This window comes from Leclercia sp. LTM14, assembly GCF_023736175.1.
Taxonomy (GTDB): Bacteria; Pseudomonadota; Gammaproteobacteria; order Enterobacterales; family Enterobacteriaceae; genus Enterobacter; species Enterobacter barmai.
This window is the reverse complement of record NZ_JAIKTT010000002.1, coordinates 171919-229589: the sequence shown is the minus strand read 5'-3', so window position 1 is coordinate 229589 and position 57671 is coordinate 171919. Positions and strand designations below refer to the sequence as shown.

Sequence of the window (57671 nt, the reverse complement as noted above, 5' to 3'; positions counted from 1 at the left end):
ACAGCCGGGAGGCGCTGCTCTCCCGCATTCCCGACCCGGAACAGCAGGCGCAAATGGCCGCCCGCTGGCAGGCAACGGCAAAAGGCCAGCCGGTCGCCGAACGATTTCGCTTTACGCTGACCCTTGCAGGCCACCCGCCCGTGGCGATAACAGAGCGAAATATGCTGCTGATGGCGGACAGGGATCGCCCGGTGATTGTGGCATTCTGGTCTGAGGATAAAGGAAGCCTGTTTCAGCCCACGCCGCAGGAGGAGGGTTAACGATGCTGCAAATTGCCTTTTTACTCGCCGTGGCGGCGTTTGTCCGCAAAGCGGCCCCCTTATTTATGCTGGCGGGCGTTCTGTGGGGCGGACTGGGACTGGCGATTTTTATCGACGGCTTACAGGGCGGGCTGCATTTTCCGCTGCATGTCTTTGGCCTGTTTCTGCTCCTCGACAGCCTGGTTTCTCTGACGCTGGGCTCGGCGGCGAAGGGAACCCAGCGCGGGATCTTCTACTTCAAGGGCGGTCTGTTTCTGCTGATCGCCATTTTGATTTTATCCGGGCGGCATGACGGCACCCTGGCGCTGGCCATCGTCTTTGGCATTGCGTACTTCATTACCGGCCTGTTCACCATCGCCTCTGCCGTGGTGGTGCGGTTCAGCCACTGGCGACGCGCCCTGATGGCAGGCGTAGCGCAGATCCTGTTTGCGATTTTCTTGTTCCTGCCGTTTCCTACGGAGCACGACGGCACCGTCTCGCAGTTTATCGGCATGGTGATGCTTACCGGCGGGGTGCAGTCGGTCATCCTCTCCCTGCGCATGCGCCAGATCCGCCACGGCCGCTCGGTGTTTGATATTCTCGCCCCGCAGGCGCTAATCCCCGGCCCGCGCGAGGCGCTGCCGCCTGTCGTTACGAATACGTCGGGCAATCAGCTGATCGTCCACGTCTGGACCCCGGAAGGATCGGCAAAACAGCAGACCCTGCCGCGTCCGGTGATTAACCGCTATATCGCCGCGGTGGATGCCAACGGCGTGATCTCAACCGGCCATGCGGCGCTTGAGTGCCCGCCGGAACTCTATATCAGCCTCTATCCGGCGGCGGAGATCGACCGTTCCCCTTCCGAGTTCTTTAACCTGCTGAAGGCCGTGGAGGCGAACACCGTGGCGGGAAAATACCAGCCCAGCTACCGCTACGAGGCAGGGATCTGGTGCGAGTCGGACCGCAAAATCCACTTCTCGACCTTTAATGCCGCCTCGTTAACCGGATTCTGGACCCAGTACCGGCAAACCGAAACGTACAACCTGACCTGGCGCAACTGCTCCAGCAGCGTGGCCTATGCTCTGGAGGCGGCGCTGGACGGCGCGCTAAAAGAGCGCTGCGCCCGGGGCGGCTTTGTGCGCCTGCTGTTTATACCGGAACTGTGGATCGCCGCGCAGTTGCGCAAACGCGCCACCAATATGGCCTGGACGCCCGGGCTGGTGCTGGACTACACCCGGGCGCTGCACGCCATCGTTCATCCCGGCGACGTCTCGCTTGTTGCGCTGATCAAAAATCGGCTGTTTACGCCTGCGGATACTGCTCGTCGCTAACCTTTTCCAGCCACTCCACCGGGCTGCCGTTCACCGCTTCAGCAATGGCGATGTGGGTCATCGCCGTCTGGGCGCAGGCGCCGTGCCAGTGCTTAACGCCCGGTGGGATCCACGCGATATCTCCCTGATTGAGTGCTTCTGCCTCTTTGCCCCACTCCTGTAACCAGCCGCGCCCCTGGGTGACGATCAGGGTCTGGCCCAGCGGATGGGTGTGCCATGCGGTGCGCGCACCCGGCTCGAAGGTGACGGTCGCCCCACCCACTTTCGCCGGTTCGGTGGCCTGAAACGGCGCGTCGATGCGCACGGTGCCGGTAAACCAGGCTTCCGGGCCACGGGCAGACGGTAATGAACCACTACGGATAATTTTCATGCTGACTCCTCGTTTGCTGTTGCGTTAACAGTAGCGCATGCGAACGGCGAGGATTAGACTGCATAATCAGAAAGGAACCATGAGCAAAATTCATATATCCGGAGAGACGCGATGCTGAAAGACAACTTCAACGATCTGCTGTCGTTTATGGTGGTTGCCCGCGAGCGCAGCTTCACCCGCGCGGCGGCCCAGCTTGGCGTGTCGCAATCGGCCCTCAGCCACGCCATGCGCAATCTCGAAGCCAGGCTGGATATGCGCCTGCTTACCCGCACTACCCGCAGCGTGGCCCCTACCGAGGCGGGAGAACAACTGTTTATGCGCCTCAGCCCGCACCTGCTGGAGATCGAGCAGGAGCTGACCGCCCTGCGCGATATGCGTGACAAACCGGCGGGCAATATCCGCATTACCGCCGGAGAGCACGCCATGAGCGCGGTGCTGTGGCCGGTGCTGAAGCCCTTTATGGCCCAGTACCCGGACATTCATGTGGAGGTGACGGTGGATAACGGCCTGACGGATATCGTCGACGGGCGTTTTGATGCCGGGGTGCGCTTAGGCGAGCAGGTGGCGAAGGATATGATTGCGGTGCGCATCGCGCCGGATATGCGGATGGCGGTGGTCGGCTCCCCGGACTATTTTGCCCGCTTTGGTGAGCCGCAAAGCCCGGAACAGCTGGCGGATCACCGCTGCATCAACATGCGTCTGCCGACGCGCGGCGGTCTGTACGCGTGGGAGTTTACTCAGGAGGGGCGGGAGATCCGCGTCCGTGTGGACGGGCAGCTCACCCTGAACAACCTGCCCCAGCGACTGGATGCCGCTGAGGCCGGTCTGGGGCTGACGTATGTCCCGGAGGACACGGTGCAGGAGGCCATCAGCCAGGGGCGGCTGTTACGGGTACTGGAGGCGTACTGTCCGGCGTTTGACGGCTATCACCTTTACTACCCCAGCCGCCGTCAGCACACCACCGCCTTTGCCCTGCTGGTAGAAGCGCTGCGGCATAGCTGATCTATTTTCCGACGCGAGACATCAGATGCTGCAATACGTTTTTCTCTGAACGCATTCACTATAGGCAGATTCATTTATGTCTGCAACAGCCACAAACTGCTTTTGGTTATGAACAGAGTTCATCAATTACCGGCACGAACTATTTACTTCGATATGCATCACTTTCACTCCGTTATTTTTTGCGTCGAATATTAATTGCAGGTAGGATGCTTCGCCATGTTTTGCCTTATCCATACGCAGAATGACTGGAAAGGCAGAATATTTCCGCGCGGAAGCAATCGTTTGTATTGCCGCTGCGGGTTACGGACATCATGAAAGTGATTTTGACAGGTAAACAGGTAACTCAATGAAAACAAGCAATAAAAGCGCAGCCGATCATCATGCTGCGAAACGTCGCTGGTTGAATGCCCACGAAGAGGGCTATCACAAGGCGATGGGCAACCGTCAGGTGCAGATGATCGCCATCGGCGGCGCTATCGGTACCGGGCTGTTTTTAGGCGCAGGCGCACGTCTGCAGATGGCGGGCCCGGCCCTCGCGCTGGTCTATCTGGTGTGCGGGATCTTCTCCTTCTTTATTCTCCGTGCCCTTGGCGAACTGGTGTTACACCGTCCGTCCAGTGGCAGCTTCGTCTCCTACGCCCGTGAGTTCCTCGGTGAAAAGGCTGCCTACGTGGCGGGCTGGATGTACTTTGTGAACTGGGCGATGACCGGGATCGTCGACATCACCGCCGTGGCACTGTACATGCACTACTGGGGCGCGTTTGGCGATGTGCCGCAGTGGGTGTTTGCCCTTGGCGCGCTGGCTATTGTCGGTACCATGAACATGATCGGCGTGAAGTGGTTCGCCGAGATGGAGTTCTGGTTTGCGCTGGTAAAAGTACTGGCGATCGTCATCTTCCTGGTGGTGGGTACCGTGTTCCTCGGCACCGGCAAACCGCTGGACGGCAACATGACCGGCTTCCATCTGATCACCGATAATGGCGGTTTCTTCCCGCACGGCCTGCTGCCCGCGCTGGTGCTGATCCAGGGCGTGGTCTTCGCCTTTGCCTCCATCGAACTGGTGGGTACGGCGGCGGGCGAATGTAAAGATCCCGAGAACATGGTGCCGAAAGCGATCAACAGCGTGATCTGGCGTATCGGCCTGTTCTATGTCGGCTCCGTGGTGCTGCTGGTGCTGCTTCTGCCGTGGAACGCCTATCAGGCGGGCCAGAGCCCGTTCGTGACCTTCTTCTCGAAGCTCGGCGTGCCGTACGTGGGCAGCATCATGAACATCGTGGTCCTGACGGCGGCGCTCTCCAGCCTGAACTCCGGTCTGTATTCAACGGGCCGTATTCTGCGCTCCATGTCGATGGGCGGCTCTGCGCCGAAGTTTATGTCGAAGATGAGCAAGCAGCAGGTGCCTTACGCGGGCATTCTGGCGACGCTGGTGGTCTACGTCTTTGGCGTGTTCCTGAACTATCTGGTGCCGTCGCAGGTGTTTGAGATCGTCCTCAACGTCGCGGCGCTGGGTATTATCGCCTCCTGGGCCTTTATCGTGGTGTGCCAGATGCGTCTGCGCAAAGCGATCAAAGAAGGCACTGCGGCTGACGTCAGTTTTAAAATGCCGGGCGCACCGGTCACCTCCTGGCTGACGCTACTGTTCCTGTTCAGCGTGCTGGTGCTGATGGCGTTCGATTATCCAAACGGAACTTACACCATCGCCACTATTCCACTGCTGGCGGTTCTGCTGGTAGCAGGCTGGTTTGGCGTGCGTAAGCGCGTGCATGAGATCCACAGCACCGCACCGGTACACCCGAATGATGAAAAGCGGGATGGTCCGCTGGTGGAAGAAACATCACGGTAAAAGCGTGAATTAAAAAGGGAAGGCTTAGCCTTCCCTTTTTTTTGCCCGGCGGCGCTGCGCTTGCACGGGCCTACGGGTCGAAATTCGTAGGCCGGGTAAGGCGCAGCCGCCACCCGGCATGCAGGCCGCACGACCGTTTCTTGCCCGGCGGCGCTGCGCTTGCGCGGGCCTACAGTTTCGGAGGGATCCGCGCAATCACCTTAATTTCGAAATCAAACCCTGCAAGCCAGGTCACCCCGATGGCGGTCCAGTTCGGATAAGGAGGCTGCGGAAAGAGAGACTGTTTAACCTGCATGATCGTTGAAAACTGATTTTGCGGATCGGTATGAAAGGTGGTGACATCAATTAGATCCTCAAAAGTACACCCCGCCGCAGCCAGTGTCGCTTTCAGATTATCAAACGCAAGCTGCACCTGAGCGGCTAAATCCGGCTCCGGCGTACCGTCGGCGCAACTTCCTACCTGACCAGAAACAAACAGCAAATCACCGGAACGGATCGCGGCAGCGCGAAAAGCCTTTGCTGAGAAGGGCTTTGCTGAGGCATCAATGGATGAACTCACGGCAGCGTGGGGCTGACCCGCGGGGCGCTGTACCACAATTTTGGCGATAAAAAAGGTCTCCTCGCCGCCGTTGTCGCTCAGATGGACGGTGAAATGGCGCAACGCGCTAAGGCTGAGGCCGCAGATGCGGGTGATGACTGGGAAAAACTGTTAGCGGAAGGCGTCGCCTATATCAAAATGGCGCTCGACCCCGAAGTGAGACGTATCGTTCTGCTTGATGGGCCCGCTTTTCTGGGCGATCCCGCGCAGTGGCCTGGCCAGCTGAGCTGCCTTGAATCCACCCGCCAGAGCATCCAGAAAATGCTCGATCGCGGTGTGATAAAAGCGGTGGATGCTGACGCCGCGGCCTATATGTTAAACAGCGCAGCCATGAATGCTGCGCTGTGGATAGCCGCCAGCCAGGATCCACAGAGGGCGCTGCCTGCCATTACGGAGGTGTTTACACTGCTGGCAAGCGGTCTGTGCCAACGTCCGCAATAAATGTACCGCCTTTTGCCCGGCGGCGCGGCGCTTGCACGGGCCCACGGGGCAAAATTCGTAGGCCGGGTAAGGCGCAGCCGCCACCCGGCACAACCACGCGCGAAACTTACAGCGCGATACGGATCACGTCATCCGGCTGGGTGGCTTCCTGCTGACGGGTCGACTTCTGCTTCACCGTCACGTACAGGGTTTTACCGTCGGCGGAGAGCGCCAGGCTGTTCGGGAAGGTCGGGGTGTCGTGGGTTTTGGTCACTTTATAGGTTTTCGCGTCAATCACGCTCACCTTGCCCGCTTCACGGTGGGTCACGTAGGCTTCATCACGCGCCGGGTTGAACAGCACCGCCAGGGATTCAGGCGCGGCCACTTTGCTGATGACGCTGCCGTCTTTCAGGGAAACCACCAGCACTTCCGGCTGTTTGGAGTCGGTAATAAACGCACGCTGGCCCTTCACGTCGAGGCTCAGGTTCAGGTAGAAGTGCTCTTTCCCGTCGTCCTGCAGCTTCTTACGCTCGATGATTTTGTTGGTGGCAGTGTCGATAGTCACCAGCTCGCCGTCGCCGTTAGTGGTGTACAGACGCTTCGCCTGCGCATCCAGCGCCAGGCCGGTGCTGAACTTGCCGGTACCGGAGATGGTCTCTTTCAGCTTCAGCGTTTCGCCATCCACCACCCAAATCACGCTCTCTTTACCGATGCCGGTAATGTACACGCTGTTGGTAGTGTCATCCGCGACCAGCTCGCGCGGCTGCAGCGGTTTTACCGTTTCGCTACGCTTGCGGTCATCAAGCACCAGACGGCCCTTCACGTCACCGGTTTTAGCATCAATGGCGGTTACCGCGCTGTTGGTGGTGTTACCAAACCACAGCGTCTGGGTGGCGTTGTTGATGGTGGCGCCAAACGGTTTCAGGTCGCTATGAATGGCCTGCGTCACTTCCAGCGTCAGCGGATCGAGACGGTACACCACCCCACCTTTATCCGTTTTGCGGCTCTGGGTGGTGGCAACCCACAGCGCATTCTCCTGCTGGCTGACGGCCATCTCATATGCGCCTTTACCAACCGCTTTACGCAGCATCTCTTCTGCGGCATGAACATTAAAAGTACCGGCGACCAGCAGAGAACCCAACAGCAGTGAGCCACGCAGACGCGGCGAGCACAGGTGACGTAAATTCATAACAACTCCCTTTTGAGTAAATGGTATCGCTGACATCGCTTCCGGCTGGCAAAGTCATCGCTTCGCCTGATTATTGATGAGAATAGTAATCATTATTTATCTCAATGTGGAGTAATTCTTGCTCGCAACGGGCCCGTTCGCTGATTTAACCTACACTTGGGTTAACGCTATGTGCTGTTTTGGTTTTCAAAATATTTACAAAAGATTTACCATACACGCACATGTTCCATTTGGTTCGTCCTTTCCTTAACCGGTTTCTTAATCCATGAAAATCTTTTCTGCCCGCAGGGCAACGCTTCCCCTGCTGTTGGTTCCTGTTGTGTTAGCCCCTGTCGTGGCGATGGCCGCCGACGAACAGACCATGATCGTCAGCGCATCGCCGCAAACGCTCTCCGAGTTAGATACCCCTGCCGCCGTCAGCGTGGTAAACGGCGAAGATATGCGTCAGGCCGCGCCGCGCATTAACCTCTCTGAATCTCTCGGCAGCGTGCCGGGGCTACAGATCCAGAACCGGCAGAACTACGCCCAGGATCTCCAGCTCTCTACCCGCGGTTTTGGTGCCCGCTCCACCTTTGGGGTGCGCGGGATTCGCCTCTATGTGGACGGTATCCCGGCGACCATGCCGGACGGCCAGGGGCAAACTTCGAACATCGATCTCAACAGCATCGAGAGCGTGGAAGTGCTGCGCGGCCCCTTCTCCGCCCTGTACGGCAATGCTTCCGGCGGCGTGCTTAATATGACCACCGAAACCGGACGTGAGCCGAACACCGTCGAGGCCAGCAGCTACTACGGCAGCTACGGCACCTGGCGCTACGGCATGAAGGCCACCGGTGCGATGGGCGACGGCACCCACCCGGGCGACGTGGATTACACCGTCTCGACCACCCGCTTCACCACCCACGGCTATCGCGATCACAGCGGCGCGCGTAAGAATCTGGCCAACGCAAAACTGGGCGTGCGCGTCGACGACGCCAGCAAGCTAAGCCTGATTTTCAACAGCGTGGATATGAAAGCCAACGATCCGGGCGGACTGGACTATCAGGAGTGGCGGGACAACCCGCGCCAGTCACCGCGCGGGGATCAGTACAACACCCGTAAAACCATCAAGCAGACCCAGGCTGGCCTGCGCTATGAGCGCCAGCTCAGTTCTCAGGACGACCTCAGCGTGATGGCCTACGCCGGTGAACGCGAGATGACCCAGTACCAGTCGATCCCGTATCAGCCGCAGCTCAGAGCCACCCACTCCGGCGGCGTGATTGATATGCAGCGCCACTATCAGGGGATCGACACCCGCTGGACCCACCGTGGGGAGCTGCTGGTGCCGATGACCTTCACCACCGGCCTGAACTACGAAAACATGAGCGAAGATCGTCGCGGGTATGAAAACTACGTGATGAACAACGGGGTGCCGGACTACGGCGTCAAAGGGGCGAAACGCCGCGACGAACGCAACCTGATGTGGAACGTCGACCCTTACCTGCAAACCAACTGGCAGCTGACGCAGAAGCTCTCTCTCGACGCGGGCGTGCGCTACAGCTCGGTGTGGTTCGACTCGAACGATCACTACGTGCAGGGGGCCAACGGTGATGACAGCGGCGACGCCAGCTATCACAAATGGCTCCCGGCAGGCGCGCTGAAGTACCGCGTGACCGACGCCTGGAACCTGTATGCCGCCGCGGGTCGCGGGTTTGAGACTCCGACCATCAACGAGCTCTCTTACCGTACCGACAACCAGAGCGGCCTGAACTTCGGCCTGAAGCCGTCGACCAACAACACCTATGAGGTGGGGAGCAAAACGCGCATCGGCAACGGCCTGTTCACCGCAGCGCTGTTCCGCACTGATACCGACGATGAGATCGTGGTCGACGCCAGCGCGGGCGGGCGCACCAGCTACAAAAACGCCGGTAAAACCCGCCGTCAGGGTGTGGAGCTCTCCCTCGATCAGCAGTTTGCTGAGAACTGGAAGCTGAAAATGGCCTGGACGTACCTGGATGCCACCTACCGCACCAACGTCTGTGGCGATGGCGACTGTAGCGGCAACCGGATGCCGGGCATTGCGCGCAATATGGGCTATGCCTCCTTTGGCTGGCAGCCTGTCGAGGGCTGGTACGCGGGCTCTGACGTGCGCTACATGAGCGACATCATGGCCGACGACGAAAACAGCGCCAAAGCGCCGTCCTACACGGTAGTGGGCCTGAACACCGGGTATAAGTTCAACTACGGCAACTGGGGAATGGACGTGTTTGGTCGGGTGGATAACCTGTTCGACAAAGAGTATGTCGGCTCGGTTATTGTCAACGAATCGAACGGGCGTTACTACGAGCCTGCGCCGGGGCGTAACTACGGGGTGGGCCTCTCCGTCTCGTATCGCTTCGAGTGATAATAAGACCGGCAGCCCAGGCTGCCGGTTCTGTTTTACGCCATCTGCGCCTGCTGATCGAGGCGGAACGCCGCCACCAGCGACTCCAGCAGACGGGCCTGATCTTCCAGCGCCCCTGCCGCCGTCGAAGAGGCACCTACCAGCGAGGCGTTTTGCTGGGTGGTCGTGTCCAGCTCCATCACCGCACGGGAAATCTGCTCGATGCCGCGGCTCTGCTCCTCAGAGGCCGAGGAGATCTCACCCATGATGTCATTCACGCGGGTCACAGAGTCCACCACCTGCTCCATGGTCTGCCCGGCTTTCGCCACCAGGTCGCTACCGGTTGAGATACGTGATACGGACTCGCTGATCAGCTGTTCAATATCTTTAGCCGCCTGGGAGCTGCGCTGGGAGAGGCTGCGCACTTCGCTCGCCACCACTGCAAAGCCTCGCCCCTGCTCGCCCGCCCGCGCCGCTTCAACGGCGGCGTTCAGCGCCAGGATATTGGTCTGGAACGCGATGCTGTTGATGACCGCGGTGATATCGGCAATTTTTTGCGAGCTGGTGTTAATGTCGCTCATGGTGCTGACCACATCGCGCATGACGCGTCCGCCTTGGGTGGCGGTTTGCGAAGCTTCAGCCGCCAGCTGGCTGGCGTGACGGGCGTTATCGGCGTTGTTTTTCACCGTGGCGGTCAGCTCTTCCATGCTGGCGGCGGTTTGCACTACCGCCGCGGCCTGCTGCTCGGTGCGCGAAGAGAGATCGGTATTGCCTTCGGCAATTTCACTGGCCGCCAGCGACACCTGCGCCACGCTGCTGCGCACCTCGCCAATCATCAGGCGCAGTTTGTCGTTCATCCGCCCCATCGCCCCGGTCAGTTTGCCCAGCTCGTCTTCGCCCTGCGGGCGGATTTCAGAGCTGAGATCGCCGCTGGCAATGCGTTCCGCCAGCTGAAGGTTGTGTTTGACCGGACGGGTTATCTGGCGGGTCACCCACCAGGAGACGAGGATGCCGAAGAGGATCGCCGCCACTCCGATGATGGCGGTGATGGTGCTGGAGCTGTAGGCCAGCGAGTCGTTATGGGTTTTGACCAGGGCGATAATGTCGCGGATAGAGGCACTGCTGTTATCCCCGGCGGTTTTGACCTTGTCTTCCGCCGCGTTCAGGGCTGCGGTGGCCGCCGGGTCGTTTTTGTCGGCGTTTAAGGCCGTCATTGCGGTCTGCATTTCGCTCACGCTGCTGGCAAACTGAGCCAGATGCCCGGCAATCGCGTCAACGATAGCCTTCTCTTTTGCCGTCCACTCCAGCTGCTGTGCCTCTTCGGTCAGTTCCGCGGCGTGTTTGACGTAGTTCGCCATCAGCTGGCCGGACTTTTCGTCGCCGTTGTAGAGGAATTTCAGGCGGTTAATCTTGGCCTGGAAGACCTCGATATTGATGTTGTAGATCAGGTTGGTTTGCTGGTAAACGTCGCGAATCTCTTTAAAGCGCTGCACGCTGAGCAGGGTCGAAACTGCCACCAGCAGCAATACCAGACCAAAACCTGCCGCGAGCTTTCTGCTCATTTTTATATTACGTAATCGTTGACTGACACTCATTCCTGGCTCCTTAAAAGGCGACTGTGCCTTTTAAGGTTATCGGCAGGCTTCAGGGTTATTTCATAGTTAAGCTGGTCTTATCAGTAGGATAAAAAATAGCCTCTTCCGGCAGCGCGTTGTCTGCCGGAAAATAATTACCGAGCGAAATTAGCGCTATTACCGCTTCGCTTATTTAGCAGTTAGTTATCAAACTGTCGGATTAATATTTCATTCGCTTCGTCGATCACTTTATCAATAGCCGTCCGGCTGGCGTTCTGATCGCCCTTCTCCAGCGCGTCAAGCAGTTCATCGTAGCGGTAGGATTTGCAGGGAAGCACAAGGTCTGGATCGTAAAGACAGTTAAAACAGGGCCCAATGCGCACCCAGAGCTGCTCGATAAGCGACATCAGGGTGGGCATGTCGGCATAGTGGTACAGCGTGAAGCGAAAGGCCCGGTTGGTATGCAGCGCGCGCTCCACTTCCCCGTTGCTCATCGCATCATGAAATTTCTCTGAGAGTTCGCGCAGCGTGTCTAACTTTTCATCAGACATCTGATTGCAGGCCGCCGCCACCGCCATGCACTCCAGCTCCTTGCGGATAGCGTTGACTTCGTTGTAACGCTCGAGCGTCACTTCCGGCACCAGAAAGGCCTGCGCCGGGGTAGCGTGCAGCGCGCCCGCGGAGACCAACCGCAGCAGCGCTTCACGAACAGGAGTAATACTGGTACCGAGTTTATCCGCAATCTCTTTAGTGACGAGCCGTGCCCCTGGTTTTAGTGCCCCGGCAATCAGCGCACTTTTGAGACTCATTTCCACCTGCATCGTCAGGCTCATTCGTTGAGCTTTTTCAAAATTATCCAAATCCAGCATGTTCTATTCCTGTAACCAACACTTAACTTATATTCCACAGGCGGTTAAATACGAACCGCTGAGTATTTGATATATCCTGTATCTGCATGCCTGATTTACGTCAAAAGAAAACCATCAATCAAAACAAAAATTGATTGATTAAATAATAAAAACCGTTTCGTATACTGCGTTTTGACTATTCTATGCCTGTATAATTAAAGACGTTATTTGAAATTTTGCACAGTTTAGTATGGCGGAATAATCCGCCATATACGTTACTATTCGTTATTGTTCGCGACGCGTATCACGACTTTGCCAAAGTTTTTACCATTCAGCAAACCTATAAGTGCCTCTGGCGCATTTTCGAGGCCATCGGTCACCTGCTCGCGGTAGTGGATCTTGCCCTCTTTGACCCAGCGCCCCATCTCCTGCTGAAACTCTTCGATGCGGTGGCCATAATCTTGGTTGATGATAAAGCCCTGCATACGGATGCGTTTTTTCAGGATGGTGCCCATCAGCAGCCCGAGACGATCCGGCCCTGGCGGCAGGTCGGTGGCGTTGTATCCGCTTACCAGCCCACAGACCGGCACCCGCGCCTGGGTGTTCAGCAGCGGCAGTACCGCATCAAACACTTTCCCGCCCACGTTCTCGTAATAGATATCGATGCCGTCCGGGCAGGCCTGCTTAAGCTGTTCGGCAAAATCGTCGGCATGGTGATCGAGACACTGATCAAAGCCCAGCACCTCGGTGGCGTGGCGGCACTTCTCCGCCCCACCGGCAACGCCTACCACCCGGCAGCCTTTCAGCTTGCCCACCTGGCCGACGGTGGAGCCCACCGGACCGGTCGCCGCGGCCACCACCAGCGTCTCGCCCGCTTTCGGTTGCCCGATATCCAGCAGACCCATATAGGCGGTGAAGCCCGGCATCCCCAGAATGCCTAGCGCCCATGAAGGGTGATCCGGGTTTTCGCCCAGTTTAACCAGGCCGCTGCCGTCGGAGAGTTCATACTCCTGCCAGCCGCTGTAGCCGAGCACCCATTCACCGGACTTATAATCAGGATGGTTCGACGCCTCAACGCGGCTGACGGTGCCGCCCACCATCACGGCATCGATCTCCACCGGCGGTGAATAGGACGGCGCGTCGCTCATGCGGCCACGCATATAAGGGTCGAGAGAGAGCCACATCGTGCGCAGCAGAAGCTGGCCATCGGCGGGCTGGGGAATATCGGTGGTTTCTAAGCGAAAGTTGTCTGCGGTGGGTGCGCCCTGGGGACGAGAAGCCAGAACCCATTGACGATTCTGCGTTGAAGATTGACTCATACCTCACTCCTTTTTATACAAACGTCCTTAGAGCCTAGCTTCATCTGCTTCTGTCTGCTTTGGCATTATGAGCCAGACTGGTTAAGCCTGACGACCAGATAGACACACGGCGCATCGCTTTCGTTGATAAACCGGCAGTCGTTCGGCGGGCCCAGTTCCAGACAATCCCCGGCCCGCATTTCATGGCGGGTATCCCCCTCCTGAAAAACCAGTTCCCCTGACTGGAGCCAGATAAGCTGGCGCGCCAGGGCGTAAGAGGAAGCGGGCATCGGCACATCGCTGGCGGCGGGCAGTTCCACCTGCACCAGGTCGATTGGCAGATCGGTACGCGGGGAGACGTGCCTGCGCAGATAGTGCGTTTGCGGGTCACGCCAGACGGGCTGGCTTTCAAAGCGCAGCAGCTTGCCTTCCTGCATCTCGGCGCGGGCGATCAGCGTGGACATGCTGATGCCAAAGGCGCCAGAGAGACGGGCCAGCAGGGTCGCGGTGGGGCTGCTGTCGGCGCGTTCGATCTTGTGGATCATCGCCCGCGACACTCCCGCCCGCTCGGCAAGTTCGCTCAGGGACCATCCCCGCGATTCGCGTTCAAGGCGAATGCGCGCGCTGATCCGTTGATTCATATTGTCTGACATATTGTTCATCCCGTCATACTATAGTGAAAGTAATGGATTACAACGGGCTTTTTTCATAACTAAAAGATATGAGTTATGCCGTAGCCATTCCAGTGTCTGTTTGTGTAATATCGTGACAAATCGTACTACTATAGTGAACAACACAGACTAAGGTTTCACCATGCTTATTCGCCATGCCCTTAAAGAGGATTGCGCCGCTATCGGCGAGATCTATAACCACGCCGTGCTGCACACCGCCGCCATCTGGAATGATACAACCGTCGATACTGATAACCGCATCGCCTGGTTCGAGGCGCGTCAGCTGATGGGCTATCCGGTCCTGGTCAGCGAGCACGACGGCGTGGTCACGGGATATGCCTCCTTTGGCGACTGGCGCGCTTTTGACGGCTTCCGCCATACGGTTGAGCATTCGGTTTACGTCCATCCTGATCATCAGGGCAAGGGCATCGGTCGGGCGTTGATGCAACAGCTGATTATCGAGGCGAAGCGCATCGGTAAACACGTGATGGTGGCAGGAATTGAAGCGCAGAACAGCGCCTCCATTCATCTGCACGAGACGCTGGGCTTTGTCACCACCGGCCAGATGCCGCAGGTGGGCACCAAGTTTGGCCGCTGGCTGGATCTGACCTTTATGCAGCTGCAGCTCGACGAGCGCAGCGAGCCGGATAACCTCGGATGAACCAGTCCCTGACGCTGGTATTTCTGGTTGCGGCGGGCATTGGCCTGGTGGTGCAGAACACCTTAATGGTGCGCATCACCCAGACCTCAGGCACCATTCTTATCGCCATGCTGCTTAACTCGCTGGTGGGGATTGTGCTGTTTGTTTCGATCCTGCTGATTAAAAACGGCGTCGCCGGGTTCAGCGAACTGGTGCACCAGGTGCGCTGGTGGACATTGATTCCCGGCCTGCTGGGGTCGTTTTTTGTCTTCGCCAGCATCAGCGGGTATCAGTACGTCGGCGCCGCGACAACCATCGCGGTGCTGGTCGCCAGCCAGCTGATTGGCGGTCTGGTGATGGACGTGGTGCGCAGTCAGGGGGTGCCGCTGAAGGCGCTGATCGGCCCGGCGTGCGGCGCGGTACTGCTGGTGATTGGCGCCTGGCTCGTCGCAAGACGCCAGTTCTGAATTACAGGATCACCCCGCCTTTGGTCAGGCTGTCATGGCGGGCATCCTGATCTTCTTTATACTGCTTCCCGTGATGGGCAATGGCGTTGCGCAGGCGCTGCTGCTGGGCATAGCGATCTTCACGGGTCAGTTCCGTGTCTTCACTCAGGGCGATCAGCAGTTCGTTCATATGCGTAATCACGCTTTCGGTAATCGCCGCGTCAACGCGGGCGATCACATCCTCTAAATGTGACATTGTCACTCCTTGTTAGTTTGCCCGGCGGCGCTACGCTTGCGCGGGCCTACGGGGTTGCATTCGAAACCTTGCCCGGCGGCGCTACGCTTGCGCGGGCCTACGGGGTTGCATTCGAAACCTTGCCCGGCGGCGCTGCGCTTGCACGGGCCTACGGGGCCGCATTTGAAACCTTGCCCGGCGGCGCTGCGCTTGCACGGGCCTACGGTGCCCTGTAGGCCGGGTAAGCGTAGCGCCACCCGGCGTTTTTATCAGTTCACTTTCGCCTTCGAGAAATCACTTCCCATCAGGCTCACGCTGTACCCGGTAATATTGCTGCGGGTGGCGTAGAAAGTTTTGCCGTTAGCCAGCGCAATCCAGGGTGCCTGCTGGTAGAAAATCTCCTGCGCCTGGCCGTAGAGCTTCGCGCGGGCTGCCGGATCGCTGGTCAGCTTCGCTTTCTGCACCAGGTCATCATAGCCCTTGTCGCACCAGCGTGCAGCATTGGAGCCGGTTTTGATGCTGTCGCAGCCCAGCAGCACGTCGGCAAAGTTATCCGGGTCGCCGTTATCCGACATCCAGCCAAACAGCGCGCTGTTGTGCTCGCCTTTGCGCATACCCGAGAGATATTCGCCCCACTCATAGGAGACAATCTTCGCCTTGATACCCACCTTCGCCCAGTCGCTCTGGATCATCTCGGCAATACGCCGCGAGTTCGGGTTATATGGACGCTGCACCGGCATCGACCAGAGCGTCACCTCCGCCCCCTGCTCCAGCCCGGCCTGCTTCAGCAGCGCTTTCGCTTTTTCCGGATCGTAACCGTAATCCTGCAGATCTTTGTTAAAGCCCATCATGTTCGGCGGGATCGGCGATTTTGCCACCGTACCGGAGCCGAGGAACACCGCGTTGACGATCGCTTTTTTATCGGTGGCGTAGTTCAGGGCCTGACGCACCAGCACATTATCAAACGGCTTTTTCTCGGTATTGAACGCCAGATAGCCGACGTTTAACGCATCAACGGTATGCAGGGTCAGGTCTTTGTTCTTCTTGATCACGTCAAACTGCACCGGCGATGGCGCAGGAATGATCTGGCACTCGTTGGTTTGCAGCTTCGCCAGACGGGTTTCTACGTTCGGGGTGATAGAGAAGATCAGGTGTTTTGTCGGAACCGCGCCATCCCAGTAGTTCGGGTTAGCCAGATAGCGGATCTGCGAGTCGACCTTGTACTGCTGGAGCACGTATGGCCCGGTGCCAATCGGCCAGGTATCCACGTTCTCCGGGGTGCCTTTTTTCAGCATCGCGTCGGCGTATTCCGCAGAGAGGATCGAGGCGAAGTCCATCCCCCAGTCGGCGAGGAAGGCCGCATTGGGTTCGCTCAGGACAAACTGGACGTGGGTATCGTCAATCTTCTTCACTTCCTGAATCAGCTTATCCAGGCCGACGTCGTTAAAGTATTCGTAGTTGCCCTGGGAGACGTTATGGTAAGGGTGCTTAGGGTCTTTCTGACGCATAACCGAGAAAATAACGTCATCGGCATTAAAGTCGCGGGTCGGTTTGAAGAATTTATTGCTGTTGAACTTCACCCCTTTGCGCAGGGTAAAGGTATAGGTTTTGCCATCAGGTGAGATGGTCCAGGACTCCGCAAGCGATGGCACCGGGGTGTTTTTCACCGGATCGAAGTTAATCAGGCGGTTATACAGCACCTGCGAGCTGGCGACAAAGGTCGGGCCGGAGCTGGCAATCTGCGGGTTAAACGACTCCGGCGAGGCTTCAGAGCAGTAGATAATGGTGTCGGTATTGGCCGCACATGCGGCGCCCGCTGGCAGCAGCGCGCTTAACGCCAGCGCGAGGAGAGTTTTCCCTGTAGACATGGTTATTACCTGTTTGGTTTTATTATAAAGAACTGTAATAACAGCACAGCCCTATTCCTGTGGCAAATAACGAAACACTATCAGGTTATTCTAAAGCAGTTATTTCCGCTGATTTTCCCGCCAATGGCCGGACGGTGATTTGCCTTAAGGTACATTCAACGTCAAGCACTTTCCGCACTCTCAATGCAGCAAGAAATCGCCCCTTTTGCCGTCTCTTCTGCCGTTTGCTTGCCGGCAGATTTCGTAAAGTAGACGCGTGAAAAAGTCTATGGGACCAAATCGTGGCAAAAACCCTTTTACGCAGCGGCAATCTGGATGATTTTCAGGCCGTTGGCGGCGGCGGACAGGCCGTTTTTGAATCAGCATTGCAAATCCGTGAGGCGCTGCGTCTGCGCAAACAGCAGGCGATCGTCGATTGTCTGGCTATCCCGCAGGTCAACGATGAAGGCGACCGGGTGGACTGGTACTCCCCGGTGGACGGCGCGGTTATCAGCTGGAAAGCCGCCGACGAAGATGCGCGCTTCCGGGCGCTGCGCCTGCTGGAAAGCACCCTGTCGAGCGTGGAGTCCCTGAGCAAAAAGTCGCTTCAGTCGCCGAAAACCGCCCAGCAGCTGTTTGGTTCCCTGCTGTCAAAAGCCTTTCAGTTCCCGGGCGAAAACTTCCTGTTCCTGGTCGACGGTAAGCCGGTGATCACCTTCTGGGGGTTTGTAAACCTCAATGAAAACGCGCGCGAGGATATTCTCGACTGCCTGCGCGCCTCCCTGCTGCCGGTCCCGATGCCTGCCGCCGAGGTAGAGCCTGAGCCAGAGCCGGAAGCCGCCCCGGTCATCGTCTTTGAAAAGGCCGATGAACCGCTGGTTGCCGCCCCTGCAACGGTAAACATCACCGCGAACGATCTGTACGAAGCGCAGCCTGCGCCGGTGATGACCGCCAGCGAGCCGGAGCCAGAGCCAGCTCCGACGGTCGTGGCGACGAAAAAGCGCCGCGTTCCGCTGTGGTCCCTGCCGGTTGCCGCCGTGGTGGTTGCCGCCGTTGCCACCCCGCTGCTGTGGCCGAAACGGGCCCCGACCGCCGAGCCGGTAAAAGCCGCCGTCGTCGCCGCCGCTCCGGTGGCGATTGAGCCCAAAGCGGTTGCCGCGGTTGAACCTTTGCCGCTGAAGCTGCCGTTGCATCAGGCTGAAGTGGCGGAAGTAAAAGCCCCTGAACCTGCCCCTGCGGAGCCGGTCGTGATTGCCGCGATCCCGAAAGACGCCCTGGTGATGGAAGCCGGTCAGGTGAAATCCGGCTCGACGCGTTTTCTCAACGGAAGCTGGCGGGTGATGCTGGACGTTACCGATCCGATCACCGGCAAGCCGCCGTCAATGCGCTATCAAATTCAGAACAACAAAGGATCGGCCCGCGTCGTTCATGGCGATAACGTGGTCTGCCGCGTGGAGGTCTTCTCCGGGCTGCACAGCAACGGCGAGCTGCTGATTAAAACCCGGGGCAACGCCCGCTGCGCTGACGGCTCGCGCTACCCGATGCCGGAAATTACCTGTAAGGCCGGCACCAGTGACGTGGCGGAATGCAGCGCGCGCTACGACGCGAAGACCGTGGTTCCATTGACATTCAGGAAGACAGGTGCGTGATCCTATGCTGGTAAACCTTTGCGACTACAAACAGAGCGTCACGCTGATTGCCAACAGCGGCGTACAGTTTCTTGATTTCGGCCTGACCCCGCAGGACTCCGCCCAGAGCGGGCGTTTTGTGCGTAAAACCGCCAACGGCCCCCTGCTGCGCCTGGATTACGATCTGGTTAATGGCCGCTACACCCTGCCCGCCACCCACGGCGGACAGCCGGAAGTGGTTAAACCGGAAAGCACCATCCCGCTGCAGCAGTCGCTGGCGGTACTGGATGGCGTCTGGCTGCCGGTACCTTTCCTGCGCTTCAACCCGCCGCGCACCTTCGTCGAAGGCCCGGATAACTGGGCGCGCGTGCAGGTCCGCAGGCTGGAGACCCCGGATAACGCCGGAAATAGCCACCGCGTCACCCTGGCGCTGGACAGCCAGATTGCTGCCCACGCCACCAGCCCCCTGTCGCCGGTGGAAAATGACATTCTCAACGGCACCCGCTTCGCGCTGGCCTGGCGCGATGACGAAGTGGCGAACTTCCTCGACCAGACCTGGATTGACGGCTGGCTGCGCGAGGCCTTCACCCAGTACGCGACCGGCGTGGAGAACCGCGCTGAACGCGATCTTCAGCTGGCGATGCGCAATTTTGAGTACCAGGCGCACTGGCTGAACATTCTGGCGATGCTGGGCGAGCAGCTCACCGTCCCGGAAGTGAAATTTGTCACCCACACCCTCAGCACCCCGGCGATCCCGGTGGATCTGATTCTGGATGTCGGCAACACTCACACCTGCGGGGTGATCATCGAAGACCACGGTGACGCCAACGACGGCCTGCGCCAGACCGCCGAGCTGCAGGTGCGCTCGTTAAGCGAGCCGCAGTTCCTGAATGAGCCGCTGTTTACCAGCCGCCTGGAGTTCTCCGAAGCCCGTTTCGGCAAGCAGCACTTCTCGGTGGAGAGCGGGCGCGAAGACGCCTTTGTCTGGCCCTCCATCGTGCGCGTGGGCGACGAGGCGCGCAAGCTCGCCACCCAGCGTCTGGGCACCGAAGGCAACAGCGGCATCTCCAGCCCGCGCCGTTATCTGTGGGATGAAACCCCGGTGGTGCAGGACTGGCGCTTCAGCCAGATGAATGCCAAAACCCAGCGCGAGCCGCTGGCGACCGCCTTCCCGCTGATGAACCTGATGAACGACGACGGCCAGCCGCTGTTCACCCTGCCGCAGGATGAGCGTCTGCCGGTGTTTTCCCCGCAGTACAGCCGCAGCACCCTGATGACCCACATGCTCTGCGAGCTGCTGGCGCAGGCGCTGGGCCAGATCAACAGCGTTGCCACCCGTCTGCGTCTGGGCTTCCCGGCCTCACCGCGTCAGCTACGCACCCTGATCCTCACCCTGCCGTCGGCGATGCCGAAGCAGGAGCGGGAGATCTTCCGCCGCCGCATGTTCGAAGCTATCGCCATCGTCTGGAAAGCGATGGGCTGGCACCCGCAGGATGACGACTTCTCCAGCCGTAAGCAGCAGGAAAAAAGCGTAGTGCCGGTGCCGGAGATCCAGATGGAGTGGGACGAGGCCAGCTGCGGCCAGCTGGTGTGGCTCTACAACGAGGCCATCTCCCACTACAACGGCCAGACGGAAGCGTTTTTCGCCGCCCTTGCCCGCCCGGATCGTGAGCCGGAGCCAGGCTGTCAGCCGGGGCGCGCCCTGCGCGTGGCCTCGATTGATATCGGCGGCGGCACCACCGATATGGCGATCACTCATTACCAGCTCGACGACGGCTCCGGCAGCAACGTCAAGATCACCCCGCAGCTGCTGTTCCGCGAAGGCTTTAAGGTCGCGGGCGACGACACGCTGCTGGACGTCATTCAGCGCTACATCCTGCCGGCCCTGCAGACGCAGTTGCAGAAATCCGGCATTGCCGATGCCTCCCTGCTGATGGCCTCGCTGTTTGGCGACTCCGGGCGCATCGACACCCAGGCGGTGCTGCGCCAGCAGACGGCGTTGCAGCTGTTTATGCCCATTGGCCATGCGATCCTCGCCGCCTGGGAAGCTAGCGACGTCGACGATCCGCTGGACGGGCTGCACGCCACCTTTGGCGATCTGCTGACCCGCAAGCCAACACGCAACGTGATGAACTACCTGCAACAGGCTATCGAACATGCCCTGCCTGCGGGCTCCGCGCCGTTCGACCTGTTTGCCGTGCCGCTGCACGTCAACTTCCGCGAGATGCAGGACGCGATGCTGGCCGGGCACTTCACCCTGGCCGCGCCGCTGCACGCGGTGGCCGAGGCGATCTCCCACTACGCCTGCGATATTCTGCTGATCACCGGGCGTCCGGGCTGTCTGCCGGGCGTTCAGGCGCTGATCCGCCATCTGCAGCCGGTTCCGGTCAGCCGCATGGTGTGGCTGGATAAGTACCGGGTGCATGAGTGGTATCCATTCAGCCAGCAGGGGCGCATCGGCAACCCGAAATCTACCGCGGCGGTCGGGGCGATGCTCTGTAGCCTGGCCCTGGATCTGCGCCTGCCTCGCTTTAACTTTAAGGCGGCGGATATCGGCGCCTACTCCACGGTGCGCTACCTGGGCGTGCTGGATAACACGGTGAATACCCTGCGCGACGAGAACGTCTGGTATCAGGACATCGACCTCGACAAGCCGGGGGCGAAGCTGGATACGCGGTTGCACTTCCCGCTGCGCGGCAACGTTACCCTCGGCTTCCGTCAGCTGGCGAACGCCCGCTGGCCCGCCACCCCGCTCTACACCCTGAGCATTAACTCGGCCGAGCTGGCAAAATCCATCGCCGGGGACGGGGTGCTGAACGTGCGTCTGAAGCTCTGCGGCGGCACTAAACAGGAAGGCCCGGAAGCCTTTGAGCTGAGCGACGCCTGGCTGCAGGACGGCACGCCGGTGCCGGCCGATGCCCTGACCTTTAAACTGAATACTCTGGCCGATCGCCGACACAGCGGTAGCCATTACTGGATCGACAGCGGGAGCGTATACCTGAAATGACAGCCACGACGACCACTACTCAGGCGTTAATCGGGTGGATCAACGCAACGCGTCAGCACGCCCCGATCCTCGATAATGACGCCGACGCCCTGCTGGCGCGACTGGCGATGGCCGACGCGCGGGAAAACGCGATTGCACGTGCGCTGACCGCAGGCAGCACAATTGGCCTGTACGGCCACTCCCAGGCGGCGAAAGCGCATCTGCTCGCCACCCTGTGCGGCAGCGACAGTCAGCGAATGAACGTGACCGTCGGCCAGCGAACCTTTGACTATTTTTCGCATATCAACCCCGGCCACGCTCTGACCAACATGGCGCTGCGCTTCACTCCGAACGCGGCAGAAGTGGCAGACGACGCCTTTCCACTGCGCCTGAGCCTGCTCAGCGAAGCCGAACTGGTGCAGGTGTTTCTGGCCCGCGCCACGCTCCCGGCGGTGGATAAATCGGTTATCGAAGCGCGTCTGGAGAAGTGGCGCGCCCTGCGCCAGCCCCAGAGCGTACCGGGGATCACCCCCGCTGACGTTGGGACTATCGCCAACTACTGGCGCGACACGGTTCCCGCTGCGGCTCAGCAGATGGACGATGCCCTATGGCACCAGTTCGCCTCGCTGCTGCCGTCGCTGGATCTGAGCACCCGGGCCAGCGTCTGGTCTTTACTCTGGGGCGAGCAGCAGGAGCTGACCCAGGAGTGGCTGAAGCTGGCGCATATTCTGCACCAGACCAGCCATGCGCAAGAGCTGGCCGCGCCGCTGAGCCTGCTGGTGGACAACTTTGGGCTGCCGACCGAAGGGTTCCTCACCCGCGGCGATATCGCCCTGCCGGACGTTCAGCAGGCGGTGCTGCATCCGCTGCACAAAGGCGAACTGCTCAACGCCATCAGCATTCCGCTGGACGTGCTGGCCCTGCTGACCCGGGAGCTGACCCTGCCGGTTGAACAGTGCGCCCTGGCCGGGGTGGATATCATTGATATTCCTGCCCCGTCGGCCCAGCCGGATCTGCCTCTCGCCCAGGCCAAACAGCAGTGGCTGCTGGAGCACTATCGCCAGCAGCTGCAGCCGGACGTGCTGGTGATCTGCAATGCCACCGCCCATCACGGCCAGACCGCCCGAACCGCGAAAATGCTGCTCAACTGGGTGAAAGCCACCCAGCCGGGCGACGATGCCGCTCTGCCGGGCCTGGTGTGGGCCATTACCCCGCAGGATGCGCGTTTCACCCGCCGTACCAATCTTGACGAAGCCGTGCAGCAGCTGCTGGGTAAACCCGGCCAGCACTGGGGAACCTTGCAGGCGCTCGACACCAGCAGCATGCAGCGGGTGATCGAGTGGTTGTCCCAGGCGACGTTGTCCTCCCAGCGCAAGACCCGTTTGCAGGCGTTACGCCAGCAGCATCAGCGCCAGCTCCACCAGCTGATGCAGGGGTATCTCGCCCCGCTGACTCAGGATCCTGCCGCTCAGCGCCTTGCCGCCGAAGCGATGGTGCGTACCCTGCAAGGGAGCGCCGCCCGTCACGGCGAGCTTCTGGAGGGGCTACTCCCGCCGCTGCGCGCCTTTGAGACGCTGCTCGCCGTGCAGCAGCCGCGCGAGGAGCAGGTCAACGGTCTGTTTACCGACGCCATCGACCTGTTTGCCGACAGCGCCCATGAGAGCGATGAGATGTTACAGCCCACCGACAAGGCCCGTCTGGCGCATCAGGTGTGGATCAATCACCTGCGGCAGTGGAGCCGTGACGAGGCGGTCGCCAGCCGTCTGGGTCTTGAGACCGCGATCCTCCAGCAGATCGGTGATGTACTGGTGATCGCCAGCTACCGCCTGAACCTGCTCGCGCAGCTGAAGAAAATTGTCGATACCGATAAAAGCAGCGCCGCGCAACTGCATGCCGCCTTGGGTAACTTTGTCGGCTGGGTCGGCTACGCGCAGACCCCGGCCTCTGAACGCCCGGCCAGCCGCATCCGCAAGGGTCAGCCGGTGTTTGTGACGCCAGCGGTCATCAGCAGCGCGCCACGCTTAACCCGCCTCGGGGAGCAGCCGGTGCATGCCGCCACGGCCTATGTTTACGACTGGCTGGTGGCGCTGTACACCCAGGCGATTGATAACATCGGGTATCAGCATCCCCATGACCTGACGCAGGAAGACCGTCGCCAGTTGCAGGGCTTGCTCGCCTGAAACCGACGCCTGATGGCGCTACGCTTATCAGGCCTACAGTCAATGCAGATTGTAGGCCTGATAAGGTGCTTGCACCGCTACCGGCGAATATAAATATCACTGATGTTCGAAAATATATTAATTCAGCAAAATAATATGAAATAAACCAACGCGTAATTTCAATAAAACTTGAGAGACATTTTTCTTCATACGGTGTTAAAAACACAGGCTAATTAAATACCTCTCAGGCCATTATGTTTAATTCCCTGCTCTATATTTCACGCCGTCAGGCGTTGCTGTTTTGCTTATTACTCGCCTTCTTTGAACTTCTGACCTATATCGCCAGCGATGCCATTATGCCCGGCATGCTGGCGGTGGTCGCCGATTTCCAGGCTGAGCCGCACTACGTGCCCTGGTCGCTGAATGCCTATCTGCTTGGCGGCGTGGCGTTCCAGTGGCTGCTGGGGCCGCTGTCAGACTGCCATGGCCGACGCCCGCTATTGCTGGCAGGTTCCGCCCTGTTTGCCATCGCCTGCGTGATAACGCCCTTTACCGTCACCATCGAGCAGTTCACGGCGCTGCGCTTTATTCAGGGTATGGGGCTGGGGTTTGTGGTGGTGGTCAGCTACCCGGCATTGCAGGAGAGTTTTAACGAGGCGGACGCAATACGCCTGATCGCGATCATCGCCAACATCGCCCTGCTTTCCCCTCTGCTGGGGCCGCTGCTGGGAAGCGTGCTGCTCACCTGGATCTCCTGGCAAAGCCTGTTTATTCTGCTTGCCGCCTTCGCCGCGCTGTGCACGCTCGGGCTGCTGCGCTGGATGCCGGAAACACTCGGCGTCACACGGCGGGACGCCAGCACCCTTGCCCGTCAGCCCTTTAATCTGAAAAGCCTTGCCCGGACCTATGGCGAACTGCTGCGTAACCGCCGTTTTCTGGCGGGGTGCGCCGCGCTCGGCCTGACCGGACTCCCCCTGATGGCCTGGATCGCCCTTTCTCCGCTGCTGCTGGTGAAAAATCTGGATATGAGCAATCTGGAATATGCCCTGTGGCAGCTGCCGATATTTGGCGCGTTAATCGCCGGAAATATCACGCTCAATTTCATCGCCGATAAATACGTTCTTTCCCGACTGCTGTTTTTATCTTCCATTCCGCTGTTTGCCGGTCTGGTTATTGCGTTAATTAGCACTCTGCTGTTTGACTCAATTTATGTGCTGGCGGCGGGGCTGGGGATTTACGCCTTCGGGCTGGGAATTTGCAACGCCACGCTGTACCGCCTCACCCTCTTCTCCTCGTCGCACGGTATGGGTTCGGTCTCTGCCATGCTGGGGATGATCTCGGTCGGCATCTTCAGCCTCGGCGGCACCCTGCTGGCCCTGCTGGGAGCCGGAGAGAGCCTGGTCGACTTTATTGTTCTTACCGCGCTTCCGGCGCTGGTTGCGCTGCTGCTGATAAAAACACTTCTCACCCGGACGGATGAACCGGTTGCCGCTTAAGTCACTAACAGAATATGGACGTTAATTATGATGACTATCCCCAGTGTTGAGGCGCTATGCGCGCTTGCACACCCCTACCAACGCAGTGCCGAAACGGATGAGTTGTTCGATTCGGCCATGCGCGAAATTGTCGCCTATCATGCGCAAAACACGCCCGACTATGCCCGCTGGCTGAGCCACCATGGCATCGATCCCGCATCCCTGACGCTGGATTCCTGGGCGCATCTTCCGCCCGTTTTCGCTAACTACTTCAAGCGCAACCTTCTCCTCAGCGCCAGCGGACAAGAGGCGCTGGAGCTGACGTCGTCGGGCACCAGCGGTCAGAAAAGCCGGATGCGGTTTGATTCCCGCAGCATCGGAGCCGCGCAGTTTATGGTGGACAGGATCTTTGACCATTACGGCTGGAACACGCCGGATACCCCCTGCAACTATCTGCTGCTGAGCTATGAACCGGCAGAGACCATCACCCTCGGCACCGCCTATACGGATCAGTTTCTCTGCAAATATGCCCCGGTCAAATCCGCCGTTTACGCTCTGCGCCATACCGGGCACGGCCATGAGTTTGATCCTTTTGGCGTGATCCGCGCGCTGCAGGCCTTTGCCGAAGATGATGCCCCGGTGCGGATCCTCGGCTTCCCGGCCTTTATGTGGTTCGTGCTTGAACGGATGCGGGAGATGGGGCTGCCTGACCTGAAACTGCCTGCCGACTCGCTGACCTTTTTTGGCGGCGGCTGGAAGACCCACGCCGACCAGGAGATCCCGAAACAGCACTTCTATTCCCGCCTGGGGGAGCAGCTGGGGATCGACGATCGTCGTTGCCGGGATGGCTACGGCTCAGTTGAGCACTGCGTGCCTTACGTGGAGTGCGCCCATCACCATTTCCATCTGCCGGTTTACTCCCGGGCGTGGACCCGCGATACCGCTACCTTTGCCGTTAACGACTACGGCCAGAGCGGCTTTTTGCAGTTCGTCTCGCCTTATATCACCTCCAGTCCGGCGCACAGCGTGGTGATGAGCGACCTGGCGGTGCTGCACCGGGCAGAAACCTGCGGCTGCGGTCTGCAGACAGACTGGTTTGAACTGCTGGGACGCGCCAGCAACAGCAAGGCCCGCAGCTGTGCGCTGGCGGCATCTGAACTGATTCGGGAGAAATAATATGTATCTGATCCATGGAGAGTGTCATCCACAGATGACCCCAGAGCAGGCGCTGGCTCTGCTGAATAAAAGCGTGCCAACCACCCTCAGCAAGCCGCTGCCGCCGGAGATCCTGCTGGCCTGCGCCGAACGCTTTGTGGCGCGCTTAGCCGACCCCGCGTTTCTGCCGGAGATCGCAGGGACTGTCCGGGAGGACGTGCGCCAGTTCTGCCAGCCTGAGACACTACGCAACAAACTGGAGCATGAGCTTGGGGAAAGCCCTTTCTCGCTGCGTCGCCGGGATTTCCGCAAACCTCACTTTGAGAGCTGGCGTCCGCTGGGCGTGGTGGTGCATATCACCCCGGCGAATGCCGAGCTGCTGCCGTTTATGGCGACCCTGGAGAGCCTGCTGGCGGGCAATATCAACTGGCTGCGTACCAGCGCCAGAGATAACGGAATAACCCGCATCCTGCTCCAGGCGTTTATACGCTGCGATGAGACCGGGATGCTGACCAACAGGGTGGCCATTCTTCCCGTTGCCACGAAAGCGCTGCCGCTGCTGCTGAAGCACGCCGACGGCGTCTCCGCATGGGGCGGTGATGCGGCGCTGGATGCCATCCGTCAACAGCTGCCTGGCGGCTGCCGCTGGATCCCCTGGGGACACAAAATCAGCTTCGCCTGGCTGGTGCCGGATGCCATCACCGACACTGCGCTGGGTGCGCACGCCGACGAGATCTGCCGGTTTAACCAGCAGGCCTGTTCCAGTCCACAGATGGTCTTTGTGGATACCTGCAATATGCTCACGATGAAAGAGACCGGCGAGCGGCTGGCAACGGCGATGCAGCGTCGCCACGCCCACTGGGGCACGCTGACGCCGGACGAGAAATCGGCGGCCGATATCACCAGCATGGCGGCGTTTCTTGAACTGGATAGCGTTTTTACCGGCACCCAAAGCCAGCAGTGGACCGGTGACGGCTGGCGAATTCTGCTGCAAAACAGCGTTGCACTCGAGCCCTCACCGCGCTATCGCACCGTACTGCTGCGCCCGCTTCCCCGCCACGAGCTGGTTCAGACCCTTCTCCCCTGGCGGCACTACCTGCAAACCTGCGGCCTGCTGGCTCGCGACAGGGATATTGTGACGCTGAGTCAGCTTTTACTGGCGGCGGGCGTAAACCGCGTAACCCCGGTGGGCGGAATGCATCAAAGTTATGACGGCGAGCCGCACGACGGCGTATTTGCCCTTACCCAACTGACGCGCAGAGTCAGCGTCACGCTGGATGAGGCGACCCTGCCGCGCCAGGCAACGCTGGATCTGAATCCTGGTGCGCCGCAGCTGCCCGCGAATCAGCCGATTATGGATAAATCGGCCTTCAATGAAAGAGCCATGCAGGCCAGCGCCCAGCTCTGGTTCCGCAGCGGCGGCAGCAGCGGCGTGCCGAAGCTCTCGGGCTTTACCTATCGCGATTATCACCGCCAGATGCAGGCTGCCGCCCACGGCATGTTTGCCGCCGGGCTCGATCCCGCCCACGACAAGGTACTCAACCTGATGTATGCCGGAAATCTGTATGGCGGCCTGCTCAGCTTCTTTACCGTGCTAGACAATCTGGGGGTGACGCATCTGCCAATGGGCGGGCCGCACGATGAGGATTACGCCGGGATTGCCCGGACCATTGTGGACCAGCAGGTTGATACGCTGATCGGCATGCCAAGCACTCTGTACCAGCTTTTCTGCCGGGAAGAAAAACAGCTGCGCGCCTACGGCGGGGTCCGCAAGCTGCTGCTCGGGGGTGAACATATGGGTGCCGTCCAGCGCAAGTTTATCGAGGGTTTTGGCGTCGGGACGATCCGCTCCGCGCTGTACGGCTCGGTGGATGCCGGGCCGCTGGGGCATGCCTGTACGGCCAGCCCTGACGGTGTATTCCATTTGATGGCGGATATCCAGTGGCTGGAGATCGTCGATCGGGAGTGCGACAAACCGGTCGGCGTCGGGGAGGTGGGCCGCCTGCTGTTCACCTCCCGGGCGCGCGAGGGGCAAAAGGTGGTGCGCTATGAGATTGGCGATCTGGGACGCTGGGTTGAGGGCGAGTGCGCCTGCGGCGCGGTCACGCCGCGTTTCGAACTGCTGGGCCGTCACGGCAGCATGGTGCGTATCGGCACGATGTTTATCCAGCCTCAGGCGCTGGCGGCACTGGCGGGCGTGCAGGTGCAGCTGATCCTTGAGCATAACGCCGTGAGCGGGCTGGAGCGTATCAGGGTGCTGACCGAGGGCGATCGGCTGGAAACCCTCCACCGCATCAGCAGCGACCCGGAGCTGGCGATGGCGCTGGCGTCGTCGTTACTCGAAGTGAAAGTGGAGCGGCGCGATTACAGGGAATTTGAGCGCCATTCACAAAGCGGTAAGACGCCGTTAGTGATTGATAGACGTCGATAAGCTCTGTACCAGGATGGTATGAAATTTAAAGGAATATGACAGATGATAAACTCAGATAGTCTGCAACTGCAGCAGCTGGTCGATTTCGCCCGGCAGCGCTCGCCGTTTTACGCGCACCATTTTCAGCATCTGCCGGATCGCGGCTGGACGCTGACGGACCTGCCGCTGGTCGACCCCGAGCGCTACTGGAAAGAGAGCGCGGGCTTAAAGAACTGGCCGGTGCTGACGGGCACCGTTGAAAACGGCATTGTCTTTAAAACGGGCGGCACCACCGGCGGAGGGAAACTCTCCGTTTACAGCCGCGAAGAGTGGCAGGTGTTCGTCACCAGCTTTGGCCGTAGCCTGTCGGCCCAGCTTAAGGCCGGGGATCGCGTGGCGAACCTGTTCTTCGCCGGGGATCTCTATTCCAGCTTTCTGTTCATCCACGGCGCGCTGTCGCACATGGAAACGCCGGTGTGTGAATATCCGTTCAGCGGGATGATGGAGCCTCACGCCCTGGCGGGGCAACTCGTCCAGCACGACATCAACGTGCTGGTGGGCGTACCCGCGATGCTGCTGAATTTTGCCGCCATCATGGCGGAACAGCAGCGCCAGTTTCCGGCCATCACCACCCTGCTGTTTGGCAGCGAAAGCCTGTTCGCGGAGCAGATGCAGCTGCTGAAACAGGTCTTCCCCCACGCCCGCGTCGCCTCCATCGGCTGCGCCAGCGTGGATGCAGGACTGATAGGCGCAAGCACCCTGGACTGCCGCTCCGGCGAGCACCGGGTGTTTGAGCCCGAAACGCGGGTAGAAATTATTGACGAAGTGACTGGCGAACCTATCGACGAGATGGACCGCAGCGGGATGCTGGTCGTGACCAACCTGACCCGCAGGCTGATGCCGTTAATTCGCTATCCAACGGGAGATCGCGCCGCGTGGCGTGAACCTGTCGGCAGCCCGACGCGCAAATTTGTGCTTCAGGGGCGCAGCAGCCTGGGCCATCGGCTGCGGGTGGGCTATGCGTCGATATTCCCGGATGAGATCGACGCCCTGATAACAGAGCAGCTCGGCAAGACGCAGTGGCAACTGCTGCTGGAGCACAACGATAGCTGTGATTATGTCACCCTGCGCATCGCCTGTTCCGGCAGTGAGCATCACGCCGAACGTGTGATTCAGGGGCTGGTCGATGGCGATCATGCCCTGGCGGAGATGATCGCCGCCCGCCAGCTGCATCTGCGCATTCAGTGGTGCCAGCAGGTGGAACTCATTTGCAATCCTCGCACCGGAAAACTGCTGCGGGTTATCGATCTTCGCGCCTATCAAACCGTCGGAGAAACATCGTGATCGCTATCCGCTGCTTTCAGCCAGATGATGCCGCGGGCGTCAGCGCGCTGTTTCGTCTGGTGTATGGCGAACGCTATGTTTATCCGGATATCTATCTGCCGGGCATGATCGGCTGGCATAACAGCCAGGGCCACTGGCGCAGCGCCGTGGCGGAACAAAACGGCGTGATTGTCGGGCATGCCACGCTCTGGCGGCAGCAGCCAGAGGATCGGCACGCGGAACTGGCGATGTTCGTCACCCATCCGTCGATACGCCATCGCGGTATTGCCACCGCCCTGGGGCAGCATCTGTGTGCCACAGCGCAAAAGATGCGGCTCAGTACGCTGACCATCAAAATGGTATGCAGCCATCCCCACTCCCAGCAGCTGGCAAAAACGCTGGAATTTCACGCCACGGCACTGCTGCGGGATTACGTCGCATCCCCCTTTGCCGCCGGGCAGCGCGAGAGCGTGATTTTTGGCGTGCGGGCGCTGAAACCGCGTCCCGTTCCCCTGCTTTGTGCGCCGCATAACGGCTGGTTATCGTTGCTGGCAAACGGGTTTGGCTCAGCCCCGCTGCCCCAGGCCAGCCCCGCAATCGTCCCCGTAGAAACGACGCTCGCCGGTGAGCGGGTGGATATCACGGTTCATGCCTTGCAGGGAGCCATTTGCGACGACCTCGCCCGCTTCCCCGAAAATCGCCTGGTCTATGTTCGGATACCGGTTGATGACGGGCTGATGACCCACCTGCCGGTTTTACATCATGCGGGATTTCGGGATATGGGGCTTAAACCTGCCAGCGAGGGCCGCTGGTGGTGGTTGTTACAACGGGGATTCAGTACGCAGGAACTGCCGCTCAGTTGCCCTTTCGCCAGCGCATTGCAGGCGAACGCGCGGGTCTGAGCGGGAACATCAAAACAGCGAGATCAGCAGTGCGACCGGGAAGCTCATCGGCCAGGTGGAGCCCACCAGAAAGGCGCTCAGAAAGCGGATACGTTTACGATCTTTGGAGAGAAACCAGGTGATCAGGGCGCTAATCGTCGCCATGACGGCGTAAAACATTAACATCTTTTGGTACAACGTCATTTCAATGACCCAATTTGCTGTTCAATAACCGCGCGCAATATGCGACATATGTTGATAAGGATCAAGTTTTTTTGTTACACATTATCCACAGTTTTTGCGTGGTAATAACAGTTGGGTAGCATTCGCTACAACTTTTTGACGGGGTTTTTCGGGGATATCAATAACCAGAGCCGCACTAAGCGGCCCTGGTTTCCGGCTCTATTTCTTAACCGGTTGAGGCTTTTTGTTACCCGAATCGGGTACTTTACGGGATTTGTCTTTATCGACTTGTAGCATCAGACTCTCCTTTGTGGCCCTCGGAATAAGTAAGTATAGCCTACCTCAGGAGTACCACTTAAAAGCGCATTTTAAATGCACATTTTAGCAACTACTGCGCATCCATCCGTGCTGTAATAACCCTAATTCTTACAGGGAGGATGTTATGCTGCGTATTCCGCAAAGTTGTATTCATACCCGTTCCACACCGTTCTGGACCAAAACCTCTGCCCCACCGGGCATCTTTAAGCGCCATCTCGATACCGGCACCCGGCCGGGCGTCTATCCACGTCTTAGCGTCATGCAGGGCGCGGTACGTTATCTCGGCTACGCCGACGAAACCTCACCTGAACCGGACAGCATCCTGATTATTGAAGCTGGCCATTTTGGCGTCTTTCCGCCTGAACGCTGGCATCACATCGAGGTGATGACCGAAGACACGTATTTCAATATCGACTTTTTCGTCGAACCCGACGTGTTGAGAAGTCGTAAATAGAGAAGGAGTTACATCATGGGTAAAGCAACCTATACCGTCACCGTTACCAATAACAGCAACGGCGTATCGGTGGATCATGAGACGGAGACGCCGATGGAGCTGTTGATCCCGGACGTCGCCGCTGAGGTGGTGAAAAACCTGGTGAATACCGTGCGCGCTTACGACACGGAAAATGAGCATGAGGTGTGCGGCTGGTAGTTTACCGCCGCAACCAGTTACATCTTAAGCAGTTCAAGCACCGTTTGCGGCACCTGATTCGCTATTTTCAGGGCCGCATTCTGGCTCTGCTCCAGGATCTGCGCCCGGGCAAGCTGGCTGGCCTCGGCGGCATAATCGGCGTCCTGAATGCGGCTGCGGGCGGTTTGCATCGCCACGCTCTGCTGGGACAGCACCGCTTTGCTCGATTCAAACCGGTTCATTATCGCGCCATACTGCCCGCGATAGCTGCTCACCTTATCCAGCGCGGCATCCAGTAATCCCATGGTTTTCCTGGCACCCGCCTCGGTGGTCATGTCGGTACCTTCCAGCTGCAGCGTCTTCAGATCCGTCGGGGTCGGCTCAATGGTGGTGGTCTGCATCTCCTCCCCGAAGTTAGCGCTGGTGACGACCTCTATCGGCCGACTCTGCTTCGGCGGAACCGCAGGCGTAATAGTGGGCGCTGGCAGCGTTCCCCAGGTAATGTTGCTCGTGAAAGAGCCGCTCCCCACCACCATCACCAGCAGATCTTCCGTCACCGTATCCAGCGTGACGCGTTCGATGCGGTTAGAACCGTTGGCACCATCGTTCCAGGCACCGCTCGCGACGTCCTCATAACGGTCGCCATCCCCGCTGTAGGTAATGGTCATGCCGTTATAGCTCAGCGCTTCGCCGCTCAGGCTCCAGCTTGGGCCGCCGTCGATCAACTGAGAGTCATCGTAGACCGCCCCGCTGCTGAAACCGTTTTTGGCGGTCAGCACCGATGCGGTGGCTTTTGCCCCGTCGGTGATTCCCCGGCTGACCCAGGTGTAATCCGCATCCGGGCCGTTTAACGGCGTGCCGGCGAGATGTTTCCCGTCGCGGGTAAATATCTGCAGATCGTCATCCAGGCCCAGTGAATCAATAGTGATGGTGATATTTGTCGATCCGGCGGGAATATAGGCCAGTGGAATAATTCCCGAGCTGAAGGAATAATCGGTACCCGCCACCGGGAATTTGGTATTCAGCGGCGCAACATCGCCAATTAATTGCGGCGGTAATACCGGCTTGTCAGTCGCCAGCGGATATTGGCCAAAAATCTCAGTTTGTTCAGAGACCTGGGTAATGGTTGCCAGGATCTGCTGATACTCCTGGTTAATACTGTCCCGATCCGACTGCGATAAGGTGCCGTTCGCCGCCTGGATAGCGAGACCTTTGGCTTTGATCAGCATATTTCCGATATCGCTGAGGCTCCCTTCCGCCGTCTGCGCCAGGCTTATGGCGTCGTCGAGCCCCCGGGTGATAACGCTATCGGCATTGATATTTGAGAACATCCGGTTGGCAATTGCCTGCCCGGCCGCGTCATCCTTTGCGCTGTTAATACGAAGTCCTGAGGAGAGCCGCTCAATGGATTGAGAAAGCAACGTGGTGTTAGCTTTCCGGGACTTAAGCGAGAGCCCGGCAATCTCGTTATGATTAATTGCAAGCATGATGAACAGGGCCGTTTGTCTGGTCTGACTACTCTATCGGCCCGCTCAAAATTTTATTTAGGAAATATTTAATAAAACCAAACGATATATTTTCCAGCCTTGTAGGAGGTCGCTTTAATATTTTAACCAAGCCAATGTATTAAATAAAATATATTTTGTTCCGCCGGGTGCTAATGCCGCAACCGGCGGAAACGCAGGATCAGTGTTTGATCATGATATGGCGAACCACGGTGTAATCCTCCAGGCCATACACCGACATATCCTTGCCATAGCCAGACATTTTCATCCCGCCGTGAGGCATTTCACTCACCAGCATAAAGTGGGTGTTGACCCAGGTGCAGCCATACTGCAGATGGGCGCTGACGCGGTGCGCGCGGCCAACGTCCTGGGTCCATACCGAAGAGGCCAGCCCGTACTGTGAATCGTTGGCCCAGTTGAGGACCTGCTCTTCATCGTCGAACGCCGTTACGCTCACCACCGGGCCAAAGACTTCCCGCTGGACGATGGCATCCTCCTGCTTCGCCCCCGCCAGCACGGTAGGCTGGAACCAGTAGCCTTTGCCGTCGTGCTTGCTGCCGCCGGTGATCACCTGCACATGCCCCAGCGCCTTTGCCTCATCCACCGCTTTGCACACCCGATCCAGGTGCGCCTGAGAGCTTAGCGGGCCCAGTTCGGTGCTTTCGTCATCTGGCGCGCCGATTTTCAGGCTCGAGACCGCGGCCCCCAGCTTTTCAACCAGCGCGTTGTAGATCCCTTTTTGGGCGTAAATGCGGCAGGCGGCGGTGCAGTCCTGCCCGGCGTTGTAGAATCCGAAGGTGCGAACGCCCTCCACTACGGCGTCGAGATCGGCATCGTCAAAGACAATCACCGGCGCTTTGCCGCCCAGCTCCATATGGGTGCGCTTAATCGTCGAGGCGGTATGGCCGATGATGTGCTCCCCGGTAGCGATTGAACCGGTGAGCGACACCATTCGCACCTTGTCGTGCCCGGTGAGCGGGTCGCCAACGGTTTTACCCCGGCCGAACAGGACGTTGAGGACCCCGGCCGGGAAGATATCTTTTGCCAGCTCCGCCAGTTTGAGCGCCGTGAGCGGCGTAATCTCGGACGGTTTGAGCACTACGCAGTTACCGGCGGCCAGCGCGGGGGCCAGCTTCCACGCCGCCATCATCAGGGGATAGTTCCAGGGTGCGATTGACGCCACCACCCCCACCGGATCGCGGCGGATCATTGAGGTATGGCCCTCAAGATATTCTCCCGCCGCCGAGCCGTGGAGGGTGCGCGCCGCCCCGGCAAAGAAGCGGAACACATCGGCAATGGCCGGGATCTCATCGCCTTTAACGCAGTGCAGCGGCTTGCCGCAGTTTTGCGACTCCAGCCCCGCTAAGGCGTCGGCATTGTCTTCAATGGTGTCCGCCAGTTTCAGGAGGCATTCGGCGCGGCTTTTCGGCGTGGTACGTCCCCAGCTGGCGAACGCCCGGTCGGCGGCCTGCACGGCGGCATCCACCTGAGCCGCCGAGGCTTCGGCGATCTCCAGCAGCACCTCGCCGGTGGCAGGGTTATAGACCGGCTGCTTTTCCCCTTCGCCGTTGACCAGTTCACCATTTATCAGCAGTTGAGTTTGCATAGCATTTTCCTGTTGAAATCAATGTTATTTGCCGCTTCCGGCTAGGTTTTCGCCGTCGCGGGTTAGCCACCAGGCCCCCAGAATTGGAATGGCGGTCACCAGCATCACCAGCAGTGCCACCACGTTAGTTATCGGGACATCACGCGGGCGTCCGAGCTGATTTAGCAGCCACAGCGGTAACGTCCGCTCGTGTCCGGCGGTAAAGGTCGTCACGATGATCTCATCGAACGACAGGGCAAACGCCAGCATTCCCCCCGCCAGCAGCGCAGACCCGAGATTGGGCAGAACCACGTAGCGGAAGGTTTGCCAGCCGTTCGCGCCCAGATCCATAGAGGCTTCAACCAGGCTCCAGGATGTGCGCCGGAAACGGGCAATCACATTATTGAACACCACCACCACGCAAAACGTGGCGTGACCGAGAATGATGGTAAAGAAACCGGGCTCCAGGTTGATGGCTTTGAAGGCCGTCAGCAGCGCCAGACCGGTGATGATCCCCGGCAGAGCGATGGGCAGGATCAGCATCAGCGACACGGCGTTTTTGCCGAAGAAATCCCGACGCCATAACGCCGCGGCCGCCAGGGTGCCCAGCACCAGCGCAATGGCGGTAGAGAGCGCGGCGATCTTGAGTGACAACGTCACCGATTCGATGATGTCACTGCGCCCTGCTGCGGCGCTGAACCACTTCAGGGTCAGCCCCTGGGGCGGGAAACTGAACGCCGCATCCTCGGTATTAAAAGCATAGATGGCAATAATCAGCAGCGGGAAGTGCAGGAAGATCACCCCGCCCCAGGTGGCTATTTTCAGAAACAGAGGCGCGCGTTCAGAGTGCATCAAAGGCTCCCAGGCGCTTCACGAACGCCAGATAAACAGTAATGAGCACAATCGGCACTAATGTAAAGGCCGCCGCCATTGGCATATTGCCAATCGCCCCCTGCTGGGAGTAGACCATCTGGCCGATAAAGTAGCCCGGCGGACCCACCAGCTGCGGTACGATAAAGTCGCCCAGCGTCAGGGAGAAGGTAAAAATCGACCCGGCGGCGATGCCCGGGATCGCCAGCGGCAGGACGACGTAGCGGAAGGTCTGCCGTGGGCGGGCACCCAGGTCAGCCGAGGCCTGCAGCAGCGACGGCGGCAGACGCTCCAGCGCCGCCTGCACCGGCAGGATCATAAACGGCAGCCAGATATAGACGAACACCAGGAAGCGCCCCAGCCCGGAGGTGGAGAGCGTACTGCCACCCACGCCCGGCACCGTCAGCAGCGAGGTCAGCAGCGGCTCCAGCCCCATATGGCTGAGGAACCACTGCGCTACGCCGTCTTTCGCCAGCAGCAGCGTCCAGGCGTAGGCCTTGACGATATAGCTGGCCCACATCGGCAGCATCACCGCGATATAGAAGAACGCTTTCCACTTCCCGCTGGTGTAGCGCGCCATATACCAGGCCATCGGAAAGGCCAGAATGGCGCTGCCGATGGTGACGGCAATCGCCATCGTCAGGGTTCGCAGGATGATGTCGTAGTTGGCGGGATTGAACAGCGCGCGGATGTTGGCGAAGGTCAGATCTGGCGTCACCGCCATGGTGAAGTCATCAAAGGTGTAGAACCCCTGCCACAGCAGGGCAAACAGCGACCCGAGATAGACGATGCCGAACCACATCAGCGGCCCGAGCAGGAGTAAAAACAGACCCAGCGACGGCCTGCGCCAGAACAGCGCCGACAGACGCCCCGGCAGGCCGTGGGAGGCCGGTGGAGGTGACACGCTCATGTCCATCTCACCCCTCCTCATTCAGCGGCACCATGGCGTCGCGCGCCCACGAGGCGGTGACCAGCTGGCCGGGCTCAACCCCCGAAACCTGGGTCAAACCGCTCAGGTTGGCCTGGCTTACCAGCAGTTTCTCCCCTTCGGCAAGACGCAGCTCGTAGCGGGTGGCCGCTCCCTGGAACTGAACCGCCTGCACCTGGCCCTGTACCTGAATTTCACCCTGCCCGTCCAGACGGATATGCTCCGGGCGCAGGGAGTAGCTGCCGGACATACCGCAGACGCGCCGTGCCGTCGCGTCGGTAAAGACGTTCGAGGTGCCGACGAAGCTGGCGACAAAGGGCGTGCGCGGGCGCAGATAGAGCTCGCGCGGGGTATCCACCTGCTCAATACGCCCGTTGTTAAACACCGCCACCCGGTCAGACATCGACAGCGCTTCGCCCTGATCGTGGGTGACGAAAATAAAGGTGATCCCCAGCTCCTGCTGCAGCTTTTTCAGCTCAAACTGCATCTGCTCGCGCAGCTTAAGATCCAGCGCGCCGAGAGGTTCATCCAGCAGCAAAACCCGGGGCTGATTGACCAGCGCCCGGGCAATCGCCACCCGCTGGCGCTGGCCACCGGAGAGCTGCGAGGGCTTGCGCGCTTCGGCAAAGCTGAGCCCGACCTTCTCCAGCGCTTCCCGCGCCTGGGCCTGGCGGGTGGATTTGTTGATCCCTTTAACCATCAGCCCGTAGGCCACGTTCTCAAGGATCGACATGTGGGGAAAGAGCGCATAGTCCTGAAAGACGGTGTTGACGTCGCGCTCCCAGGGCGGAAGCAGGCTGGCGTCTTTACCGAAAATGGAAATCGTGCCGCCGCTCAGCTGTTCGAAACCGGCAATCAGGCGCAGGCAGGTGGTTTTGCCGGAGCCCGAAGGCCCCAGCATGGAGAAAAACTCGCCGTCACGTATCCGGATCGTCACCCCATCCACCGCACGCACGTCGCCATACAGGCGTGAGACTTCGTTAAACTCGACTGCGTACGTCATAATCCGCTCCCTGGCGCTTAACGACCGCCCATAATGGCGATGTAGTCCTGAACCCAGCGGCTGTACGGAACGAATTTCCCGCCGTTGGCGGTCGGCGTTTTCCAGAACATGATTTTGTCGAAATAGTTATAGCCGTTGGTTTCGCAGCCCTTGTCGCCGAGCAGGGTGCTGGCTTTACAGCCTTCCGCCACCACCGGCAGCGAGCCGAACCACCCCGCCAGATCGCCCTGCACTTTCGGCGTCAGGGACCAGTTCATCCACTTATAGGCGCACATCGGGTGTTTGGCGTCGGCGTGCAGCATGGTGGTATCCGCCCAGCCCGTAACGCCCTCTTTCGGGAAGACGGTGCCAATCGGCTGATTCTCACCTTTCAGGGCGTTGGCCTGATACGGCCAGGCGCTGGAGGCCACCACCCCTTCGTTTTTGAAATCACTCATCTGGACGGTGGTGTCGTGCCAGTAGCGGTGGATAAGCGCATGCTGATCTTTGAGCACCTTCACCACCGCCGCGTACTGTTTCTCCGTCAGCTGGTAGGGGTCGGTGATGCCCAGATCCGGCTGGGTGGCTTTGACGTACAGCGCCGCATCGGCCACGTAAATCGGGCCATCGTAGGCCTGGACGCGCCCTTTGTTGGTTTTGCCATCCGGCAGGTTTTGCTCTTTAAACACCACAGCCCAGCTGTCAGGCGGCGTCGGGAAGGTTTTGGTGTTGTACATCAGCAGGTTTGGGCCCCACTGGTAGGGTGTGCCGTACGCTTTGCCGTCGACGTTAAACCACTCGCCTTTGACGATGCGCGGGTCGATGGTTTTCCAGTTGGGGATTAAATCGGGATTGATCGGCTGCACGCGTTTGCCCATGATCAGGCGCAGGGAGGCGTCGCCGGAAGCGGTGACCAGGTCATAACCGCCCTTCGCCATCAGGCTGACCATCTCATCCGAGGTGGCAGCGGTTTTAACGTTAACTTTACAGCCGGTCTCTTTTTCAAACTGGGTGACCCAGTCGTAGTTTTTATCGGTTTCACCCCGTTCGATATAGCCCGGCCAGGCAATGATATCCAGCCGCCCTTCACCCTTGCCGATCTCTTTTGGAGGCTCTGCCGCCTGCGCAGTCAAAATAGTCATGCCGAGCGCACACAGGCTGCTACGGGCAAATTTTTTGCTCATACGTAATACTCCTGTCGTAATGAAATCAGACGGCAGCCGTGCCGGTAGAATATCTCCTTAATTAAACGTAGACCGCGCCATTGCGGCGCACCCGGCAGGCCTGAGAAATTTCACCAGGTTGTGACCGGGGGCGCATTCCCCGGTAACTGGATTATAGACAAGGGGTTAGCAGACGAAGGGGTTATGCATATTTCCTATGAGCGATAATAAAAAACGCCGCAAATTAATTGCGGCGTGATTAACGGGATAAGAAATAATTATTCAGACCGGCAGATCAATAGCGCAAAAAACCTATTTTTGATTTTTTAACATCTCGCTAATTATCCGCGCTAACTGGATCACCGCCTGCTCTTCCCGCTCCCCCCAGGCCCACGAGGTATTAAAGCGGAAAAACGGCGTCCAGGTATCGGAGGTGGAAAACATTTTACCCGGGGCGATGCTGATGTGATGCCCCAGCGCCCGGGCGCTAAGTTCCCCGGCATCCAGCGGCGCGGGCAGTTCCAGCCATAAGAAGTAGCCGCTGTCGCTATGGTGAATTTTCACCTCGGCGGGCAGATGGCGCAGCAGCGCCTGCCACGCCTGCTGTTTGCGGTCGGCCAGGGTACGGCGCAGACGCCTGAGATGGGCGTCGTAGCGTTTGGTGGCGAGATAATCCACCAGCGCCAGCTGCATCGGCGAACTGGTGGATAAGGTGCTCATCAGCTGAAGCTGCTGGATGCGGCGTGCATGTTTCCCGGCGGCGACCCAGCCAATACGAAATCCGGCCACCAGGCATTTGGAGAACGACGAGCAGTGCAGCGTCATGTCGTTTCGATCCCAGGCTTTCGCCGGGAGCGGCTTTTCACGTCCGTAATAGAGCTCGCTGTAGACATCATCTTCAATCAGCGTGACGTTGTGCTGCGCGAGCAAGGCGATAAGCTGCGCTTTCTTTTCGGCACTGAGGGTAAAGCCCAGCGGGTTCTGCCCGTTGGTCATCAGCCAGCAGGCTTTCACCGGGTAGTCGTTCAGAGCCTGAGCCAGCGCGTTAAGATCGATCCCGTCGCGCACGTCGGTGGCGACCGACAGCGCCTTGAGCTTCAGCCTCTCCAGCGCCTGCAGCGCGCCGTAGAAACAGGGGTTTTCGACGATAACCCAGTCGCCCGGTTCGGTCACCGCCTGCAGGCTGAGATTGAGGGCTTCGAGCGCCCCGGCGGTAATAACGATTTCATCCGGGGAGATATTCATCCCCTGCTGGGCATAGCGGCGGGCGATGGCATGGCGCAGATCGACGTTCCCCGGCGGCAGGTTTTCGATCACGCTCATGGCGGTAGCGGTTTTGCTGACGTTGGCCAGGGAGCGGTTCAGCTGCTGTAAGGGAAAGAGGCGTGGATCGGGAAAGGCCGAGGCAAACGGCACCACTGAGGGATCGCGGCTGGCCTGCAGGACGTCGAAGATATAGGTATTGATATCGACCGCCTCGTCGCGCATCACCTGCGCGGGCGGCACCGGCTGATGTCCGCTGGGACGTGCCGCGACGTAATACCCCGACTGGGGACGCGCCACAATGTGCCCCTGGCTCTCCAGCATCTGGTACGCATGACCGACGGTCATAAAGCTCATTCCGCTGCTGGTCACCTGCTCGCGCAGCGAGGGAAGCTTATCGCCGGGCTGCCAGACGCCGAGTTCGATCTGCGAAATGATTTGCTGCGCCAGGCGCTGGTATTTTTTCATCGAGTTCTCCTTGCTGCGTTCCATAGTATATCAGCAGGAGAAAAAAGGCAGAATTAATAAACTGTTATAGGTGTGAGGGGGATGTCAGCAGGCGTGACGGCGCCTGGCTGGATTACTTACGCAGCTCAAACGGCACCTGGCGGGCATGACGGGAGGCCGCTAAGTGGTCGAGGGTGATCATGGACGATTTGCAGAAAATGCACTTTGCGCCGTGTGGATTTTTTTCAGACACGTCAAAAATGGAAGTGCGGAACTGCGAGCCATGACAGCATGGGCAACGAAAATGGATAGTAGAACTCATGTAAATCTCCTGTACGTATACACGTAAAACTAATGGGCCTTAAAGGCAAAAGGGTCTGAGACAAAACTAATCAGAGCGTAAAGATAAAACCCAGGAGCGACTGTGGAGAGGCACAACGTGATGAGAGATGCTTTAAATACTGCTTAGATATTTTTTGGATTTCAAACCGAAAGAGCATTAACGCATGAATCCAGGAAGGAGGCAAGCGTTATTTACGCTAAAATTCTGTCGGTTACGCGACTCGCTGTATTCATTCAATTTTTTTGATGGGTTCTGTGAAATAAACGGCATTTCATCTCTTTACGTAATCCGTAAAGTAACGATCACGCTATTTCTCTTACATCAGGAAAACCCGGAATGAAAAAGATCGGTTTTTTATCATTTGGTCACTGGACCCCGTCGCCGCAGTCCGGCACCCGCAGCGCCGCTGACGCGCTGCTGCAGTCCATCGATCTGGCGGTCGCCGCCGAAGAGCTGGGTGCCGATGGCGCTTATTTCCGGGTGCACCATTTTGCCCGTCAGCTCGCCTCCCCCTTCCCGCTGCTGGCGGCGATTGGCGCGAAAACCAGCCGGATTGAGATTGGCACCGGCGTTATCGACATGCGCTATGAGAACCCGCTCTATATGGCGGAAGATGCGGGCTCGGCCGATTTGATCGCCGGCGGGCGCTTGCAGCTGGGTATCAGCCGCGGCTCCCCGGAACAGGTGATCGACGGCTGGCGCTACTTTGGCTACGTGCCGGGCGAAGGTGAAAACGAGTCGGATATGGCGCGTCGTCACACCGAAGTATTGCTGGACGTGCTGCGCGGCGAAGGCTTTGCCAAACCCAACCCGCAGCCGATGTTCCCTAACCCGCCGGGACTGCTGCGCGTTGAGCCGCATTCCGAAGGGCTGCGGGATCGCATCTGGTGGGGCGCAGGCTCCAATGCCACCGCCGTATGGGCCGCTAAGCTGGGGATGAACCTGCAAAGCTCCACCCTGAAAGACGACGAAACCGGCGAGCCATTCCATATCCAGCAGGCAAAACAGATCCGCGCCTACCGGGAAGCCTGGGCCGAAGCGGGACACACCCGCACGCCGCGCGTCTCGGTCAGCCGCAGCATTTTCGCCCTGATGGACGATCGCGATCGGATGTACTTCGGCTCCAGCCGTAACGAAAGCGATAGCGTGGGCTATCTGGATGAGAAAACCCGCGCCATCTTCGGGCGCAGCTACGCCGCCGAACCTGACAAACTGATTGCCCAGCTGAAACAGGATGAAGCCATCGCCGAAGCGGACACGCTGTTACTGACCGTACCGAATCAGCTGGGTGTGGAATATAACGTGCACGTGATTGAGTCGATTCTGAAGCATGTGGCACCAGCTATGGGCTGGCGTGACGCGTAAATACCGGGATGTCTCGCGTAATGGTATTACGCGAGACATTAATAGTTGATTGTTTATGTCAGTTACTTATATAACTGACTGATATATTTGCAATAACTATGGCACATTATGCCTGGCCATTGTCCTAAAACCGTTGTTAAGTAATGGCTGTTTTTTTAGCTTACTGACAAAAGGAGTTTGGCATGGCAATTCCGGCGTACTTGTGGTTAAAAGATGATGGCGGGGCAGATATCCGCGGTTCTGTTGATGTTCGTCATCGCGAAGGCAGTATTGAAATATTTGGATTTGGCCACGGTCTTCATTTACCTACAGACAGCAACACTGGAAAGATAACGGGTACGCGTATCCACAGCGCGTTAGTTTTTGAAAAAGAGTTCGATTCTTCTAGTCCTTATCTTTATAAAGCTGTTGCCCATGGGCAAACCCTGAAGTCAGCTGAATTTAAATGGTATCGCATTAATTACGCGGGACTGGAAGAAGAGTACTTTAATATGCTCCTCGAAGGGGTAAAAGTCGTATCTGTTTGCCCGCTCATGCATGATGTAAAAAATCCTTCAACTGTTAAACACAACCATCTTGAATCAATCGCCCTGCGCTATGAAAAAATCACGTGGAAACACTGTGACGGGAATATCATTTTTTCCGATGCGTGGAATGAAAGATGATTCGTTGCACATTTCATTTGAATGGTGGGCAGTTGTCTACCCTGAGTTGTCCGGGGGTCGGGTTCTTTCCTGCATATTCTGGACACGCCGGAGCCAACAGAAATAATCCAGATTCTGTTGCCTTGAAAAAGAAAGGGCCATTGCCTCCTGGGAAATATTTCATTGTTACTCGTTACCGTGGAGGTCTCGGTTCCCGTTGGCACGATATGTTCAAAGAACTTGAAAGTGGTTCAAACCGTGACTTTTGGTTTGCACTTTACCGGGACGATGGGGTTTTCGATGACTCAACATTTATAGAAAACGTAGAGCGCGGTGCTTTTCGTCTTCATCCAGCAGGCAGTTCAGGAATTAGTGAAGGATGTATTACATTGCCAAATCATTCCCACTATCGAATTCTCCATCATGCATTGTTAAGCACAGGTTCTTTGCCTATTACAGCCGAGCTTAAAGCATTTGGCACAATACAGGTCTATTAATGAAACCCAGCACCAGCGTAGTTATATGGTTAACAGAGTTAGCTCTTCTGTGTCTCGTTTATTCTTTTATTTGTCTCGTTATGCCCGACGTCTGGTTATATGACATCTACACAGATACGTTTGGTTTTCTGACCGAGGCTCAGTGGTACGATCGTTACATATTTGCTTTGTCCATTTTATCTCTGTTGTTTACCACGCTTTTAATCTGGCTGTTCGCTCGCTACAGGTTTAAGCGTCATACCCGTAGAGAATAACGCCCAAACACAATGCCAGCGCCTAGGCCCGTGCAAGCGAAGCGCCGCCGGGCAATAAGTCCATCGACTATAACAGTCCCGGTTAACTCACCATTTCATTCAAACTGTTATAGATAAATTCCTCGTTTCTGTCTCTGATACTCACTTTTGCGCTGATTTACCATAACAGACACACCGATTGACCTTGAGGCTGTGCATGTTTGGTTTAGATGCGTTTCACCTGGCGAGGATCCAGTTTGCGTTTACTGTCTCCTTCCACATTATTTTCCCGGCGATCACCATTGGTCTCGCCAGCTATCTGGCGGTGCTGGAGGGGTTATGGCTGACAAGCAAAAACCCCGTCTGGCGCTCGCTGTACCATTTCTGGTCGAAGATCTTCGCCGTCAACTTTGGCATGGGCGTGGTCTCCGGGCTGGTGATGGCCTACCAGTTTGGCACCAACTGGAGCGGCTTTTCCCAGTTCGCGGGCAGCATTACCGGCCCGCTGCTGACCTATGAAGTGCTGACCGCGTTCTTCCTCGAAGCCGGTTTTCTGGGCGTGATGCTCTTCGGCTGGAACAAAGTTGGGCCGGGGCTGCACTTCTTTGCCACCTGCATGGTGGCGCTGGGCACTATCATCTCCACCTTCTGGATCCTTGCCTCGAACAGCTGGATGCAGACGCCGCAGGGCTTTGAGATCGTCAACGGCCAGGTGGTGCCGGTGGACTGGTTCGCGGTGGTGTTTAACCCCTCCTTCCCCTATCGCCTGCTGCATATGTCCATTGCCGCGTTCCTCAGCAGCGCGCTGTTTGTCGCAGCATCTGCGGCCTGGCACCTGCTGCGCGGAAACAACACCCCCGCCATTCGCCGCATGTTCTCGATGGCGCTGTGGATGACGCTGATCGTCGCCCCCATTCAGGCGATGGTCGGGGATATGCATGGCCTCAACACCCTCAAGCATCAGCCGGCCAAAATTGCCGCTATCGAAGGCCACTGGGAGAACCCGCCCGGCGAGCCGACCCCGCTGCTGCTGTTCGGCTGGCCGGATATGGAGCAGGAGCGCACCCGCTACGGGCTGGAGATCCCGGCGCTCGGCAGCCTGATCCTCACCCACAGTCTGAATAAGCAGGTTCCGGCGCTGAAGGAGTTCCCGAAAGAGGATCGCCCCAACTCTACCATCGTCTTCTGGTCGTTCCGCATTATGGCCGGGCTGGGCATGCTGATGCTGCTGCTGGGTGCCGTCGCCCTGTGGCTGCGCTACAAGCAGCGGCTCTACCACTCCCGGCCGTTCCTGTGGTTTGCCCTGTTGATGGGGCCGTCGGGACTCATTGCCATTCTCGCCGGGTGGGTGACTACCGAGGTAGGCCGCCAGCCATGGGTGGTGTACGGGCTACAGCGCACTAAAGACGCGGTCTCCGCTCACGGCGACCTGCACATGAGCGTCAGCCTGCTGGCCTTTATCGTGGTCTACACCTCGGTGTTTGGCGTCGGCTACAGCTACATGGTGCGTCTGATTAAAAAGGGGCCGCAGGAAGAAGAGACCTTCCCGACCGAAAACGACGGTCGCCCGGCCCGCCCGCTCTCGGCTGCGAGCACTGAGTTTACTACCAAGGAGACACCATAATGGGAATCGATCTCTCGCTGATCTGGTTTGTGATTATCGTCTTCGCCACCCTGATGTACATTGTGATGGACGGCTTTGATCTCGGCATTGGCATTCTGTTTCCCGCGATTCAGGACGCGGACGATCGGGATGTGATGGTCAACAGCGTCGCCCCGGTGTGGGACGGGAACGAAACCTGGCTGGTGCTGGGCGGGGCCGCGCTGTTTGGCGCCTTTCCGCTGGCCTACGCGGTGATCATCGATGCCCTGACCATCCCGCTGACCTTGATGCTGATTGGGCTGATTTTCCGCGGCGTAGCGTTTGAGTTCCGCTTCAAGGCGACGCCCGCGCACCGCCCCTTCTGGGATAAGGCGTTTATTGGCGGCTCCCTGCTCGCCACCTTCACCCAGGGCGTGGTCGTGGGCGCGGTGATCAACGGTTTTCCGGTTTCAGGCCGCGCCTATGCAGGCGGTCCATTCGACTGGTTCACGCCGTTCAACCTGTTCTGCGGCCTGGGACTGGCAGTAGCCTATGCCTTTTTAGGCGCCACCTGGCTGGTGATGAAAAGCGAAAACCCGCTGCAGAGCCGGATGCGACAGGTCTCTAAACGCCTGCTGCTGGCGCTGCTGGCGATCATCGCGGTTATCAGCCTCTGGACACCGCTGGCGCATCCGGCCATCGCCGAGCGCTGGTTTAGCCTGCCAAACCTGTTCTTCCTGTTGCCGGTACCGTGCTGGTCGTCATTCTGGGGCTGTGGCAGTGGCGTAGCCTGAATAACCCGCACAGCCACCATCTGCCGTTTGTATTGACCCTCGGGTTAATCTTCCTGGGCTTTAGCGGGCTTGGGATCAGCATCTGGCCGCACATCATTCCGCCGTCCATTACCTTATGGCAGGCCGCTGCGCCGGCACAGAGTCAGGGCTTTATGCTGGTGGGGGCGCTGTTTATTATCCCGATCATCCTTGTCTACACTTTCTGGAGCTACTACGTATTTCGCGGAAAAGTCCAGCCTGGGGAGGGCTATCACTGATGAATCAACCTGTCTGGAAACGCCTGATGTGGATGGTGATTATCTGGGGCGGCAGCGTGTTAGCGCTGGCGCTGGTGGGAATGTTTTTCCGGGTGCTGATGACGGCGGCGGGGTTTAAGTCTCACTGATTTTCACCCTCACCCTAACCCTCTCCCTGGAAGGGAGAGGGGATAGTCTGGCGCCCTTCTTACCCACGAATCCTGACAAAACCTTTCCTGCCTTTGAAGAGCTGAATAATAACCAGACGTAACTATTGGCATCATACCGGGCAAACGTAACCGGATGGTGGCAAGATGTTTACAAGAGCGTTATCGATAATGTTACTGACCTGTGCGCTATTTTCGGGTCAGCTGATGGCAGGCCACAAAGGGCACGCGTTTTTTTGGGTGAAGAACGTCGAGCAGCAGTTACGCCACGAGGCGGACAGCGATGAGCTGCGGGTAGCAGCAGAGGAGTCGGCTGACGGCTTGCGCGAACATCACCACTGGCAGAAGTCGCGCAAACCGGATACTCATTTTCGCTAATTAACTGCCTTTACGCTTCGGCAGCGTTTTCAGCAGATCGTCAGGGCTGACGGAGGCCACCACGCTGCCCGGCTGAGGCATTTTGAAGATATGGTTTTTCATCTTGCCGATGACGTGCATTTCGCACGGACGGCAGTCAAATTTCAGGGTTAACACCTCATCACCATTCACCAGCTGCATCGGCGTCGCTTTCCAGCTTTTGATATTGCCCTTCGCCTGTTTCGGGCACAGATTGAAGGCGAAGCGCAGGCAGTGCTTGGTGATCATCACCGGCACGTCGCCCTTCTCTTCATGGGCTTCATAGGCGGCGTCTATCAGCTCCACGCCGTAGCGCTGATAGAACGCCCGCGCTTTATGGTTGTAGACGTTCGCCAGGAACGAGAGATGCGTATCCGGGTAGACCGGCGGCGGCACGGAGACCGGTTTGCGGCTGCCGCGAGGGTAGTTTTCCAGACGCGCCGCGTCCAGCATCTCTGCCGTTTCACGACGGAACTGGTTCAGCAGGCTGTTAGGCACAAACAGCGCACCCGGCAGATTGACCTGAATATCACGCGCGTAATAGATGGTCTGACCCAGTTTAGCGACACCGTCTTTCAGGTTGTTCAGCGCTTTTTCGGCGTTGTTCGCCACCTCAAACTGCCCGTCCAGGGTGTGAGTCACGCTGGTGCCATCTTCGCTGGTCATGGTGAGGATCAGCTGCTCTTCCCAGCCGCCCAGCTCGATATCCACCGCAATGCGACGCTCGCTGGAGGTTTTCAGCAGCGCCTGCTGCCAGTTGTGGTCGAGGTTACGATTAAGCGCCGCATGCGGACGCGCTTTATACAGGTCGGCAGGCATCTCGTTCGGCCAGACGCGGTAGCGGTTTTCTGCGGTTTTTTCTACCGTATTGGCGCGGAAGCCGACCACTTCACGCTTGATCATCACGTTCAGACCGTCGCCGTTGGCCAGCGGTTCGGTCACTTCTACGTCCAGATACTCTTTCGTCACCTTCAGCACTTCGCCCACCGGCAGGCCGATAAACTTCGGTGAATCGAATGCGCCGATATCATCTTTACGCGCGTTCACGAAGTAATCGGTGCTGCCGCGATGGAAGGTCTTGTCGGTGGACGGAATAAAGAAGTGCTCGGTGCGCCCGGCAGAGCTGCGCGCCAGACCGCCGCGATCCTCAATAATGGCATCGAGCATCTGACGGTAATGGGCGGTGATGTTTTTCACGTAGCTCATATCTTTGTAGCGCCCTTCAATCTTGAAGGACTGCACGCCCGCGTCGATCAGCGCGCCCAGGTTGGCGGTCTGGTCGTTGTCTTTCATCGACAGAAGGTGTTTTTCAAAAGCGACCACGCGGCCCTGATCGTCTTTCAGGGTGTACGGCAGACGACAGGCCTGGGAGCAGTCGCCGCGGTTGGCGCTGCGCCCGGTGTGGGCGTGGGAGATGTTGCACTGGCCGGAGTAAGCCACGCACAGGGCGCCGTGAATAAAGAACTCGATAGTGGCGTCGGTCGCCTGGCGGATGTCGCGGATCTGATTGAGGTTCAGCTCGCGGGCCAGCACGATCTGGGTAAAGCCCGCGTCCGACAGGAATTTCGCCTTCTCTACGCTGCGGATATCGCACTGGGTACTGGCGTGCAGCTCAATCGGCGGGATATCCATTTCGAGGACGCCCATATCCTGGACGATCAGCGCGTCGACGCCGGTCTGGTACAGATCGGTGATCAGACGCTGCGCCGGTTCCAGTTCATCATCATGAAGAATGGTGTTCAGGGTCACGAACACTTTCGCGCCAAAACGGTGGGCGAACGGCACCAGGTCGGCGATATCGCGCAGGCTGTTGCTGGCATTATGGCGGGCGCCAAATCCAGGGCCGCCGATATAGACCGCATCGGCACCGTGAAGGATCGCTTCACGGGCAATGGCGGCGTCACGAGCCGGGCTTAAAAGTTCAAGATGATGGGATGGCAGGCGCATACTTCGTCGTTATCCGTTATGGTCAAAATGGCGGCTATTGTAGTCAGAAGTATGGGCCAGTGAAACAGTTTTGCGTGCCTTTAGCGGGGATAATGGATGAGTGAGTGAAAGTGCACCGTCTGGCCGCTGCTGTTGCGGTAGGCGTGCGGTTTATCCCCGGCAAATCGCAGGCCGGTATCGGGCATAAGTGTCTGCCAGACGCCGTCGATCTGCATCTCCAGCTCGCCGCTGATCACCACGACGTGCTCAATCACCCCCGCCTCGTGCGGCGTGGATTCGCTGAGCGCGCCCGGCGCCAGGGTAATGGAAAAATGATCGTACTTCAGCGCGTCATCCCATGGGAACAGCGGTTTCACCACCATCGCCTGCTGCTGGGGATCAAACACAGCCGGGTTCTCCGCTTCGGGGGTGATAAAGGTCGAGAACGGCACGTTAAGCCCGGTGGCAATTTTCCACAGCGTCGAAACCGTCGGGCTGGATTCGTTGCGTTCCACCTGGCCGAGCATCGCTTTCGACACCCCGGTCTCTTCTGCCAGCTTTGACAGGCTCCAGCCGCGCGCCTGACGCAGCGTTTTCAGTGTGATGGCAAGATGTTGTGTGATGTCCATGGTCCCTCCCGTTGCCGCGAGTGTAGCACTTGTATGCTATAACGCACAGTGCTACATTCACGGCTGTTATAACGCACAACGGAGTTCCCATGCGCGCATCCTCGCTCACCTTTCCCACCGTCCTGTCCGGCTTTGTCGCCGTGCTGGTGGGCTACGCCAGTTCCGCCGCCATTATCTGGCAGGCCGCCGCTGCCGCAGGTGCAACGGCACCGCAGATAGCAGGCTGGATGACCGCATTAGGGCTTGGTATGGGCATCAGCACCCTGGGGCTGTCGTGGTGGTATAAAGCCCCGGTGCTGACCGCCTGGTCGACGCCGGGTGCCGCCCTGCTGGCGACCAGCCTGCAGGGGGTGAGCCTGTCGGAAACTATCGGCATCTTTATCTTCGCCAATGCGTTAATCCTGATTTGCGGCGTCAGCGGTCTGTTCGCCCGGCTGATGAAGATCATCCCCCACTCGCTGGCGGCGGCGATGCTCGCCGGAGTGCTGCTGCGTTTTGGTCTGCAGGCCTTCAGCAACCTCGAGGGGCATCTGCTGCTGTGCGGCAGCATGCTGCTGGCCTGGCTGCTGACCAAAGCCTTCGCCCCGCGCTATGCCATTGTCGCCACCCTGCTGGTGGGCGGTGCGGTGGCGGCCCTGAACGGTGACGTTGTCACCGACAGGCTCACCTTCGCCGTGGTGATGCCGGAATTTATTGCCCCAACCTTTAATCTGACCACGCTTATCAGCATCGGTCTGCCTTTCTTCCTGGTGACCATGGCTTCGCAGAATGCGCCCGGGTTCGCCACGATGAAAGCCTCCGGCTATCCGGTAGCCGTCTCACCGCTGATTATCGTCACCGGCGGGCTGGCGCTGCTGCTGTCGCCGTTCGGCGTGTACTCCATCTGCATCGCGGCCATCACCGCCGCCATCTGTCAGAGCCCGGACGCGCACCCGGATGCCAGCAAGCGCTGGCTGGCCGCAGCGGCGGCAGGAGTGTTTTATCTGCTGGCGGGGATTTTCGGCGGCTCGATTAGCGGGCTGATGGCGGCCCTGCCGTTAAGCTGGATCCAGACTCTGGCGGGCCTGGCGCTGCTGGGCACTATCGGCGGCAGTCTGCATCAGGCGCTGCATAATGAAGCCGAGCGCGATGCGGCTATCGTGACCTTTCTGCTCACCGCCAGCGGGGCAACGCTTGCAGGGATTGGTTCGGCGTTCTGGGGATTAGTGGCGGGCGGCGTCTGTTACGCCCTGCTGTTACGCACTCGCCGCGCGTAGCTGGGACGGCGTAAGCCCTGTCGCGGCGCGAAAGCGGTTGCTGAAATGGCTGGCGGAGCTGAACCCGCAGGCCAGCGCAATATCGGTGAGCGGCTGACGGGTGGTGCGGACCAGGGTTTTGGCCTTCTCCATCCGCCGTTGCATCACATACTGGTGCGGGGCCATCTGCATCGACTGACGGAACATGCGGGCAAAGTGAAACTCACTCAGGCTCGCCTGCGCCGCCAGATCCGCCAGGGTCAGCGGCTGGGCCAGATTCTCTTCGATAAACGCCAGCACGTTGCGCAGCACGAACGGCGACAGCCCGCCGGTAACGGTCGGCAACGTCCACTGAACGTTGCTGTAGTGCTGCACCAGATGGGTCAGGAGCAGCGTCGAGGCGGTGCTCAGCGTCAGCTGATTGGCAGACTGCTGCCAGTCGCAGCCAAGGATAAAATGACGGTACAGAGCGGTAATGCTGGCGTCATCGCCAAACAGATTTTCGTCGAGGGTAAAACTGTACGGGCTTTTGTCCCATACCTGCTCCCCCACGTTGCGCAGGTGATCGTCGGTACAGTAGAGATGCACAAATGACAGATCGTCGCGAATATCCCAAGTGGACTCGCTCTCTTTCGGCATCAGACAAAAACGATCCGGCCCGCCGCCGTTTTTCCAGCCTGCGGTGGTTTTGTGATAGCTCTCGTAACCGTCGGCGATATAAAGGCTCAGCGTGTGGTGATCGCAATATTGCGTAATGGTGTCACGTTTATTTGACCAGGCCGCCAGCTGGATCCCTGAATTCAGCGCCACGGCATTATGTAATACCGCTTTATGCTTGCGCAGATTTTCAAAGGCACCGTAGGTCTCAGCCATAACCACTCACACACTGTTAATAAGAATTAACAAGTCTAAAAAGATCTGCCCTTCAGTGCCAGTCCTCTTCTGCCTGCGCCTGGAAAAAAGCGCAAGAATATGCAAGTCCCCCGCAAGTCCGTGAAAGAAGGCATGAGCCTCTGTCGCCATACTGAGCGCAGACTTTGCTGAGAAGAGAAATAAGATGAACGCATTTTTGTACGCGCTGGTTGTTGTTATCTGGGGAACCACCTGGATTGCCATTTTCCTGCAACAGGGGCCGGTCCCCGCGCCGGTCTCTATTTTCTGGCGCTTTGCCGTCGCCACCGCCACCATTATGACGGTGCTGCTGATCCTGCGACGCCTGCGCCCGCTTGCCTTACGTGACCACCTGTTTTGCGGCCTGCAGGGCTGCTGCGTCTTCTGCTTTAACTTCTGGTGTTTTTACACCGCCGCGGCCTATATCAATACCGGACTGGAGTCGGTGATTTTCTCAATGGCGGTGCTGTATAACGCCCTGAACAGTTTCCTCTTTTTTGGTCAGCGCCCGCCTGCCCGCTTTTATCTGGCGGCGGCGCTTGGGCTGCTCGGCATTATTACCCTGTTCTGGAACGACCTGCTGGCCAGCGGCTGGAGCGCCGGTCTGCTGTTCGGGATTGCCCTCTCGGCACTGGGTACTTACGGTTTCTCGCTCGGGAATATGATCAGCCTGCGCCACCAGCGCAAGGGTCTGGAAACCATGACCACTAACGCCTGGGCGATGCTGTACGGCACCCTGGTGATGGGGGCGATTGCGCTGATCCGCGGTGATGACTTTACGCCGGTCTGGTCGGTGAGCTATATGGGCGCGCTGCTCTATCTGGCGCTGTTTGGCTCGGTGATCGCCTTTGGCGCGTACTTCACGCTGGTCGGAAGGATTGGCGCGGGCAAGGCTGCATACAGCACGTTGCTCTTTCCGCTGGTGGCGCTCTCATTTTCGACGATGTACGAGGGATATGTCTGGCACAGCAACGGGATAGCGGGGTTACTGCTGATTTTAACGGGGAATCTGGTGATGTTTGCCCGACCGGAGAACTGGTTCAGACGTCTGCGGACGGCATAAAAAAACGGCCTGCGCAATGCAGGCGTTTTTGTGTTATTGGGTTTTATGCACATCAAACATGGTGGCATCGGTCGCCATGTCATCCACAACCTGTTTCAGGGTCGCGAAGGTCATCGGCGTGCTTTCGTTATTCAGCTCTTTACCTTCACCCTTACGCACTACTTTCATGACCGGTTTGTTGGTCTTAGCGTCAATCAGCTCGCCTTCAAAGTAGAGGTGGGTATCCATGGTACGGTGACCCGTTGCCATCTGCGTGCCGGCAACGACCAGCGCAACAGGGACAACTTCATAGAACTGCAGGCCTTCTTTCTGCGAGCTAACACCGGTAATAGCACCACGGAAGATCAGGCTACGTGGGCCCGGCGTCGCCACGATTGGCTTACGCTGGCCAATCGCGTTTTTCATTTTATCGTTGGTGTAGTTCAACAGTTCATCCAGCGTACGCTGACCGATCTGGGTGGTTGGCTTCGGCGCCGGATAATAGGTGATATGGTTCCAGACAATGCTGTCGTAATTCGCTTCGTTATATGACGGATCAACCCAGCGAAGCGTCGGTTTACCCGTTGCTGACGTGGTTGATTTCAAACCGGAGTAATCTTTTAAAAAGCCTGAATATTGATCGGGCGCAGCCACTTTTGACGCACAACCCGCCAGCAGCAACAGGCCGGAAAGCGCGGCAACTTTAAATAAAGTATTAGTACGCATGGGTGTATCCCTGTGAAGTGCAAATATGCAATTGAAGTTATAGCAAATGTTTGCTGAAAAAAAGTGACAAAAAATGAGGGAGGCAGCATAAATAAGAAAAAGACTGCCCGTAACCATTACGGGCAGCGTTAAATGATTATTTTATATCCACTTGCCAGAATAAATGCTTACCGAACGGGTCAATTTCGTAGCCTGTGACTTCTTTGCGTACAGGCTCAAAAATAGTTGAGTGCGCAATCATTACCGCCGGCATTTGATCGTGCATCATTTGCTGCGCCTGTTTATATAGCGCGACGCGTTTATCGTGATCGGTAATAGATTTAGCCTCGGCAATAATTTTATCAAAAGGTTGATAACACCATTTCGCGGAATTAGAACCGCCGTTGGCTGAGGTGCAGGTAAAGAGCGGACCAAAGAAGTTATCCGGATCGCCCGTTGCCGTGGTCCAGCCCATCAGCGCCGCCTGGTGTTCGCCCCCCTTCACGCGCTTGAGGTATTCTCCCCACTCGTAGGTGACGACTTTGGTCTGCACGCCAATTTTCGCCCAGTCGGCCTGAATCATCTCGGCCATGCGTTTGGCATTCGGGTTGTACGGACGCTGCACCGGCATTGCCCACAGGTCAATGGTCATCCCGTTGGCAAAACCGGCCTCTTTCAGCAGGGCTTTGGCTTTTTCAGGATCGTAATCGTAGTCTTTCAGCTCGCTGTCGGCACTCCACACGCCCGGCGGCAGCAGGTTTTTCGCCGCCGTACCGGTGCCCTGGAATACCGCCTCAATGATGGCCGGTTTATTGATGGCCATCGCCAGCGCCTGGCGCACTTTGACGTTATCCAACGGCGGTTTCTGGGTGTTAAATGACAGGAAGCCGGTATTCAGCCCCGCCTTGCTCATCAGATTAAGATCTTTGTTCGCCTTCATCCGCGGCAGATCGGCGGGGTTCGGGAACGGCATCACCTGGCACTCGTTTTTCTCAAGTTTGGCGAAGCGCACCGACGCATCCGGCACGATGGTAAACACCAGACGATCCAGCTTCGCCTTGCCCTGCCAGTACTCCGGGAACGCCGTGAACAGAATGCGGGAATCTTTCTGGTATTTCGCAAGCTTAAACGGCCCGGTGCCAATCGGCTCCATATCCACCTTCTCTGGCGTGCCGGCTTTGAGCATCGCGTCCGCATACTCGGCGGAAAGGATCGACGCAAAGTACCAGGCCAGATCGGGGACAAACGGCGCTTCCGGGTGCGCCAGTGTGAAGCGTACCGTGTGATCGTCCACCTTATCGATGGCGGTGATCAGCTTGCCGAACTCCAGGCTTTCGAAATTCGAGTAGTTGCCGTTAGAGACGTTGTGATACGGATGCTTAGGGTCTTTTTGCCGCATGAAGGAGAAAATCACATCATCGGCATTAAAGTCGCGCGTCGGGGTGAAGAGCTTGTTGCTCTGGAACTTCACCCCTTTGCGCAGATGGAAGGTATAGACCTTGCCGTCCTCGCTCACGTCCCAGCTTTCGGCCAGGCTCGGCACCAGATCGGTGGTGCCCGGGGTAAAATCCACCAGCCGGTTGTACACCGGCACCGCGCTGGCATCCACGCTGGTGCCAGAAGTATAGAGCTGCGGGTTAAAGTTCTCCGGCGATCCTTCAGAACAATAGACCAGCGTTTTAGCGGCAACGGTGGAACTGACCGTCAGTGCGGCTACGGTTAGCGCCAGTTTTGTTAGGTTGCTTTTCATCGCGTTTTCCTGTCTTTTAATTTGACGGCTAATGAATTTTTGTCGTGCCGAACCATAAATATCATTAAAGTGATTTTGCAAACACCTGATAACTCAAATAAAGAAGGATCCACCATGGCTTCTGCGCTCGCCAGACAATTAACCCAACGCTTCTTTCGCTACCTGGCCGTCACCAGCCAGAGCGATCCGAAGGTCAAAACTCTGCCCTCCACACCCGGCCAGCACGAGATGGCGCGGATGCTGGCGGCAGAGCTGCAAACGCTGGGCTTGTCGGATATCGTCATTGACGAATTTGCCACCGTTACCGCGGTGAAAAAGGGGAATGTGCCGGGCGCGCCGCGGATCGGTTTTATCACCCATATCGATACCGTCGACGTGGGATTGTCACCAGACATTAATCCGCAGATCCTGACATTTACAGGCGATGATCTCTGTCTCAACGCCGAAAAAGAGATCTGGCTGAAGGTCAGCGAGCACCCGGAAATTCTGGCCTACCCCAATGAAGAGATCATCTTCAGCGACGGCACCAGCGTGCTAGGCGCCGACAACAAATCGGCGGTGACCGTGGTGATGACGGTGCTGGAAAACCTCACCGCTGAGCACAAACATGGCGATATCGTGGTGGCTTTTGTGCCGGATGAAGAGATTGGCCTGTGCGGGGCGAAGGCGCTGGATCTGAAGCGTTTTGACGTCGATTTCGCCTGGACCATCGACTGCTGCGAGCTCGGGGAGATCGTCTATGAGAACTTCAACGCGGCGGCGGCGGAAATTCGCTTTACCGGCGTGACGGCGCATCCAATGTCGGCCAAAGGCGTCTTAGTGAACCCGCTTCTGATGGCGACGGATTACATCAACCACTTCGATCGCCTGCAAACGCCGGAGCACACCGAGGGCCGCGAAGGCTATATCTGGTTTAACGGCATTCAGGCCGGGCAAAACGAGGCGCTGCTGAAGGCGAGCATTCGTGATTTTGATCGCGACAGTTTCGCCGCGCGCAAAGCGCAGATTGGCGACGTGGCAGAGAAGATCGCCGCCCAGCACCCGACAGCTAAGGTGAGCTGGCACATCGAAGATACTTACAGCAACATCAGCAACGCGGTGGGCGAAGATCGCCGGGCAATCGACCTGATGTTTGAGGCGATGGAAAGTTTAGGCATCACGCCAAAACCGACCCCGATGCGCGGCGGTACCGACGGCGCGGCGCTGTCGGCGAAAGGGCTGTTAACCCCGAACTTCTTCACCGGAGCCCACAACTTCCACTCGAAGTTTGAGTTTTTACCGTTGAAGTCGTTTGAGGCGTCGTATAACACCGCGCTGCAGATTTGCCTGCTGGCGGCGCGTTAAGCCGGGTGGCGGCTGCGCCTTACCCGGCCTACGGGGAGTGCTGCGCTGGGCAATGCCGGTTTATGGTTCGTAGGCCCGTGCAAGCGTAGCGCCGCCGGGCAGTAACACCGCAGAGGATTCAGTGCGGTCTGTTGCCCTCACCCCGTCCCTCTCCCACAGGGAGAGGGCGCAAACACCAAAAACGACAACCTGAGGTTGTCGTTTTGCTTTTACCTCCGTAGCGCCGCCGGGCAATGCCTGTTAAGCCGGTTTACGCGCCAGAAGCGTGGCAAAACGCAGCTTGATGCGGTTTCCCTGGGCGTCGGTTCGGTGCAGTTCGCCGACGTCCTCGTTATATTTCAGCTGCTCCCAGCCCGCATAGTATTCGCTCAGTTCGTCGGTTTTAAACGCAAACGGGAAGCCAACGTTGCACGGATAATCTTCGGTATCCATTGCCGCCACAATCAGGTTATAGCCGCCGGGTTTGGTGCAGCGCTGCATATTGTCGATCAGGCCCGGAATAGTTTCTGACTGCAGGAACATCAGCACCACGGTGGAGAGAATAAAATCGTATTCGCCGTCAAAGCGCAGGCTGTTGAGATCCTGAATCGCCGTCTGCAGGTTAGTGATGCCCTCTTTCGCCTTGATGCTCTCGATATTCTCGATGCTCATCGGGTTCTTATCCCACGCGGTCACGTCGTAGCCATTGGCCGCAAGATAGAGGCTGTTACGTCCGTTGCCACAGCCGAGATCCAGCGTTTTGCCCGGCTTAACAATCCCGGCGCTGTACAGCACTTCTGAGTGGGTGCGGGTCAGGCCATATTTTTCGGTGAAGTAGTTCTCATCAAACACAGTCATTCTTTTTCCTCAGCTTGCATAAGCGTTGCTTTGTCTGCACGAACCAACAGTTTTCCCTGCATCAACAGGATAAAGGTTCGCACCAGTAATAGCGCAATGATGGCATTGGTAAAAATAAACAGCGGGATGGCGATGGCGTGGAAGAATCCGGACGGGCTGCTCTGCCCCAGATGTAGACCGGTTGTGGCCAGCGCCGACACGCCGAACGAAAAGCTCCAGAACGACGCATTAAACGGCTGCACCAGATACCAGG

The 57671-nt window shown here is 58.3% G+C and carries 51 protein-coding genes and 2 pseudogenes (2 of these 53 only partly in view); 28 read left to right on the top strand and 25 right to left on the bottom strand.

Annotation, left to right across the window (positions count from 1 at the left end):
- Both K5I40_RS05455 and K5I40_RS05450 read left to right on the top strand, forming a co-directional pair.
- Positions 1-260, top strand: the 3' end of a protein-coding gene (locus tag K5I40_RS05455; RefSeq protein WP_223075316.1) for an MASE1 domain-containing protein. Its footprint begins 985 nt before the window's first position; the window shows 260 of its 1245 coding nt (coding positions 986-1245); its start codon lies off the left edge, out of view; the stop codon is at positions 258-260.
- 2 nt (positions 261-262) lie between these two features.
- Complete coding sequence (locus K5I40_RS05450) at positions 263-1570, top strand: HdeD family acid-resistance protein (protein ID WP_223075317.1); 1308 nt, start codon at positions 263-265, stop codon at positions 1568-1570.
- On the opposite strand, the gene K5I40_RS05445 is transcribed toward K5I40_RS05450, so the two are convergent.
- Positions 1542-1940, bottom strand: a complete 399-nt coding sequence (locus K5I40_RS05445) for a cupin domain-containing protein (protein ID WP_139565159.1) — start codon at positions 1938-1940, stop codon at positions 1542-1544. The genes K5I40_RS05450 and K5I40_RS05445 overlap by 29 nt on opposite strands.
- 111 nt (positions 1941-2051) lie before the next feature.
- Between K5I40_RS05445 and K5I40_RS05440 the strand changes: the two genes are divergently transcribed.
- Both K5I40_RS05440 and ansP read left to right on the top strand, forming a co-directional pair.
- Positions 2052-2942 carry a LysR family transcriptional regulator gene (locus tag K5I40_RS05440; RefSeq protein ID WP_223075318.1) on the top strand — a complete coding sequence of 297 codons (891 nt, stop codon included), beginning with the start codon at positions 2052-2054 and terminating at the stop codon, positions 2940-2942.
- A 346-nt stretch (positions 2943-3288) separates the two neighbouring features.
- Positions 3289-4785: an L-asparagine permease gene (gene ansP, locus K5I40_RS05435; RefSeq protein WP_138369026.1), complete on the top strand. Its 1497-nt coding sequence runs from the start codon at positions 3289-3291 to the stop codon at positions 4783-4785.
- Positions 4786-4954: 169 nt separating this feature from the next.
- Here ansP and K5I40_RS05430 read toward each other — a convergent pair whose 3' ends face one another.
- Entirely contained in the window at positions 4955-5344 is a 390-nt protein-coding gene (locus K5I40_RS05430) for a RidA family protein (RefSeq protein ID WP_223075319.1), read from the bottom strand.
- On the opposite strand from K5I40_RS05430, the pseudogene K5I40_RS05425 reads away from it, so the two are divergent.
- A pseudogene (locus K5I40_RS05425) lies at positions 5280-5824 on the top strand (TetR/AcrR family transcriptional regulator). The gene K5I40_RS05430 and the pseudogene K5I40_RS05425 overlap by 65 nt on opposite strands.
- Before the next feature lie 106 nt (positions 5825-5930).
- Here K5I40_RS05425 and K5I40_RS05420 read toward each other — a convergent pair.
- Entirely contained in the window at positions 5931-6992 is a 1062-nt protein-coding gene (locus K5I40_RS05420) for a YncE family protein (protein WP_039028678.1), read from the bottom strand.
- A 265-nt stretch (positions 6993-7257) separates the two neighbouring features.
- Between K5I40_RS05420 and pqqU the strand changes: the two genes are divergently transcribed.
- On the top strand, positions 7258-9372 hold the full coding sequence (gene pqqU / locus K5I40_RS05415; protein WP_223075320.1) for a TonB-dependent receptor PqqU: 2115 nt from the start codon (positions 7258-7260) through the stop codon (positions 9370-9372).
- A gap of 35 nt (positions 9373-9407) precedes the next feature.
- On the opposite strand, the gene K5I40_RS05410 is transcribed toward pqqU, so the two are convergent.
- The 4 genes from K5I40_RS05410 to K5I40_RS05395 form a co-directional block, all read right to left on the bottom strand.
- The gene (locus tag K5I40_RS05410) at positions 9408-10946 is read right to left on the bottom strand and encodes a methyl-accepting chemotaxis protein (protein ID WP_223075321.1); all 1539 of its coding nucleotides are present in this window, start codon (positions 10944-10946) and stop codon (positions 9408-9410) included.
- Between the two features lie 179 nt (positions 10947-11125).
- Positions 11126-11794 (bottom strand): GntR family transcriptional regulator, encoded by a 669-nt coding sequence (locus K5I40_RS05405; RefSeq protein WP_223075322.1) that lies wholly within the window; start codon positions 11792-11794, stop codon positions 11126-11128.
- A 257-nt stretch (positions 11795-12051) separates the two neighbouring features.
- A complete protein-coding gene (locus K5I40_RS05400) occupies positions 12052-13092 on the bottom strand; it encodes an NADP-dependent oxidoreductase (RefSeq protein WP_223075323.1) in 1041 nt (346 codons plus the stop codon).
- Positions 13093-13157: 65 nt separating this feature from the next.
- On the bottom strand, positions 13158-13733 hold the full coding sequence (locus K5I40_RS05395; RefSeq protein WP_039028673.1) for a helix-turn-helix domain-containing protein: 576 nt from the start codon (positions 13731-13733) through the stop codon (positions 13158-13160).
- Between the two features lie 151 nt (positions 13734-13884).
- On the opposite strand from K5I40_RS05395, the gene K5I40_RS05390 reads away from it, so the two are divergent.
- Positions 13885-14403, top strand: coding sequence for a GNAT family N-acetyltransferase (locus K5I40_RS05390; RefSeq protein WP_223075324.1), 519 nt, complete (start codon positions 13885-13887; stop codon positions 14401-14403).
- On the top strand, positions 14400-14849 hold the full coding sequence (locus tag K5I40_RS05385) for a DMT family transporter (protein WP_223075325.1): 450 nt from the start codon (positions 14400-14402) through the stop codon (positions 14847-14849). The genes K5I40_RS05390 and K5I40_RS05385 overlap by 4 nt, the downstream gene beginning before the upstream one ends.
- A gap of 1 nt (position 14850) precedes the next feature.
- On the opposite strand, the gene K5I40_RS05380 is transcribed toward K5I40_RS05385, so the two are convergent.
- Positions 14851-15084, bottom strand: coding sequence for a YdcY family protein (locus K5I40_RS05380; RefSeq protein WP_223075326.1), 234 nt, complete (start codon positions 15082-15084; stop codon positions 14851-14853).
- A gap of 248 nt (positions 15085-15332) precedes the next feature.
- Positions 15333-16931 (bottom strand): ABC transporter substrate-binding protein, encoded by a 1599-nt coding sequence (locus K5I40_RS05375; RefSeq protein WP_223075327.1) that lies wholly within the window; start codon positions 16929-16931, stop codon positions 15333-15335.
- 281 nt (positions 16932-17212) lie between these two features.
- On the opposite strand from K5I40_RS05375, the gene K5I40_RS05370 reads away from it, so the two are divergent.
- The 8 genes from K5I40_RS05370 (at position 17213) to K5I40_RS05335 (ending at position 30948) form a co-directional block, all read left to right on the top strand.
- Positions 17213-18559: an SrfA family protein gene (locus K5I40_RS05370; RefSeq protein WP_223075328.1), complete on the top strand. Its 1347-nt coding sequence runs from the start codon at positions 17213-17215 to the stop codon at positions 18557-18559.
- A 4-nt stretch (positions 18560-18563) separates the two neighbouring features.
- Positions 18564-21545 (top strand): virulence factor SrfB, encoded by a 2982-nt coding sequence (locus K5I40_RS05365; RefSeq protein WP_223075414.1) that lies wholly within the window; start codon positions 18564-18566, stop codon positions 21543-21545.
- Complete coding sequence (locus K5I40_RS05360) at positions 21542-23704, top strand: virulence factor SrfC family protein (RefSeq protein ID WP_223075329.1); 2163 nt, start codon at positions 21542-21544, stop codon at positions 23702-23704. The genes K5I40_RS05365 and K5I40_RS05360 overlap by 4 nt, the downstream gene beginning before the upstream one ends.
- Positions 23705-23937: 233 nt before the next feature.
- On the top strand, positions 23938-25179 hold the full coding sequence (locus tag K5I40_RS05355) for an MFS transporter (protein WP_223075330.1): 1242 nt from the start codon (positions 23938-23940) through the stop codon (positions 25177-25179).
- 27 nt (positions 25180-25206) lie between these two features.
- Positions 25207-26334, top strand: a complete 1128-nt coding sequence (locus tag K5I40_RS05350) for an acyl-protein synthase (RefSeq protein ID WP_223075331.1) — start codon at positions 25207-25209, stop codon at positions 26332-26334.
- Between the two features lies 1 nt (position 26335).
- Positions 26336-28744 (top strand): acyl-CoA reductase, encoded by a 2409-nt coding sequence (locus K5I40_RS05345; protein ID WP_223075332.1) that lies wholly within the window; start codon positions 26336-26338, stop codon positions 28742-28744.
- Positions 28745-28786: 42 nt separating this feature from the next.
- Positions 28787-30067, top strand: a complete 1281-nt coding sequence (locus K5I40_RS05340) for a phenylacetate--CoA ligase family protein (RefSeq protein WP_223075333.1) — start codon at positions 28787-28789, stop codon at positions 30065-30067.
- Positions 30064-30948 carry a GNAT family N-acetyltransferase gene (locus K5I40_RS05335; protein WP_223075334.1) on the top strand — a complete coding sequence of 295 codons (885 nt, stop codon included), beginning with the start codon at positions 30064-30066 and terminating at the stop codon, positions 30946-30948. The genes K5I40_RS05340 and K5I40_RS05335 overlap by 4 nt, the downstream gene beginning before the upstream one ends.
- Positions 30949-30957: 9 nt before the next feature.
- Here K5I40_RS05335 and K5I40_RS05330 read toward each other — a convergent pair whose 3' ends face one another.
- Positions 30958-31131 (bottom strand): GhoT/OrtT family toxin, encoded by a 174-nt coding sequence (locus tag K5I40_RS05330; RefSeq protein WP_072036615.1) that lies wholly within the window; start codon positions 31129-31131, stop codon positions 30958-30960.
- Positions 31132-31552: 421 nt separating this feature from the next.
- Here K5I40_RS05330 and K5I40_RS05325 point away from each other — a divergent pair, with 421 nt between their 5' ends.
- Both K5I40_RS05325 and K5I40_RS05320 read left to right on the top strand, forming a co-directional pair.
- Positions 31553-31882 (top strand): DUF1971 domain-containing protein, encoded by a 330-nt coding sequence (locus K5I40_RS05325; protein WP_223075335.1) that lies wholly within the window; start codon positions 31553-31555, stop codon positions 31880-31882.
- Positions 31883-31897: 15 nt separating this feature from the next.
- A complete protein-coding gene (locus tag K5I40_RS05320; RefSeq protein WP_039028660.1) occupies positions 31898-32080 on the top strand; it encodes a DUF1869 domain-containing protein in 183 nt (60 codons plus the stop codon).
- Between the two features lie 17 nt (positions 32081-32097).
- Here the strand turns inward: K5I40_RS05320 and K5I40_RS05315 are convergent, their stop codons facing one another.
- From K5I40_RS05315 to K5I40_RS05280, 8 genes are all read right to left on the bottom strand, one after another.
- Positions 32098-33546 (bottom strand): flagellin, encoded by a 1449-nt coding sequence (locus tag K5I40_RS05315; protein WP_039028659.1) that lies wholly within the window; start codon positions 33544-33546, stop codon positions 32098-32100.
- Between the two features lie 199 nt (positions 33547-33745).
- Positions 33746-35170 carry an aminobutyraldehyde dehydrogenase gene (patD, locus tag K5I40_RS05310; RefSeq protein WP_223075336.1) on the bottom strand — a complete coding sequence of 475 codons (1425 nt, stop codon included), beginning with the start codon at positions 35168-35170 and terminating at the stop codon, positions 33746-33748.
- Between the two features lie 24 nt (positions 35171-35194).
- On the bottom strand, positions 35195-36001 hold the full coding sequence (locus tag K5I40_RS05305; RefSeq protein ID WP_138369045.1) for an ABC transporter permease: 807 nt from the start codon (positions 35999-36001) through the stop codon (positions 35195-35197).
- A complete protein-coding gene (locus K5I40_RS05300) occupies positions 35991-36935 on the bottom strand; it encodes an ABC transporter permease (RefSeq protein ID WP_039028656.1) in 945 nt (314 codons plus the stop codon). Before K5I40_RS05300 ends, K5I40_RS05305 begins: the two co-directional genes overlap by 11 nt.
- Before the next feature lies 1 nt (position 36936).
- Positions 36937-37950, bottom strand: coding sequence for an ABC transporter ATP-binding protein (locus K5I40_RS05295; protein ID WP_223075337.1), 1014 nt, complete (start codon positions 37948-37950; stop codon positions 36937-36939).
- Positions 37951-37967: 17 nt separating this feature from the next.
- Positions 37968-39113, bottom strand: coding sequence for a putative ABC transporter substrate-binding protein YdcS (gene ydcS, locus K5I40_RS05290; protein WP_223075338.1), 1146 nt, complete (start codon positions 39111-39113; stop codon positions 37968-37970).
- 291 nt (positions 39114-39404) lie between these two features.
- Complete coding sequence (locus K5I40_RS05285) at positions 39405-40823, bottom strand: PLP-dependent aminotransferase family protein (RefSeq protein WP_223075339.1); 1419 nt, start codon at positions 40821-40823, stop codon at positions 39405-39407.
- Between the two features lie 112 nt (positions 40824-40935).
- On the bottom strand, positions 40936-41124 hold the full coding sequence (locus tag K5I40_RS05280) for a hypothetical protein (protein ID WP_039028652.1): 189 nt from the start codon (positions 41122-41124) through the stop codon (positions 40936-40938).
- Positions 41125-41481: 357 nt separating this feature from the next.
- On the opposite strand from K5I40_RS05280, the gene K5I40_RS05275 reads away from it, so the two are divergent.
- From K5I40_RS05275 to K5I40_RS05245, 7 genes and pseudogenes are all read left to right on the top strand, one after another.
- On the top strand, positions 41482-42510 hold the full coding sequence (locus K5I40_RS05275; RefSeq protein WP_223075340.1) for an LLM class flavin-dependent oxidoreductase: 1029 nt from the start codon (positions 41482-41484) through the stop codon (positions 42508-42510).
- Positions 42511-42692: 182 nt separating this feature from the next.
- Complete coding sequence (locus tag K5I40_RS05270; protein ID WP_223075341.1) at positions 42693-43175, top strand: Hcp family type VI secretion system effector; 483 nt, start codon at positions 42693-42695, stop codon at positions 43173-43175.
- Entirely contained in the window at positions 43172-43651 is a 480-nt protein-coding gene (locus tag K5I40_RS05265; RefSeq protein ID WP_223075342.1) for a DUF2778 domain-containing protein, read from the top strand. Before K5I40_RS05270 ends, K5I40_RS05265 begins: the two co-directional genes overlap by 4 nt.
- A gap of 450 nt (positions 43652-44101) precedes the next feature.
- The gene (locus K5I40_RS05260) at positions 44102-45508 is read left to right on the top strand and encodes a cytochrome ubiquinol oxidase subunit I (RefSeq protein ID WP_223075343.1); all 1407 of its coding nucleotides are present in this window, start codon (positions 44102-44104) and stop codon (positions 45506-45508) included.
- Positions 45508-46517: pseudogene (gene cydB, locus K5I40_RS05255) on the top strand (cytochrome d ubiquinol oxidase subunit II). Before K5I40_RS05260 ends, cydB begins: the two are co-directional and overlap by 1 nt.
- On the top strand, positions 46517-46645 hold the full coding sequence (locus K5I40_RS05250; protein WP_032610877.1) for a DUF2474 domain-containing protein: 129 nt from the start codon (positions 46517-46519) through the stop codon (positions 46643-46645). Before cydB ends, K5I40_RS05250 begins: the two are co-directional and overlap by 1 nt.
- Positions 46646-46810: 165 nt before the next feature.
- Positions 46811-47041 carry a DUF2554 family protein gene (locus tag K5I40_RS05245; RefSeq protein ID WP_223075345.1) on the top strand — a complete coding sequence of 77 codons (231 nt, stop codon included), beginning with the start codon at positions 46811-46813 and terminating at the stop codon, positions 47039-47041.
- On the opposite strand, the gene K5I40_RS05240 is transcribed toward K5I40_RS05245, so the two are convergent.
- Both K5I40_RS05240 and K5I40_RS05235 read right to left on the bottom strand, forming a co-directional pair.
- Positions 47042-49006, bottom strand: coding sequence for a U32 family peptidase (locus K5I40_RS05240; RefSeq protein WP_223075346.1), 1965 nt, complete (start codon positions 49004-49006; stop codon positions 47042-47044). It abuts the gene before it with no gap.
- 80 nt (positions 49007-49086) lie between these two features.
- Complete coding sequence (locus tag K5I40_RS05235; protein ID WP_138369054.1) at positions 49087-49614, bottom strand: helix-turn-helix domain-containing protein; 528 nt, start codon at positions 49612-49614, stop codon at positions 49087-49089.
- Positions 49615-49682: 68 nt separating this feature from the next.
- Here K5I40_RS05235 and K5I40_RS05230 point away from each other — a divergent pair, with 68 nt between their 5' ends.
- Positions 49683-50870: a benzoate/H(+) symporter BenE family transporter gene (locus K5I40_RS05230; RefSeq protein WP_255296768.1), complete on the top strand. Its 1188-nt coding sequence runs from the start codon at positions 49683-49685 to the stop codon at positions 50868-50870.
- On the opposite strand, the gene K5I40_RS05225 is transcribed toward K5I40_RS05230, so the two are convergent.
- Positions 50850-51722, bottom strand: coding sequence for an AraC family transcriptional regulator (locus K5I40_RS05225; RefSeq protein WP_223075347.1), 873 nt, complete (start codon positions 51720-51722; stop codon positions 50850-50852). The two genes, K5I40_RS05230 and K5I40_RS05225, sit on opposite strands and share 21 nt — an antisense overlap.
- 184 nt (positions 51723-51906) lie before the next feature.
- Between K5I40_RS05225 and K5I40_RS05220 the strand changes: the two genes are divergently transcribed.
- Entirely contained in the window at positions 51907-52803 is an 897-nt protein-coding gene (locus K5I40_RS05220; RefSeq protein WP_039028642.1) for a DMT family transporter, read from the top strand.
- A gap of 33 nt (positions 52804-52836) precedes the next feature.
- On the opposite strand, the gene K5I40_RS05215 is transcribed toward K5I40_RS05220, so the two are convergent.
- A complete protein-coding gene (locus K5I40_RS05215; RefSeq protein ID WP_223075348.1) occupies positions 52837-53508 on the bottom strand; it encodes a DUF3313 domain-containing protein in 672 nt (223 codons plus the stop codon).
- Positions 53509-53644: 136 nt separating this feature from the next.
- Complete coding sequence (locus K5I40_RS05210; protein ID WP_223075349.1) at positions 53645-55237, bottom strand: ABC transporter substrate-binding protein; 1593 nt, start codon at positions 55235-55237, stop codon at positions 53645-53647.
- Positions 55238-55351: 114 nt separating this feature from the next.
- On the opposite strand from K5I40_RS05210, the gene pepT reads away from it, so the two are divergent.
- Positions 55352-56581, top strand: a complete 1230-nt coding sequence (gene pepT, locus K5I40_RS05205) for a peptidase T (protein ID WP_223075350.1) — start codon at positions 55352-55354, stop codon at positions 56579-56581.
- A 240-nt stretch (positions 56582-56821) separates the two neighbouring features.
- Here pepT and tehB read toward each other — a convergent pair whose 3' ends face one another.
- Together tehB and tehA are read right to left on the bottom strand one after the other, a co-directional pair.
- Entirely contained in the window at positions 56822-57418 is a 597-nt protein-coding gene (tehB, locus tag K5I40_RS05200; RefSeq protein ID WP_223075351.1) for a tellurite resistance methyltransferase TehB, read from the bottom strand.
- On the bottom strand, positions 57415-57671 hold the 3' end of the coding sequence (gene tehA, locus K5I40_RS05195; protein WP_223075352.1) for a dicarboxylate transporter/tellurite-resistance protein TehA. It continues 748 nt past the right edge of the window; only the last 257 of its 1005 coding nucleotides appear in the window; its start codon lies beyond the right edge, outside the window; it ends in the stop codon at positions 57415-57417. Before tehA ends, tehB begins: the two co-directional genes overlap by 4 nt.

Coding starts and splice junctions, on each gene's coding strand:
- K5I40_RS05450 (WP_223075317.1), top strand. CDS start 263: ATGCTGCAAATTGCCTTTTTACTCGCCGTGGCGGCGTTTGTCCGCAAA.
- K5I40_RS05445 (WP_139565159.1), bottom strand. CDS start 1,940: ATGAAAATTATCCGTAGTGGTTCATTACCGTCTGCCCGTGGCCCGGAA.
- K5I40_RS05440 (WP_223075318.1), top strand. CDS start 2,052: ATGCTGAAAGACAACTTCAACGATCTGCTGTCGTTTATGGTGGTTGCC.
- ansP (WP_138369026.1), top strand. CDS start 3,289: ATGAAAACAAGCAATAAAAGCGCAGCCGATCATCATGCTGCGAAACGT.
- K5I40_RS05420 (WP_039028678.1), bottom strand. CDS start 6,992: ATGAATTTACGTCACCTGTGCTCGCCGCGTCTGCGTGGCTCACTGCTG.
- pqqU (WP_223075320.1), top strand. CDS start 7,258: ATGAAAATCTTTTCTGCCCGCAGGGCAACGCTTCCCCTGCTGTTGGTT.
- K5I40_RS05410 (WP_223075321.1), bottom strand. CDS start 10,946: ATGAGTGTCAGTCAACGATTACGTAATATAAAAATGAGCAGAAAGCTC.
- K5I40_RS05405 (WP_223075322.1), bottom strand. CDS start 11,794: ATGCTGGATTTGGATAATTTTGAAAAAGCTCAACGAATGAGCCTGACG.
- K5I40_RS05400 (WP_223075323.1), bottom strand. CDS start 13,092: ATGAGTCAATCTTCAACGCAGAATCGTCAATGGGTTCTGGCTTCTCGT.
- K5I40_RS05395 (WP_039028673.1), bottom strand. CDS start 13,733: ATGAACAATATGTCAGACAATATGAATCAACGGATCAGCGCGCGCATT.
- K5I40_RS05390 (WP_223075324.1), top strand. CDS start 13,885: ATGCTTATTCGCCATGCCCTTAAAGAGGATTGCGCCGCTATCGGCGAG.
- K5I40_RS05385 (WP_223075325.1), top strand. CDS start 14,400: ATGAACCAGTCCCTGACGCTGGTATTTCTGGTTGCGGCGGGCATTGGC.
- K5I40_RS05380 (WP_223075326.1), bottom strand. CDS start 15,084: ATGTCACATTTAGAGGATGTGATCGCCCGCGTTGACGCGGCGATTACC.
- K5I40_RS05375 (WP_223075327.1), bottom strand. CDS start 16,931: ATGTCTACAGGGAAAACTCTCCTCGCGCTGGCGTTAAGCGCGCTGCTG.
- K5I40_RS05365 (WP_223075414.1), top strand. CDS start 18,564: ATGCTGGTAAACCTTTGCGACTACAAACAGAGCGTCACGCTGATTGCC.
- K5I40_RS05360 (WP_223075329.1), top strand. CDS start 21,542: ATGACAGCCACGACGACCACTACTCAGGCGTTAATCGGGTGGATCAAC.
- K5I40_RS05355 (WP_223075330.1), top strand. CDS start 23,938: ATGTTTAATTCCCTGCTCTATATTTCACGCCGTCAGGCGTTGCTGTTT.
- K5I40_RS05350 (WP_223075331.1), top strand. CDS start 25,207: ATGATGACTATCCCCAGTGTTGAGGCGCTATGCGCGCTTGCACACCCC.
- K5I40_RS05345 (WP_223075332.1), top strand. CDS start 26,336: ATGTATCTGATCCATGGAGAGTGTCATCCACAGATGACCCCAGAGCAG.
- K5I40_RS05340 (WP_223075333.1), top strand. CDS start 28,787: ATGATAAACTCAGATAGTCTGCAACTGCAGCAGCTGGTCGATTTCGCC.
- K5I40_RS05330 (WP_072036615.1), bottom strand. CDS start 31,131: ATGACGTTGTACCAAAAGATGTTAATGTTTTACGCCGTCATGGCGACG.
- K5I40_RS05325 (WP_223075335.1), top strand. CDS start 31,553: ATGCTGCGTATTCCGCAAAGTTGTATTCATACCCGTTCCACACCGTTC.
- K5I40_RS05320 (WP_039028660.1), top strand. CDS start 31,898: ATGGGTAAAGCAACCTATACCGTCACCGTTACCAATAACAGCAACGGC.
- K5I40_RS05315 (WP_039028659.1), bottom strand. CDS start 33,546: ATGCTTGCAATTAATCATAACGAGATTGCCGGGCTCTCGCTTAAGTCC.
- patD (WP_223075336.1), bottom strand. CDS start 35,170: ATGCAAACTCAACTGCTGATAAATGGTGAACTGGTCAACGGCGAAGGG.
- K5I40_RS05305 (WP_138369045.1), bottom strand. CDS start 36,001: ATGCACTCTGAACGCGCGCCTCTGTTTCTGAAAATAGCCACCTGGGGC.
- K5I40_RS05300 (WP_039028656.1), bottom strand. CDS start 36,935: ATGGACATGAGCGTGTCACCTCCACCGGCCTCCCACGGCCTGCCGGGG.
- K5I40_RS05295 (WP_223075337.1), bottom strand. CDS start 37,950: ATGACGTACGCAGTCGAGTTTAACGAAGTCTCACGCCTGTATGGCGAC.
- ydcS (WP_223075338.1), bottom strand. CDS start 39,113: ATGAGCAAAAAATTTGCCCGTAGCAGCCTGTGTGCGCTCGGCATGACT.
- K5I40_RS05285 (WP_223075339.1), bottom strand. CDS start 40,823: ATGAAAAAATACCAGCGCCTGGCGCAGCAAATCATTTCGCAGATCGAA.
- K5I40_RS05280 (WP_039028652.1), bottom strand. CDS start 41,124: ATGAGTTCTACTATCCATTTTCGTTGCCCATGCTGTCATGGCTCGCAG.
- K5I40_RS05275 (WP_223075340.1), top strand. CDS start 41,482: ATGAAAAAGATCGGTTTTTTATCATTTGGTCACTGGACCCCGTCGCCG.
- K5I40_RS05270 (WP_223075341.1), top strand. CDS start 42,693: ATGGCAATTCCGGCGTACTTGTGGTTAAAAGATGATGGCGGGGCAGAT.
- K5I40_RS05265 (WP_223075342.1), top strand. CDS start 43,172: ATGATTCGTTGCACATTTCATTTGAATGGTGGGCAGTTGTCTACCCTG.
- K5I40_RS05260 (WP_223075343.1), top strand. CDS start 44,102: ATGTTTGGTTTAGATGCGTTTCACCTGGCGAGGATCCAGTTTGCGTTT.
- K5I40_RS05250 (WP_032610877.1), top strand. CDS start 46,517: ATGAATCAACCTGTCTGGAAACGCCTGATGTGGATGGTGATTATCTGG.
- K5I40_RS05245 (WP_223075345.1), top strand. CDS start 46,811: ATGTTTACAAGAGCGTTATCGATAATGTTACTGACCTGTGCGCTATTT.
- K5I40_RS05240 (WP_223075346.1), bottom strand. CDS start 49,006: ATGCGCCTGCCATCCCATCATCTTGAACTTTTAAGCCCGGCTCGTGAC.
- K5I40_RS05235 (WP_138369054.1), bottom strand. CDS start 49,614: ATGGACATCACACAACATCTTGCCATCACACTGAAAACGCTGCGTCAG.
- K5I40_RS05225 (WP_223075347.1), bottom strand. CDS start 51,722: ATGGCTGAGACCTACGGTGCCTTTGAAAATCTGCGCAAGCATAAAGCG.
- K5I40_RS05220 (WP_039028642.1), top strand. CDS start 51,907: ATGAACGCATTTTTGTACGCGCTGGTTGTTGTTATCTGGGGAACCACC.
- K5I40_RS05215 (WP_223075348.1), bottom strand. CDS start 53,508: ATGCGTACTAATACTTTATTTAAAGTTGCCGCGCTTTCCGGCCTGTTG.
- K5I40_RS05210 (WP_223075349.1), bottom strand. CDS start 55,237: ATGAAAAGCAACCTAACAAAACTGGCGCTAACCGTAGCCGCACTGACG.
- pepT (WP_223075350.1), top strand. CDS start 55,352: ATGGCTTCTGCGCTCGCCAGACAATTAACCCAACGCTTCTTTCGCTAC.
- tehB (WP_223075351.1), bottom strand. CDS start 57,418: ATGACTGTGTTTGATGAGAACTACTTCACCGAAAAATATGGCCTGACC.